This window comes from Bacillus sp. FSL R10-2201 (assembly GCF_038008665.1).
Lineage (GTDB): Bacteria > Bacillota > Bacilli > Bacillales > Bacillaceae_G > Bacillus_A > Bacillus_A mycoides.
In genome coordinates, this window is sequence record NZ_JBBOZP010000001.1 from 1432561 (window position 1) to 1490231 (window position 57671).

65 protein-coding genes, 1 riboswitch and 1 other annotated feature (2 of these 67 only partly in view) are annotated in these 57671 nt (G+C 34.7%); of the genes, 47 read left to right on the top strand and 18 right to left on the bottom strand.

Features of this window, described 5'->3' with window-relative positions; all coding sequences use genetic code 11:
• The 6 genes from NSQ69_RS07450 to NSQ69_RS07475 form a co-directional block, all read left to right on the top strand.
• Positions 1-16 carry the 3' end of a lmo0954 family membrane protein gene (locus NSQ69_RS07450; RefSeq protein WP_002011676.1) on the top strand. 341 nt of this gene lie to the left of the window's left edge, so 16 of the gene's 357 nt are visible here — the last part of the coding sequence; the start codon falls outside the window, past its left edge; it ends in the stop codon at positions 14-16.
• Positions 17-60: 44 nt separating this feature from the next.
• Positions 61-723, top strand: a complete 663-nt coding sequence (locus NSQ69_RS07455) for a PspA/IM30 family protein (protein WP_002011675.1) — start codon at positions 61-63, stop codon at positions 721-723.
• Positions 724-829: 106 nt separating this feature from the next.
• Positions 830-1570, top strand: a complete 741-nt coding sequence (liaF, locus tag NSQ69_RS07460) for a cell wall-active antibiotics response protein LiaF (protein ID WP_002126337.1) — start codon at positions 830-832, stop codon at positions 1568-1570.
• Positions 1570-2625, top strand: a complete 1056-nt coding sequence (locus tag NSQ69_RS07465) for a sensor histidine kinase (RefSeq protein ID WP_002011673.1) — start codon at positions 1570-1572, stop codon at positions 2623-2625. The genes liaF and NSQ69_RS07465 overlap by 1 nt, the downstream gene beginning before the upstream one ends.
• Positions 2622-3254: a response regulator gene (locus tag NSQ69_RS07470; protein WP_000598709.1), complete on the top strand. Its 633-nt coding sequence runs from the start codon at positions 2622-2624 to the stop codon at positions 3252-3254. The genes NSQ69_RS07465 and NSQ69_RS07470 overlap by 4 nt, the downstream gene beginning before the upstream one ends.
• 10 nt (positions 3255-3264) lie before the next feature.
• Complete coding sequence (locus NSQ69_RS07475; RefSeq protein ID WP_341099116.1) at positions 3265-3621, top strand: DUF3992 domain-containing protein; 357 nt, start codon at positions 3265-3267, stop codon at positions 3619-3621.
• A 24-nt stretch (positions 3622-3645) separates the two neighbouring features.
• On the opposite strand, the gene brnQ3 is transcribed toward NSQ69_RS07475, so the two are convergent.
• Positions 3646-5001: a branched-chain amino acid transport system II carrier protein BrnQ3 gene (gene brnQ3, locus NSQ69_RS07480; protein ID WP_341099117.1), complete on the bottom strand. Its 1356-nt coding sequence runs from the start codon at positions 4999-5001 to the stop codon at positions 3646-3648.
• Positions 5002-5060: 59 nt separating this feature from the next.
• Positions 5061-5319: a binding site (T-box leader), on the bottom strand.
• A gap of 262 nt (positions 5320-5581) precedes the next feature.
• On the opposite strand from brnQ3, the gene NSQ69_RS07485 reads away from it, so the two are divergent.
• Positions 5582-5791: a hypothetical protein gene (locus NSQ69_RS07485; RefSeq protein ID WP_000880630.1), complete on the top strand. Its 210-nt coding sequence runs from the start codon at positions 5582-5584 to the stop codon at positions 5789-5791.
• 39 nt (positions 5792-5830) lie between these two features.
• Here the strand turns inward: NSQ69_RS07485 and NSQ69_RS07490 are convergent, their stop codons facing one another.
• Positions 5831-6607, bottom strand: a complete 777-nt coding sequence (locus NSQ69_RS07490; protein WP_002126342.1) for a class I SAM-dependent methyltransferase — start codon at positions 6605-6607, stop codon at positions 5831-5833.
• 108 nt (positions 6608-6715) lie between these two features.
• Here NSQ69_RS07490 and NSQ69_RS07495 point away from each other — a divergent pair, with 108 nt between their 5' ends.
• A complete protein-coding gene (locus NSQ69_RS07495) occupies positions 6716-7567 on the top strand; it encodes a hypothetical protein (protein ID WP_002126344.1) in 852 nt (283 codons plus the stop codon).
• A 183-nt stretch (positions 7568-7750) separates the two neighbouring features.
• Here NSQ69_RS07495 and NSQ69_RS07500 read toward each other — a convergent pair whose 3' ends face one another.
• Complete coding sequence (locus NSQ69_RS07500) at positions 7751-7948, bottom strand: hypothetical protein (protein WP_000776287.1); 198 nt, start codon at positions 7946-7948, stop codon at positions 7751-7753.
• A gap of 152 nt (positions 7949-8100) precedes the next feature.
• On the opposite strand from NSQ69_RS07500, the gene NSQ69_RS07505 reads away from it, so the two are divergent.
• The 3 genes from NSQ69_RS07505 (at position 8101) to hmpA (ending at position 11232) form a co-directional block, all read left to right on the top strand.
• A complete protein-coding gene (locus NSQ69_RS07505) occupies positions 8101-9198 on the top strand; it encodes a site-2 protease family protein (protein WP_002126346.1) in 1098 nt (365 codons plus the stop codon).
• A 114-nt stretch (positions 9199-9312) separates the two neighbouring features.
• On the top strand, positions 9313-9831 hold the full coding sequence (locus NSQ69_RS07510) for a hypothetical protein (RefSeq protein ID WP_002186313.1): 519 nt from the start codon (positions 9313-9315) through the stop codon (positions 9829-9831).
• A 192-nt stretch (positions 9832-10023) separates the two neighbouring features.
• The gene (gene hmpA / locus NSQ69_RS07515; protein WP_060750567.1) at positions 10024-11232 is read left to right on the top strand and encodes an NO-inducible flavohemoprotein; all 1209 of its coding nucleotides are present in this window, start codon (positions 10024-10026) and stop codon (positions 11230-11232) included.
• Positions 11233-11261: 29 nt separating this feature from the next.
• Here hmpA and NSQ69_RS07520 read toward each other — a convergent pair whose 3' ends face one another.
• The gene (locus tag NSQ69_RS07520; RefSeq protein ID WP_002086692.1) at positions 11262-11774 is read right to left on the bottom strand and encodes a Crp/Fnr family transcriptional regulator; all 513 of its coding nucleotides are present in this window, start codon (positions 11772-11774) and stop codon (positions 11262-11264) included.
• A 170-nt stretch (positions 11775-11944) separates the two neighbouring features.
• Here NSQ69_RS07520 and NSQ69_RS07525 point away from each other — a divergent pair, with 170 nt between their 5' ends.
• Positions 11945-12172, top strand: coding sequence for a hypothetical protein (locus NSQ69_RS07525; RefSeq protein WP_000883004.1), 228 nt, complete (start codon positions 11945-11947; stop codon positions 12170-12172).
• 293 nt (positions 12173-12465) lie between these two features.
• On the opposite strand, the gene NSQ69_RS07530 is transcribed toward NSQ69_RS07525, so the two are convergent.
• The 3 genes from NSQ69_RS07530 to NSQ69_RS07540 form a co-directional block, all read right to left on the bottom strand.
• Positions 12466-13266: a sulfite exporter TauE/SafE family protein gene (locus tag NSQ69_RS07530; RefSeq protein ID WP_002126353.1), complete on the bottom strand. Its 801-nt coding sequence runs from the start codon at positions 13264-13266 to the stop codon at positions 12466-12468.
• 117 nt (positions 13267-13383) lie between these two features.
• Positions 13384-14382 carry an inorganic phosphate transporter gene (locus NSQ69_RS07535; protein ID WP_002030715.1) on the bottom strand — a complete coding sequence of 333 codons (999 nt, stop codon included), beginning with the start codon at positions 14380-14382 and terminating at the stop codon, positions 13384-13386.
• Between the two features lie 11 nt (positions 14383-14393).
• Positions 14394-15014: a DUF47 domain-containing protein gene (locus NSQ69_RS07540; protein WP_000231445.1), complete on the bottom strand. Its 621-nt coding sequence runs from the start codon at positions 15012-15014 to the stop codon at positions 14394-14396.
• 308 nt (positions 15015-15322) lie between these two features.
• Here NSQ69_RS07540 and NSQ69_RS07545 point away from each other — a divergent pair, with 308 nt between their 5' ends.
• Entirely contained in the window at positions 15323-17362 is a 2040-nt protein-coding gene (locus tag NSQ69_RS07545) for a transglycosylase domain-containing protein (protein WP_002126359.1), read from the top strand.
• Between the two features lie 178 nt (positions 17363-17540).
• Here the strand turns inward: NSQ69_RS07545 and NSQ69_RS07550 are convergent, their stop codons facing one another.
• Positions 17541-17969 carry a hypothetical protein gene (locus NSQ69_RS07550; protein WP_002168802.1) on the bottom strand — a complete coding sequence of 143 codons (429 nt, stop codon included), beginning with the start codon at positions 17967-17969 and terminating at the stop codon, positions 17541-17543.
• 219 nt (positions 17970-18188) lie between these two features.
• On the bottom strand, positions 18189-18563 hold the full coding sequence (locus tag NSQ69_RS07555; RefSeq protein WP_321145787.1) for a Gly-Xaa-Xaa repeat protein: 375 nt from the start codon (positions 18561-18563) through the stop codon (positions 18189-18191).
• Here NSQ69_RS07555 and NSQ69_RS07560 point away from each other — a divergent pair.
• On the top strand, positions 18511-18633 hold the full coding sequence (locus tag NSQ69_RS07560; RefSeq protein WP_265323968.1) for a hypothetical protein: 123 nt from the start codon (positions 18511-18513) through the stop codon (positions 18631-18633). The two genes, NSQ69_RS07555 and NSQ69_RS07560, sit on opposite strands and share 53 nt — an antisense overlap.
• Before the next feature lie 40 nt (positions 18634-18673).
• Here the strand turns inward: NSQ69_RS07560 and NSQ69_RS07565 are convergent, their stop codons facing one another.
• The gene (locus tag NSQ69_RS07565; RefSeq protein ID WP_002126365.1) at positions 18674-19939 is read right to left on the bottom strand and encodes an ATP-binding protein; all 1266 of its coding nucleotides are present in this window, start codon (positions 19937-19939) and stop codon (positions 18674-18676) included.
• Between the two features lie 160 nt (positions 19940-20099).
• On the opposite strand from NSQ69_RS07565, the gene NSQ69_RS07570 reads away from it, so the two are divergent.
• On the top strand, positions 20100-20945 hold the full coding sequence (locus NSQ69_RS07570; protein WP_002086674.1) for a DUF72 domain-containing protein: 846 nt from the start codon (positions 20100-20102) through the stop codon (positions 20943-20945).
• A 149-nt stretch (positions 20946-21094) separates the two neighbouring features.
• On the top strand, positions 21095-21232 hold the full coding sequence (locus NSQ69_RS07575) for a hypothetical protein (protein ID WP_003188136.1): 138 nt from the start codon (positions 21095-21097) through the stop codon (positions 21230-21232).
• 81 nt (positions 21233-21313) lie between these two features.
• Here NSQ69_RS07575 and NSQ69_RS07580 read toward each other — a convergent pair whose 3' ends face one another.
• The 4 genes from NSQ69_RS07580 to deoD all read right to left on the bottom strand — a co-directional run bounded on the left by NSQ69_RS07580 (position 21314) and on the right by deoD (position 24993).
• Positions 21314-21508, bottom strand: coding sequence for a DUF3924 family protein (locus NSQ69_RS07580; protein WP_002011737.1), 195 nt, complete (start codon positions 21506-21508; stop codon positions 21314-21316).
• A gap of 120 nt (positions 21509-21628) precedes the next feature.
• Positions 21629-22159 carry a tyrosine-type recombinase/integrase gene (locus tag NSQ69_RS07585; RefSeq protein ID WP_000806230.1) on the bottom strand — a complete coding sequence of 177 codons (531 nt, stop codon included), beginning with the start codon at positions 22157-22159 and terminating at the stop codon, positions 21629-21631.
• A gap of 107 nt (positions 22160-22266) precedes the next feature.
• Positions 22267-24084, bottom strand: coding sequence for a sensor histidine kinase (locus NSQ69_RS07590; RefSeq protein WP_085310064.1), 1818 nt, complete (start codon positions 24082-24084; stop codon positions 22267-22269).
• Between the two features lie 201 nt (positions 24085-24285).
• A complete protein-coding gene (gene deoD, locus NSQ69_RS07595) occupies positions 24286-24993 on the bottom strand; it encodes a purine-nucleoside phosphorylase (RefSeq protein ID WP_000110707.1) in 708 nt (235 codons plus the stop codon).
• Positions 24994-25167: 174 nt separating this feature from the next.
• Here deoD and NSQ69_RS07600 point away from each other — a divergent pair, with 174 nt between their 5' ends.
• Positions 25168-25962, top strand: coding sequence for a hypothetical protein (locus NSQ69_RS07600; RefSeq protein WP_078206318.1), 795 nt, complete (start codon positions 25168-25170; stop codon positions 25960-25962).
• A 4-nt stretch (positions 25963-25966) separates the two neighbouring features.
• On the opposite strand, the gene mprF is transcribed toward NSQ69_RS07600, so the two are convergent.
• On the bottom strand, positions 25967-28549 hold the full coding sequence (gene mprF, locus NSQ69_RS07605) for a bifunctional lysylphosphatidylglycerol flippase/synthetase MprF (RefSeq protein ID WP_002168797.1): 2583 nt from the start codon (positions 28547-28549) through the stop codon (positions 25967-25969).
• A 186-nt stretch (positions 28550-28735) separates the two neighbouring features.
• Between mprF and NSQ69_RS07610 the strand changes: the two genes are divergently transcribed.
• The 14 genes from NSQ69_RS07610 to NSQ69_RS07675 all read left to right on the top strand — a co-directional run bounded on the left by NSQ69_RS07610 (position 28736) and on the right by NSQ69_RS07675 (position 41779).
• Positions 28736-29125, top strand: coding sequence for a hypothetical protein (locus NSQ69_RS07610; RefSeq protein ID WP_002086670.1), 390 nt, complete (start codon positions 28736-28738; stop codon positions 29123-29125).
• Positions 29126-29147: 22 nt separating this feature from the next.
• Positions 29148-29639, top strand: a complete 492-nt coding sequence (locus NSQ69_RS07615) for a YpuI family protein (protein ID WP_002126375.1) — start codon at positions 29148-29150, stop codon at positions 29637-29639.
• Positions 29640-29744: 105 nt separating this feature from the next.
• Entirely contained in the window at positions 29745-30659 is a 915-nt protein-coding gene (locus tag NSQ69_RS07620; RefSeq protein ID WP_201055909.1) for a superoxide dismutase, read from the top strand.
• Positions 30660-30771: 112 nt separating this feature from the next.
• Entirely contained in the window at positions 30772-31896 is a 1125-nt protein-coding gene (locus NSQ69_RS07625; protein WP_002086664.1) for a D-alanyl-D-alanine carboxypeptidase family protein, read from the top strand.
• Positions 31889-32485 carry a spore maturation protein SpmA gene (spmA, locus tag NSQ69_RS07630; protein ID WP_002086662.1) on the top strand — a complete coding sequence of 199 codons (597 nt, stop codon included), beginning with the start codon at positions 31889-31891 and terminating at the stop codon, positions 32483-32485. Before NSQ69_RS07625 ends, spmA begins: the two co-directional genes overlap by 8 nt.
• A complete protein-coding gene (gene spmB, locus NSQ69_RS07635) occupies positions 32482-33012 on the top strand; it encodes a spore maturation protein SpmB (protein ID WP_002086660.1) in 531 nt (176 codons plus the stop codon). Before spmA ends, spmB begins: the two co-directional genes overlap by 4 nt.
• Positions 33013-33300: 288 nt before the next feature.
• The gene (gene rluB, locus NSQ69_RS07640) at positions 33301-34029 is read left to right on the top strand and encodes a 23S rRNA pseudouridine(2605) synthase RluB (protein WP_002030733.1); all 729 of its coding nucleotides are present in this window, start codon (positions 33301-33303) and stop codon (positions 34027-34029) included.
• Between the two features lie 94 nt (positions 34030-34123).
• Positions 34124-34645, top strand: coding sequence for a thiol-disulfide oxidoreductase ResA (gene resA, locus NSQ69_RS07645; RefSeq protein WP_002064495.1), 522 nt, complete (start codon positions 34124-34126; stop codon positions 34643-34645).
• Positions 34646-34769: 124 nt separating this feature from the next.
• Positions 34770-36386: a cytochrome c biogenesis protein ResB gene (gene resB / locus NSQ69_RS07650; protein ID WP_002086654.1), complete on the top strand. Its 1617-nt coding sequence runs from the start codon at positions 34770-34772 to the stop codon at positions 36384-36386.
• Between the two features lie 18 nt (positions 36387-36404).
• Complete coding sequence (gene resC, locus NSQ69_RS07655) at positions 36405-37562, top strand: cytochrome c biogenesis protein ResC (RefSeq protein WP_002030737.1); 1158 nt, start codon at positions 36405-36407, stop codon at positions 37560-37562.
• A 301-nt stretch (positions 37563-37863) separates the two neighbouring features.
• Positions 37864-38580 carry a DNA-binding response regulator ResD gene (resD, locus tag NSQ69_RS07660; RefSeq protein WP_002011758.1) on the top strand — a complete coding sequence of 239 codons (717 nt, stop codon included), beginning with the start codon at positions 37864-37866 and terminating at the stop codon, positions 38578-38580.
• Positions 38580-40355 (top strand): sensor histidine kinase ResE, encoded by a 1776-nt coding sequence (resE, locus tag NSQ69_RS07665; RefSeq protein ID WP_088291306.1) that lies wholly within the window; start codon positions 38580-38582, stop codon positions 40353-40355. Before resD ends, resE begins: the two co-directional genes overlap by 1 nt.
• A gap of 142 nt (positions 40356-40497) precedes the next feature.
• Positions 40498-41079, top strand: a complete 582-nt coding sequence (locus NSQ69_RS07670; RefSeq protein ID WP_002086651.1) for a cob(I)yrinic acid a,c-diamide adenosyltransferase — start codon at positions 40498-40500, stop codon at positions 41077-41079.
• Positions 41080-41164: 85 nt separating this feature from the next.
• On the top strand, positions 41165-41779 hold the full coding sequence (locus NSQ69_RS07675) for a peptidoglycan DD-metalloendopeptidase family protein (RefSeq protein ID WP_002141020.1): 615 nt from the start codon (positions 41165-41167) through the stop codon (positions 41777-41779).
• A 220-nt stretch (positions 41780-41999) separates the two neighbouring features.
• On the opposite strand, the gene NSQ69_RS07680 is transcribed toward NSQ69_RS07675, so the two are convergent.
• Positions 42000-42686 (bottom strand): hypothetical protein, encoded by a 687-nt coding sequence (locus NSQ69_RS07680; RefSeq protein ID WP_002011767.1) that lies wholly within the window; start codon positions 42684-42686, stop codon positions 42000-42002.
• A gap of 248 nt (positions 42687-42934) precedes the next feature.
• Positions 42935-43074: riboswitch (FMN riboswitch) on the top strand.
• A 163-nt stretch (positions 43075-43237) separates the two neighbouring features.
• Between NSQ69_RS07680 and NSQ69_RS07685 the strand changes: the two genes are divergently transcribed.
• Positions 43238-43816 carry an ECF transporter S component gene (locus NSQ69_RS07685; RefSeq protein ID WP_002011769.1) on the top strand — a complete coding sequence of 193 codons (579 nt, stop codon included), beginning with the start codon at positions 43238-43240 and terminating at the stop codon, positions 43814-43816.
• A 117-nt stretch (positions 43817-43933) separates the two neighbouring features.
• Here the strand turns inward: NSQ69_RS07685 and NSQ69_RS07690 are convergent, their stop codons facing one another.
• A complete protein-coding gene (locus NSQ69_RS07690) occupies positions 43934-44182 on the bottom strand; it encodes a ferredoxin (RefSeq protein ID WP_001151994.1) in 249 nt (82 codons plus the stop codon).
• Positions 44183-44479: 297 nt separating this feature from the next.
• On the opposite strand from NSQ69_RS07690, the gene NSQ69_RS07695 reads away from it, so the two are divergent.
• The 12 genes from NSQ69_RS07695 to NSQ69_RS07750 all read left to right on the top strand — a co-directional run bounded on the left by NSQ69_RS07695 (position 44480) and on the right by NSQ69_RS07750 (position 54490).
• On the top strand, positions 44480-45541 hold the full coding sequence (locus NSQ69_RS07695) for a helix-turn-helix domain-containing protein (RefSeq protein WP_002086645.1): 1062 nt from the start codon (positions 44480-44482) through the stop codon (positions 45539-45541).
• On the top strand, positions 45531-47060 hold the full coding sequence (locus NSQ69_RS07700; protein ID WP_002086642.1) for a RecQ family ATP-dependent DNA helicase: 1530 nt from the start codon (positions 45531-45533) through the stop codon (positions 47058-47060). The genes NSQ69_RS07695 and NSQ69_RS07700 overlap by 11 nt, the downstream gene beginning before the upstream one ends.
• Positions 47060-47623: a CPBP family intramembrane glutamic endopeptidase gene (locus tag NSQ69_RS07705; protein WP_002064506.1), complete on the top strand. Its 564-nt coding sequence runs from the start codon at positions 47060-47062 to the stop codon at positions 47621-47623. Before NSQ69_RS07700 ends, NSQ69_RS07705 begins: the two co-directional genes overlap by 1 nt.
• A 22-nt stretch (positions 47624-47645) precedes the next feature.
• Positions 47646-48125, top strand: a complete 480-nt coding sequence (locus tag NSQ69_RS07710; protein WP_002126396.1) for a LysM peptidoglycan-binding domain-containing protein — start codon at positions 47646-47648, stop codon at positions 48123-48125.
• Between the two features lie 71 nt (positions 48126-48196).
• Positions 48197-48973, top strand: coding sequence for a metallophosphoesterase (locus NSQ69_RS07715; RefSeq protein ID WP_002126398.1), 777 nt, complete (start codon positions 48197-48199; stop codon positions 48971-48973).
• Positions 48973-49848 (top strand): MerR family transcriptional regulator, encoded by an 876-nt coding sequence (locus NSQ69_RS07720; protein WP_002126400.1) that lies wholly within the window; start codon positions 48973-48975, stop codon positions 49846-49848. The genes NSQ69_RS07715 and NSQ69_RS07720 overlap by 1 nt, the downstream gene beginning before the upstream one ends.
• A 77-nt stretch (positions 49849-49925) precedes the next feature.
• Positions 49926-50534 (top strand): genetic competence negative regulator, encoded by a 609-nt coding sequence (locus NSQ69_RS07725; RefSeq protein ID WP_002126401.1) that lies wholly within the window; start codon positions 49926-49928, stop codon positions 50532-50534.
• 348 nt (positions 50535-50882) lie between these two features.
• Positions 50883-52169 (top strand): NAD-specific glutamate dehydrogenase, encoded by a 1287-nt coding sequence (gene gudB, locus NSQ69_RS07730; RefSeq protein ID WP_000225168.1) that lies wholly within the window; start codon positions 50883-50885, stop codon positions 52167-52169.
• An 80-nt stretch (positions 52170-52249) separates the two neighbouring features.
• On the top strand, positions 52250-52459 hold the full coding sequence (locus NSQ69_RS07735; protein ID WP_002126403.1) for a hypothetical protein: 210 nt from the start codon (positions 52250-52252) through the stop codon (positions 52457-52459).
• A gap of 94 nt (positions 52460-52553) precedes the next feature.
• Positions 52554-52790, top strand: coding sequence for a DUF3961 domain-containing protein (locus NSQ69_RS07740; protein ID WP_002011789.1), 237 nt, complete (start codon positions 52554-52556; stop codon positions 52788-52790).
• Between the two features lie 79 nt (positions 52791-52869).
• A complete protein-coding gene (locus NSQ69_RS07745) occupies positions 52870-53400 on the top strand; it encodes a peptidoglycan recognition protein family protein (protein ID WP_002011791.1) in 531 nt (176 codons plus the stop codon).
• A 109-nt stretch (positions 53401-53509) separates the two neighbouring features.
• Positions 53510-54490 carry a YpdA family putative bacillithiol disulfide reductase gene (locus NSQ69_RS07750; protein ID WP_341099118.1) on the top strand — a complete coding sequence of 327 codons (981 nt, stop codon included), beginning with the start codon at positions 53510-53512 and terminating at the stop codon, positions 54488-54490.
• A gap of 33 nt (positions 54491-54523) precedes the next feature.
• Here the strand turns inward: NSQ69_RS07750 and ansA are convergent, their stop codons facing one another.
• Entirely contained in the window at positions 54524-55498 is a 975-nt protein-coding gene (gene ansA, locus NSQ69_RS07755) for an asparaginase (protein WP_002030754.1), read from the bottom strand.
• A 213-nt stretch (positions 55499-55711) separates the two neighbouring features.
• Between ansA and NSQ69_RS07760 the strand changes: the two genes are divergently transcribed.
• The 3 genes from NSQ69_RS07760 to rpsA all read left to right on the top strand — a co-directional run.
• Positions 55712-55885, top strand: a complete 174-nt coding sequence (locus NSQ69_RS07760; protein ID WP_002135263.1) for a DUF5359 family protein — start codon at positions 55712-55714, stop codon at positions 55883-55885.
• Positions 55886-56015: 130 nt separating this feature from the next.
• Positions 56016-56693 carry a (d)CMP kinase gene (gene cmk / locus NSQ69_RS07765; protein ID WP_002011798.1) on the top strand — a complete coding sequence of 226 codons (678 nt, stop codon included), beginning with the start codon at positions 56016-56018 and terminating at the stop codon, positions 56691-56693.
• 331 nt (positions 56694-57024) lie between these two features.
• Positions 57025-57671, top strand: the 5' portion of a protein-coding gene (gene rpsA, locus NSQ69_RS07770; RefSeq protein ID WP_002126412.1) for a 30S ribosomal protein S1. 502 nt of this gene lie beyond the right edge of the window; 647 of the gene's 1149 nt are visible here — the first part of the coding sequence; it begins with the start codon at positions 57025-57027; its stop codon lies off the right edge, out of view.

Consider the following 57671-nt stretch of genomic DNA (forward strand, 5'->3'; position numbering starts at 1 on the left):
GTTAATGAAAAACTAATATAAAATAAATCAAATTATAAAGTAGAAGAGAGGAAGATTATAATGAAACAATCTTTATTCGGACGTGTACGCGATGCAATTTTAGCTGATTTTCATAATGTGTTAGATGAGAAAGAAAGAAAAAATCCAATTGCTATGTTAAACCAATATTTACGAGATAGTGAGCGTGAAATAACAAAAATTGAGAAGTTAATTCAGCGTCATAAAACATTAAAATCTAACTTCGCTCGTGAGCTTGAGCAAGCACGTTATTTCGTTAATAAAAGATCAAAGCAAGCTATCATCGCACAAGAAGCAGGCGAATTGCAATTGCATGAACGTGCATTAGAAGAAGTAGCGTATTATGAAGGGCAAGTAACTCGCTTAGAAGAAATGTATGCTGGTGTTGTAGAGCAAATTGATGAGTTAGAGCGTCGTCTTTCAGAAATGAAAAATAAATTAAAAGAAATGAACGCAAAGCGTATGGAATTAATGGCCCGTGAAAATATGGCGCATGCAAACCGCCGTATGAATACTGCCATGCATAAAATGGATGAAAATAATCCGTTCTTACGATTCGAAGAAATTGAAGATCACATTCGTGACATAGAGCTTCGTATAAATGAAGAGCATGAGCGTGATACATTTGATATGAAAATTGCAAAACTAGAGAGTGAAATGAAAGAGAAAAATGAAGTATCGTTAACGAAAGAAGTAACAAAATAATTGTAGTATATAATAAAACAGGCTTATGATATAGTGATAGGAGAAAAGGTGTTGGAAAGCAATGCCTTTTCTTCTATGTATATGTGACAAGGAGGGGGGAGCTGAAATGAAGAAGCAATTTTCAAAAACACAATTTATGGGGATGCTCCTCATCATATTTGGATTCGGTCTTTTTCTTGATATGATACTTGGACATTTTGAACCAGGTGGTCTAATATTTGCATTTATTATGATTATGTTTGGAAGACATTATCGAAAGAAGAACCGTTATGTAAGAGGGAATGTATTTTTATTTGTCGGTGGTATTGTCTTCTTATTCTTCTTATTTTCATCAGCGGCATTCGTACTTGTTGTGTTTGCTTGTTTAGCTTTAATTGGTTATCAACTTATTCAACAAGGACATCGGCAAAAAGCAATGAAAGTTGAAATTAAAGAAAAAGGATATATAAATGAAGAAAAACAAATATATCGTACAGAACCGTATATAAAAAATATGTTTGTAGGTAATGTACGAATGATGGATCATATTTATGAAATAGAGGATATTAACGTCCAATATGGTGCTTGTGACGTCGAGATTGATTTAACAACTGCTATGATTCCAGAGGGAGAAACGGTTATTGTGATTCGGGGCGTCATTGGTAATATTCGCTTATATGTACCATATGATATTGAATTGTCTTTAAATCATTCTGTTATTGTTGGGCGAGTGCTCCTGCCAGGACACGAAGAAACTGGATTTAACCGTAATGTTACGTTTAGAACAGAACAGTATAAAGAAGCCCCTCGTCGTATTAAAATTATTTCTTCGCTTGTCGTAGGCGATACGGAAGTGAGGAAAGTATAATGAAAAAACAAAGGAATATTTCGTGGATGTATATTCGTTATTCTATGTTGTCCTCTGTGAGTATCGCACTTATTTGTACAATTGTATATGTATGGAAAAGCGAGCAACAAGTTTATGATTTACTCTGGAAAGAATCCATTGCTTCTGTTCCAATTGGCTTGTTTATTATGAGTACGAGTCTTCTTATCGGAGGAATTGTAGGATATGCAATCGGTTATTATATAGAACAGCGTATACAAGGATTAAATACTTTTCTATTTGAAGTAGAGCGAGGGAATTTTCCGAGTGATGTTTCATTTACTGCGGACGATGAATTTCATGAAGTGGAACGAAAAGTAATTGGTCTTGCTCGTCGCTTAGAGGAGCAAGCTGGGCTATTTCAAAAAGTAACGAATGAACGAGCCCATTGGAATGAAGAGATGAGACAAGAAGCGATTTCTCAAGAAAGGCATCGATTAGCGAGAGAGCTGCACGATTCTGTAAGTCAGCAGCTTTTTGCAATGTCGATGATGATGTCAGCCATTAATGAGCAAGCAGCTGAAATTCCAGACACGACGAAAAAACAGTTGCAGCTTGTTGAGAATATGGTTGTAAATGCACAATCAGAAATGAGAGCATTGCTCCTTCATTTACGCCCAGTGCAGTTAGAAGGTAAGAAACTAACAGAGGGTATAGAAGAATTATTAACAGAACTGTCTAGAAAGCAACATATGAAAATTGAATGGTTAATTGAACCGATTCAATTAAAAAAAGGTGTAGAGGATCATTTATTCCGTATTGTACAAGAGGCGCTGTCTAATACTTTACGGCATGCGAAGGCAAAGAAAACCGAAGTACGCCTTCGGAAAATTGATCAATATGCGATTTTGAAAATTATTGATGACGGTGTTGGGTTTAAAGTTGGTGTTAATAAGGCTGGTTCATACGGTTTAAGGTCAATGCAAGAGCGAGTTCATGAAATTGGTGGTACATTAAAAGTTCTTAGTTTTCCGAATAAAGGTACGCAAATAGAAGTGAAAGTACCTATTATGATTGAGAGAGGGGGAGAATCATGATAAAAGTATTACTAGTTGATGATCATGAAATGGTTCGAATGGGTGTATCAGCATATTTATCAACGCAGCCAGATATTGAAGTAGTTGGAGAAGCTGAAAATGGAAGAAAAGGTTCAGAGTTAGCTTTGCAATTAAGACCGGATATTATTTTAATGGACCTTGTTATGGATGAGATGGATGGGGTTGAAGCGACACGTGCTATTATTCAAGAATGGCCAGAAGCGAAAATTGTAGTTGTCACGAGCTTTTTAGATGATGAAAAGTTATATCCTGTTATTGAGGCGGGGGCGACAAGTTATTTATTAAAAACATCAAGAGCGAGTGATATTGCAGATGCTGTAAGAGCTACTTATGATGGGGAAACGGTATTAGAGCCGAAAGTTACTGGCAAAATGATGTCTCGTATGCGTCAGAAGAAAGAACAACCTTTGCATGAGGAGTTAACAGAAAGAGAGTCTGAAATTTTGTTATTAATTGCAGAGGGGAAAAGTAATCAAGAGATTGCAGATGAGTTGTTTATTGCCCTTAAAACAGTAAAGACACATGTGAGTAATATATTAAATAAGCTAAATGTAAGTGACCGGACACAGGCGGTTATTTATGCGTTTAGACACCAATTGACGAAATAAGAAGGAAGCTTTGACTATATATGGTCAAAGCTTTTTATTGACGGATATTTATGTAAGCGTTATCATTAAGGTGTTAACAGTACATACAAAGGGGAGAGAGTGTATGTTAGTTCAAACGATATTTGGAATGGATGAAACGAAAAAATTAGGTAACTATGTGAATGCGTTGCAAGCACTTTGTGAACAATATGATATTGAAACAGATCGTATTGCAATTATTGAGGCGACAGAAGAATATTATTTATTTCTAGTGAAGCAAGAAGATTGCTATGATGTTGTAAAAGTAGAAACAGTGGATACGAATATTGATTACTATACGAAGGCTTATAAAGTAATTAGCTTTAATCATACTTCTTATCAAATGTAAAAAACTCCCGAAATGGGAGTTTTTTTATGATACTTTCGATTCAGGTGAATGATCCGTTAATGGTACTGCTTTGGCGCCACTTAATTTTGCGATAGCAAAACCGATAATAGCCCCAACTAATGTTGGTACTAACCAGCCAATTCCTTCATTATATAATGGAATAAATTCGAAATAAGATGTGATAGATGAAACAGGAATATTCCCTTGTTTTAATCCATCAAATACGCTCACAATTGCAGATCCAATTAACGCACCTACATAAACAGAACGATATCCACCGAAATATTTATGAAGTAATGATAGTAATACGAGTACAATCGCAATTGGATATACAACAAGTAAAATAGGAACAGAGATTGCGATAATTTTTGTTAAACCTAAGTTGGCAACTAATAATCCTAATGTGCAAATGACACTTGCTAACGTTGTGTATGAAAATTTCGTTAATAATGTTGAGAAGTATTGACTGCATGCAGATACAAGTCCAATACATGTTGTTAAGCAAGCGAGTGTAACGATAAGAGATAATAGAATTAGACCATATGGACCGAGTAATTGTTGTACGATAACGGTAAGTAGCTGTCCGCCGTTTGTTGCGTATCCGAGAGAGACACTAGTTGTACCGAGCCAGCCAAGTGCACCATATACAAGTACGAGACCAGTAGCGGCAATAAGTCCTGCTTTTGCTGTTGCGATGGCAATTGATTTGCGGTCATTCACACCTTTTGAGCGAATTGCATTTACAACGATAATTCCAAATGCAAGCGCTGAAATGGTATCCATCGTTAAGTATCCTTCCATAAAACCTTTGAAAACTGGAGAAGTTTGATACTCTTGCATTGCTGGTCCTGATTGCCCAAGTGGTGAAAATACACTCTTAAAGAATAATAAGAAAATAGAGAGTAATAAAATAGGTGTTAATACGCTTCCGATACGATCGACGAGTTTAGAAGGATTTAAACTAAGCCAAAATACGATAGCAAAGAAGATGACTGTGTATAAAAATAGCGTTAGGCTGCTAGAGCGAATAGTTTCTGGTAAGAAAGAACTAATTCCCATTTCATAAGCCACATTAGCAACACGTGGGATGCCCATAGATGGACCGATTGCAATGTATACAACTACCGTAAAGAATATTCCGAATAATGGGTGAACATGACTTGCAAGTTGTTGCATTCCATTTCCTGATAGAGAAATAGCGATAACAGTAAGTAGTGGTAAGCCGACTCCTGTTAGTAAAAAACCAATCATTGCTGGCCAAAAGTTTTCACCAGCATTTTGTCCAAGCATTGGAGGGAAAATTAAATTTCCTGCTCCAAAAAATAAAGAAAACAGCATAAGACCTGTGAAAAAAACATGTTTTTTTGATACAGTGTTCATTGTTTTTTTTCTCCTTTTTTGTAAATTCATTGTAAGAACACAAAAAACTCGTCCCTTAAGAAAGGGACGAGTTATATTTACCCGCGATACCACCCTAATTTATACATGTAGAAATATATCTATATGTATACGGCTTTACAACGTACAACATGATACGTGTTCCTTGTAACGGGGGACGACCGGTAAGAACTTACTTTAGCATTCGGTTCTACTTCTCGGAGATGATTTTCGGTTACGAACTGAGCGTTGGCTTTCAGCAAAATACCAACTCTCTGGGGAACAGCTCTATAACATACTCGTTCTCGTCAATGAATTTTTATTCAAGTATTCTGACAACATTTTTACATGTTTTTTTTAGAAAGTCAACATATTTTTTGGGAAATACACTTTCCTGTAGAAATATAGCTGAGAATATAAGGGTTAATACTATTTGTAAAAATGCTGTAAAACATTATAGAGAATTGTAAAGTTTATGGAGAAAATCGATATTTATAGGAGTAAGGAAGGAATTGTTTGAATTTGCAGAGAATAATACAACAATCCACTTGCTGGAAAGAACAAACCAAAAGAGGTGACTGAAATGCTTGCGATGGGAGTATTATTTGGCATTATTGCTATAATTGGTTTTATGTGGTTATATTATTCGCGTTCGTTTAAACAAGCAGAAGTTTTACTCTTTCAAAAAGGTAGTTTGTTGACAAATCAGTCTAGATATTTAGTATGTCCGAAGTGTGGAAGTGCACAGGCCAGGAGTGGAGGATATCAAGAGTGTTGCAAAATTAGATTATGAAAGAAGGAAGCCTCACATTATTTTGTGAGGCTTCCTTCCTTACAATTTTTTCGCGCTCCAAATTGTCCAACGATCTCTTTCGATGATAGGAGAGACGTTTTGTAATGCCGTTTGGATATGATGTAGAAGTTGAGAAAGTTCATTATCTGTTAGTTCATATAGAATGGATCGGCCTGTTCGAGGAGATAAATCTTGTAGCAAAGCCTCTACAGAATCATGTACTTTTCGTACTTCCCATTGTGTTTGAATGGGGAGCGCTTGAAGAGGATATGTTTGTAATAATTGCTGTATAGTAGTGGTTTTTGGTCTTCTTTGCGCTTCTGTTTCAATGAGTTTTGGAAAGACCGAGAAAAAATATCCACGAAGGTGTTCAGGACTTCCTGGGATTATACAATCTTCAATGGTCCTGTCTTGTAAAATAAGTAGACCGTCTTTTTTTAATATACGAGAAGCCTCTCGTATAAATGTGGGAATATCATGCAAATGATGAATGACTGCACGAGAAATGACAAGGTCGAATGTTTCATTAGGGAATGAGATATTATGTGCATCACCGTGAATGAATGAAATGTTTGGGAAGGCATTACAATTTTCTTTTGCAGCTTGTAATATTTCTTTTGAAAAATCAAGCCCAACAACACTTTTGGCTCCCATAAGAGCAAGTTCTTTCGTGTAAATGCCGCCACCACAACCTATATCAATTACTTGTTTATTTTGCACATCTACAATATTGTTTATTGTTTCCTGCCATGAAATATGTGCGTTACGATTTGCATACGTATACTTATTATTTGCATCATGAAAATTAATGGACATTGTAAAATCCTCCCTTCAGTTTATAGTATAGCTCATTCTATATAATGTAACGTTTTTGTTTTATGCATGAGGATTATAAGAATTTCTTATTGGAAAAGGAGAATCGATTTGAAAGGGAAATATTTAATGTTTTTATGTGTTATTTTACTCGCGTCGTGTGGTCAATCCGAGCAAAAGAAAGAACCGGAACAAGTAGAGGAGACAGTGAATGAAATGAGAGAACCATTACAAGTAACTGTTATGCAAAAAGGTAAAGAAGAAAAAAATTTAAAGAAAATGGATGCGGAGTTGGTGGTGGATATTATAAACAAAGCGGAAAAACAAGAAGTAACGGGTAGTTTTGGTGAACCGGAATATGAAATACAAATTAGTAGTGATGGAAAAAAAGAAACATATTATGCATGGTTAAGAGGAGAAGATCGCCGAGGATGGATTCAATATAAGAAAGATATGTATATGCTTAACGAAAAAGATACGGAAAAGCTTTTGGCTATCTTTCCAAAGATTCCAGAACAAAAAGAAGATGAGATGCAGGTAGGTACTTTAACGGAAGTAACAAAAAAAGACATGCAGATTACTGCGTTTCATATTAAAGCTGGTGATCAAAAAATGAATTATACAGTACGTTATACGATTTCACAATCACTATATAATAAGTTAGCAAAGGAACAAGAATATTATTTGCAATTAATTTTCCCGGAAAAGGTCCAAAAATTAATTGGCGCAAAAGAGAGTGAAATAATTTCAGCTGAAAAAGTAAAGGAAGGGTATAAACAGTATGAGTTGAATGTTACTGTTCCGATAAAAGATGCTTCAGAATCACAATTAAAATCACTAGAAACCTATTATGATAATCACGATTTACAAATATTAAATAGTAAGAAAGAAAAAGTAGGAGCATTTCAAAACATTATTCAAATTGTTAAAGAGTATGGTGAAAAAATGAATTTACAAAGATAAAGTGAAATTTTAATCAGTGGGGGCATCCCCCGCTGATTATTAGCACGAATCCTACCTAAATTCTTTGCTCCAGCCGAATTTTGAGGTGGGATTCTTACTGCCCGTAAATAGCGGGCAGTAAGAATCATAAAGTCTATATGGCCTTTCCTAGGAAATGATAATAGAGGGGAAAGATCCCCTCTATTATTTTGCTTTTGCAGATGGCTCATTCATTGATTTTCGTGTAATTAGAAAGGAAATCATAAGAGCAGAAAGAATAATAAGGGCTATAAATAAGTGATTTGGCAACCAATCTAATAATAATACGTAGCTGACGGTATAAAAAATAAGAGTTGAAGCTAAAAACGATAGAGCGCCTATCATAAGAGATTGTAATTTCATTTGTATTTACCTCCTTTTATTTTTATTTTTGGCTAAAAATGGATGGAATAAACATTATTTCTAACAATAGAAAAAAATATGTCATAATAGAGAAAAAGAATAAGTTTTGATGAGTGTATATGGCTCAATAAAGCGAGATAAAGGAGAGGAATATGAAAAATAATAAAAAAGGATTATGGGGAGTTATCGTTGCAATAGGGTTATTTTTACTATCTAAGTTAAAATGGGTATTTGCAATTTTTAAGTTAGCAAAATTTTCAACAGTATTTAGTATGTTTTTATCGCTTGGTGCATACGCAGTCATATATGGTTGGAAGTTTGGGGTAGCACTCGTATATTTATTGTTTGTACATGAGATGGGGCATTTATGGGCAGCGAGAAAGAAAGGGATACCAACATCGCCAGCAATCTTCATACCATTTATGGGAGCTCTTATTGGGATGAAAGAGATGCCGAAAAATGCAAAAGATGAAGCTTACATTGCATATATGGGACCTCTTTTCGGGTTGCTTTCATTTTTACCCGCGATCCCACTGTATATAATCACGAAAGAGCCGTTTTGGGCGCTTATTATTTTACTTGGAAGTATGATTAATTTCTTTAACTTAATTCCAGTTTCTCCATTAGATGGTGGACGAATAATTTCAGTTGTAAGCACGAAAATTTGGGGAGCAGGGCTAGTTTTACTACTCGGCTATTCTATTTACTTCAAAAGTATTTTAGGAGGATTTATTTTTATTATCGGCTGTATGGAACTATATAGAGTAATAAAGAGAGATGAGCCGATTAAGGAATTAGGATATAAAATCGATGGAATGAAAGAATATGCTGCTAGGCTTGAAGAGGAATTAAAAGAAACTGGTGCGGTGCATCGAACGATTTATATGATTCACCATGAAATGAACGTATTAAGACAAAGAGAACGTGAAAAAGAATTAAAAACAGGAGAACTTCAAAAGATTGAAGTGCTAGAGTACCTTTTACCAAAATTTGAGCCACTTGATTATGTCCCATATGAAGATGAAAAAGAAATGCATACAATTCATATAAGAGAAGCATTTGAAATGTCAGAAAGAAAATTAAATGAATGGGAAACAGAAAAGGAACAACAAGAAAATTATTATAAAGTCGATACGAAAACGAAATGGACAGTATTTGCTTGTTATATCGGATTAATGGCTATACTCGGTTATACAGCTTATGAAGGTTATGTTGTTTTACAAGAGCATTTACCAAGGAGAAGTTTGTAGAAAAATAGTGTCGAAATGAAAAGGAGGATTTAAACAGGAATTACATTTCTACGAGAGAATGTTACAAGTGTAACAGTACATTGTAATATTCATAGTAGAAAAGGGGTTCTGTATATGAAGAAATTGTTAAGTGTATTGGTAACTATTACTGTGATGGCAATAGCGAGCTATAGTCTTATGAAAGTACTATTATATTATGCGAATAAGTCTGCTGGAGTAAATACAGTAGCACAAATAGAAGAGGTGCAAGAGAAGAAGAAGACACTCGATTTTGTTCGTACGACACATGAAAGTTATAATAATTTCTTGAATTATGGCAAGGCAGAGAAATATACAGATGGGGATTGGAAACATTTTAAACGATGGTTTCAAGAGCAAGAAGCCTCTTTAAAAAATATACATAAAGAAATAAAAAATGAAAAAATAAAACGCGATGTGAATAGAAGTTATGAAATTGTAAAAAAAGGTGTGGAGCTTCAGAATATTGAGTATGTAATCTATGCTCATCGCGTATATCATGACTTGGATATACTTGTGAATAAACATAAAGGTGAAACGAATATATGGGGGTATACAGAGTTTGGAGATGGGCAGAATATAAGAGTAATTGAACAAGCAATACAAACAAAGTAGTAGGCTAGCTAGAATTCTAGTTAGCTTTTTTTTTGAGCACAATTAATGGGGGCTAATTAAAATTTACTTAATATGTGCATTGTTCATATATTTTTCACAAAAACACCATGTTAATAGTGATTAAAATCACAATATGAATTATACAATTCAGTTAAACTAAAAACAGTTAAGGAAATAGAGGAGTGGGATACAATGTTAAGTGCAAAAACAATTGAAATCGTAAAGTCAACAGTACCGTTATTACAAGAAAAAGGCGTTGAGATTACAACGAGATTTTATCAAATTTTATTTTCGGAACATCCGGAGTTATTGAATATTTTCAACCATACGAACCAGAAAAAAGGAAGACAACAACAAGCATTAGCAAATGCTGTTTATGCAGCTGCAATGTACATTGATAATTTAGAAGCTATTATTCCAGTTGTAAAACAAATCGGTCATAAGCATAGAAGTTTAGGTATTAAGGCAGAGCATTATCCAATAGTAGGTACATGCTTACTACGAGCGATTAAAGAGGTCGCAGGCGCACCTGATGAAGTTTTAAATGCATGGGGAGAAGCGTATGGCGTCATTGCTGATGCATTCATTAGCATTGAAGCGGGTATGTATGAAGAAGCTGCACATAAAGAAGGTGGATGGAAAGATTTCCGCAACTTTGTGATTGTTAAAAAAGTGAAGGAAAGCGACGTTATTACATCATTTTATTTAAAACCTGAAGATGGCGGGAAAGTTTCTTCATTCATCCCAGGACAATATGTAACGATTCAAATAAATATTAAAGGTGAGACATATACACATAATCGTCAATATAGCTTGTCTGATGCTCCAGGAAAAGAATATTATCGTATTAGTGTAAAGAAAGAAAAAGGTGTAGATACACCAGATGGTAAAGTATCTAATTACTTACATGATCATGTAGGGGAAGGGGATGTCTTACCAGTAAGTGCACCAGCGGGAGATTTCGTATTAAATATGGAGTCAACATTACCTGTTGTACTAATTAGCGGTGGAGTAGGTATTACACCGATGATGAGTATGTTAAATACGTTAATTGAACAAGAATCAAAGCGTAATGTATGCTTTGTTCATGCGGCGATAAATAGTAATACACATGCGATGAAAGAGCATGTTGAGACAGTAGAAAAAGAGTATGAACAAGTTAAAGCATATACTTGCTATTCTTCACCGACAGAGCAAGATGTGGAAATGAAGAATTTTGATCAAGAAGGATTCATTGAACGTGAATGGTTACAAACTATTATTCCAACGACTGATGCAGAATTTTATTTCTGCGGTCCAGTACCATTTATGAAACATATAAATGCTGCATTAATTGATTTGGGTGTTAAACAAGAGAACATTCATTATGAATTTTTCGGTCCCGCAGCAAGCTTACAATAGGTTAACGTTGCCAAGCGAAAAACGAGGTATTATTTTACCTCGTTTTTTGCTTGTTCTCTAAGTAAGCGATTTACTGTTTCGCGGCGTACACCTATGAGCTGACCAATTTCAGTTTGTGTTAATATTTCATAAATAGGGATGTCACCTAAATAAAAGGTGAACCACTCTTGTAAACGATGAAGGCGCTCTTTAGGAGAGACAGTTGTCAATTGATCGATACGCTGTTGCATCATTCTTAACTTCGATTGTAATTGTATAGCGATATTTTCATATGATGCAGGATTTGCCTGAAGTTTGTCGTACCATTCATTGCTAATTATAGGCTCGACTTCTGTTTTCATTAAAGCGATAGCTGTACCGTGATATTCCTTCGGTGAAATTAAAGAATGGTGAGGTATCGTTTCACCAGGAACGATAATATTAAATAAAAATGGTGTTCCGTCTTCTTCTAACCGAATCACTTTTAATAAACCTGTTTTTATAAAATATAATGGACCGTCCTCACCTTGACGGAATAATACATCTCCCTTATGTAGAATCAATGTTAGCCCCCCATTAAAACATTTCTATTTCTTATATTTTAGCGTATATGTATAAAGACAATATGCTTTTTAAACAGCAATTTCATTGACGAAATGTATGCTATTACAGTAGTATACTATTTAGTGTGTAATAGTACTAGCAATGAATACGCTGTAGGGGGTTTAGTATATTGTTAGATGCGATGAAGATGACGGATATGAGAATTCCGGCGAATGCTATCATTCATGTAGAAGAGATGAAAGGTGGAGTCGTTTTATCCGTTGAAATAGACGGCCAAATTATTTATACGATGGCTTATGATGAAGAAACAGATAGTTATGCTGAATTATATGATCGAAACGATAAGAGGGCGTGCCAAGTACATGAAGACTTTATGGGATGGTCACTTCTTCACTAAAAAGATGTCAATATGACATCTTTTTTTATTGAATCGATAGATTATACAAAGAAATGAAATATAAGGATAAAATTTGTAATAAATGATTTTGCATTGTTAGCGCTTTGTAACTGTAAGATAACTGTTTTTTCGCTATCATAAAGATAACAGTCATAGCTATAGGAGTGGTCAACTTGAAGAAATTACATATTTCAAATTTTATGCTATTAAGTGTTTGTTTAGTTTTATTTGTTCTCCTAGGAGCCTTTTTATATTCATGTGTATAAGAAAAAACGCATTCTAGAAAGAACGCGTTATAAAAATGAAGTAATGATTAATCTAGTTCCAAGAATAATTAATGTGATACGTAATAAATTAATTATTGCATTACCGCTTAATTTTGTGTTAATATAAGCCCCGATTTTTCCGCCAATCCATGCACCAGGAATAAGAATTAATGCATAAGCCCAGCTGACATTTCCTAGAGAGATGTGAGTTAAAGAACTTACAATTGCTGAGAGAAATACGATAAACATTGAAGTTGCTACAGCAATGTGTGCTGGGAACGCAAAAAGGAGCATCATCGCTGGCACAAGTAAGGCACCACCACCGATTCCAAATAATCCGGATATAAATCCAACTATAAAGGCAATAAAGATAGCGAGAAATGGTGGGAATTGATAGTCTACAGTATTTCCTTCGTTATCTGTAAAAGATCGCTTAATTACAGTCATATTTGATAGGGAAAGAGGTTTCAATTTGTCTCGTAGTATAAGAAGAATGGAGACGAATATAAGAAAAATCCCAAAGTATAAAGAAAATGTATCTTGGTTTAAAAATTTGTTTGCCCATGATCCGATAATACCACCAGGGCCACTCCCGATAAATAAAATAAGTCCACTTTTATAATCTACCCGTTTATGTTTCATATAAGTAAGGGTAGAAGCCAGCCCTGTAAAAACGACTGTTACCATAGAAGTTCCTACTGCGAGTTGTGGTGATAAACTGTGTAATCCAATTAATAACGGAACGATAATAATTCCGCCTCCAAGTCCGACTAGGCTCCCGACTGTCCCGGCGATTAATCCGATGAAAAGTAACATGATGTATTCCAAAATTGCCAACTCCTCTATATAACTTATCCATCAATCATTATACACGCTTTTTAATAAGAAATAGGCTTGTTCACAAAAAAGTCGTCTTCCTAGAAAAATAAGGAAGACGACTTTTGATTAAAAGATTAAGTGTAATAAGTAGTAAAATAATGCAGCTAAAGAAGCTGAAATAGGAAGTGTAATAACCCATGTAATTAACATGCGTTTTGCAGTTCCCCATTTTACACCTTTCACGCGATGTGAAGCACCAACTCCTAAAATAGAAGAAGAGATAACGTGCGTCGTACTAACCGGTAAGTGAATAAATGTTGCGCCGAAAATAACAAGTGATGATGATAAATCGGCAGCTACACCATTTACAGGACGAATTTTCATAATTTGTCCACCGACAGTTTTAATAATTTTCCAACCACCGACAGAAGTACCAAGACCCATTGCGATTGCACAAGATAATTGTACCCAGAAAGGGATATCGCCAGAAGTATGATAGTTATTGGCCATAAGAGCCATCGTAATGATTCCCATTGCTTTTTGTGCATCATTCGTACCGTGCGTATAAGCTTGCAATGCAGCGGTGAAAATCTGGAATATACGGAAGTTCTTGTTCGTTTTCGTTAAGTTAAAGTTTTTAAATACCACTTTAAAAATACTATATACGATATAACCAATAACAAAAGCGATGATCGGTGAAATGATTAAAGCTTCAAGAATTTTTATAAACCCTTTATAGTTTAATGCGCTAATACCAGCAGCAGCAATTGCTGCACCAGCGATTGCGCCAATGATTGCATGCGAAGAACTACTTGGAATGCCATAGTACCAAGTGATCAAATTCCAGACTATTGCCGCAAGCAAAGCAGCTAAAATTACAAGAGAACCATTTTGCAAAGCAAACGGGTCAACAATATCTTTTGTAATCGTTTTTGCTACACCTGTAAATGTCATCGCACCTAAAAAGTTCATAATAGCTGCCATAACAATTGCATGTCTAGGCTTTAGAGCTTTCGTTGAAACAGCCGTTGCAATAGCGTTTGCTGTATCGTGAAATCCATTGATAAAGTCAAAAGCTAAAGCGCAAATGACTACTAAAACGGTCAGTATCAAGAGTGTATCCATGATCAAACTCCTTACGCGTTCTTCATAATGATTGTTTCTAATACGTTTGCAACGCTTTGACAGCTATCAGCTACTTCTTCAAGCTCTTCGTAAATCTCTTTAAATTGAATAATCTTAATCGGATCTTTCTCACGAGAGAATAAGTGCTTAATCGCATGACGGCGAATATCATCACATTGTGACTCGTAATCCTTAATCTTGATCGCATTTGTACGAATATCGACTAATTTCTTTTTAGAAAGTAGTTCAACAGAATTTGCAATCTCAATCGCACATTGATTAATTGCTTCAACGAATTTAATCATGTATTCATCAGCTTCTGTAATAGAATACATTTCGAATAGACCAGCACTGTGATCTAATCCGTCTAATACATCATCCATACTCATTGCAAGTTGTAGGATGTCTTCACGTTCAATAGGAGTAATAAACGCTTTGTTTAGCTCCATAATGATTTCGTGAATGAATGAGTCACCTTTTGACTCATACTCTTTCATGCGCATAGAAAACTCTTTTAAATCGCTAGCATTTTTAATTTTATACTCCACGAAAAACTGCGCGCCTTCTTTTAAATTTTCGGAAACGTTCATAAGCATTTCAGAAAATTTATCTTTTTTTGATTTAAAGACCATTATTGTTACCCCCACAAAAGTAATATATGTAAAATATATTGGCTAATCAATTCTAACAAAAAACTGTCGTTTTTTAAAACATTTTATCGAAAAGTTTACAAAAACTTAACAAAACTCTCATTGTTGTATTAATAATATTAATACAACAATGAATATCTTACTTGTAGAATGTCCTTTTCTTGCAAAAAGTATGAATGTGAAAGAAAAGCTTTACACTATAGGAATGACTACGTTATTATAATAAATTTAAAAGGAGGTATATTCTTCCTTTTAAAAAAAGAGTGTAAACAAATGAAGGAAGTGAACCAATGAAATTGAAGAACACTCACTTTAAAAAAACGCTTGAGTGGTTCAATAAGAGGAAGAAACTACGCAATTCATTAATTGTATTGGGAAGTTTACTTGCTACTCTATTTATTGTTGTAAATATAATAATTTCCATTCAAGATATATCTGAATTAAAACAAGCTGTTCCACAACCGACTTTAATTTATGATGCAAATAATGAAGTTGCGACTAAATTAGCTTCTTCTAAAACAGAAGGGGTCAAAAGGAAAGATATTCCTGATATTATGGTTCAAGCAATTGTTGCAGTAGAAGATAAGGAATTTTTTAGTCATCATGGTATTTACTATAGTGGAATTATAAGTGCTGTATTTAAGAACATTACAGCCGGTGAAGTTGTGGCAGGTGGTAGTACAATTACACAACAACTTGCGAAAAATGTATTTTTAACGCAAGACCGTACATTCTCGCGTAAAATAAAGGAATACTTTCTAACGAAAAAAATAGAACGTACTTATACGAAAGATGAAATTGTTGAAATGTATATGAATCAAATTTATTTTGGTGAAGGTGCTTGGGGGATAAAAAGAGCAGCTAAATCTTATTTTGATAAAGAAGTAAAAGACTTAACGATTTCAGAAGCTGCAACGATTGCAGGATTAATTAAAGCGCCATCTGCGTATTCGCCGTATAAAAACTTTAATAAATCAATTGAAAGACGTAATGTCGTATTAGGTTTAATGAAGGAGCAAGGATATATTTCTGAAGAACAATATAATCAGGAGAAAGAATCAGGTCTTGTATTACGACGTGGTGTTGACGATAAATATAAGGGAAAATATTCTCAATACGTAGATTATATTGTTAGAGAAGCGATGGACAAGTATGAATTAACACAAAATGAAATTTTAGCAGGTGGCTATCGTATTTATACGGAACTTGACTCGAAAAAACAACAAGCGGTTGAAGATGTTGTGAATAATGATAGTTATTTTAAAGATAGTGGCTCAGATCAGCTTATGCAAACGGGAGTGGTCCTTATGAATCCAAAAACTGGCGGTGTTCCGGCTTTAGTTGGAGGCAGAGGTCCTTATCAATTTTTACAGTTTAATCATGCAACACAATTAAAAAGACAGCCAGGTTCAACGTTAAAGCCTCTTGCAGTGTATGTACCAGCGTTAGAACAAGGATATGAAGTATACGATGTCTTAAAAGATGAACCGTTTAATATTAAAGAATATGCACCACAAAATAGTGATCATACGTTCCATGGTAATGTGACGATGTATGAAGCGGTGGCAAAGTCATATAATGTTTCAGCAGTTTGGCTATTAGAGAAAATTGGATTAGATAAAGGATTGAAATCTTTAGAGCGGTTTGGTATTCCATTAGAGCCTGAAGACCATACGTATCCGATTGCTTTAGGAGGTATGCATGTAGGGACTTCACCATTTGTAATGGCTCAAGCGTATAGCGCACTTGCAAATGATGGTGTCCAAGTAGAAGCTCATGCCATTAGAGAAATCCAAAATGCTGAAGGGAAAACAATTGGAAAATGGTATAAGAAAGAAACTCGTGTGACGAACGAGAAAGTTGCCCAAAAGATGACATACTTATTAAAAGGTGTTATTGAAAGGGGAACAGGTGAAAAAGCGAAAGTTAATAATATCGATACCGCAGGCAAGACAGGGACTACCCAGCTTGTAAATGGACCAAGCACTGGTGCGAAGGATTCGTGGTTTGTTGGATACACACCGGATTTAGTAGGTGCGATTTGGGTAGGGTATGATAAAACGGATAGTGAGCATTATGTGCCAGGAGGCAGCCAAATTACAACGACAATGTTCCGGGATATTATGAAGAAAGCGAATGGAAATCCAACTCAAAAGGCATTTCAGTTATCGCTAATACCTGAGGCGGATTATACAAAACAATTAAAAACGATTGAGGAAGAAAAACGAAGGAAAGAAGAAGAGAAAAAACGAAAAGAAGAGGAACAACAAAGAAAAGAACAGCAAAATGAATGGATAGATAAAGTGAAAGAGTGGATTCCATTTTGGTAAAAAAAGAGGCGAATAACGAGTTCGCCTCTTTTTTATGAGAAATGAGCGGTTTTATCTCGGTTCAAAATGTGGCAACAGAAAAGAAGTTAGGTGAGAATCGAGCTGCCTATAAAAATTTGATGGGTTTAACTTAATAATCCGTGGGGATGGGAAAAGCGCCACGGATTAAAGCTTCAGTTTATTTATTTAGCGTAACATTGGTCCTACCGAAGGATTGAGAATCATACGTGACGGTTATTATTCCTTTACTAATAGGTTCATATGGCAATTCCTCTTCGAAATTTCCAGTATTTTCATTATGGATAGAGAGTGTTATTTCATCAACGTCTTTATTTTTATATTGATCTTTAATCGTTTCAGCGATTTGAAGTAGGTTTTCATAACTAGAAGCTTCTGTAATAAGCATTCCTTTTATAACTTTTTTTTCATTTTGTGTGGAAGAGGAATACGGGATGTTGTTTTGTTTTGTATACAGAAGTTCGTATGGAATTGTTTTTCTTTCTGCTTTTGAAACATTTGAATAGTTTAGAGTTAAAAGAAACCCTATACATAAAATTATGCATACCATAAGAACAAACCAAAAACGTGTCAGTGATATAATTCGCATTGTCATCCCTCTTTCATGTCTTTGTCTTCACTATTCATCATACAAAAAGAGGATTAAGCTAGAGTAAATTTGAAGTAAAGAAACGTAAAGAAGGAGCACTTATCCTCCAAAATAAGTGCTCCTTTTTATTAAAAGAAAGTTTTAACATACAATCAAAATAATACAAATTACTATAAATCAAACATTCTTGGTCGTTCAAAAATAAAATGAAAACTAAAATTAGTAAATTCGGAAGACTGATAGTGTAGCTGTTGTGTCACCAGTGTTAGGGATGGAAATAGTATTTACTGTAGGTTGTACAGAGATTGTTGTACCAGCTGTTAAAGTAACAATTGTGGAGAAAGAAACCGCACTACCGATAACGTTAGTTGAAAAATTACGAGTAGGTGGTTGACCGTTGAATGAAATACCGAATCCAAATGGTGAAGAACCCGGGAAGGTTGTAGATGCTGAGAAACTAATATCGTATACTCCTGTTTCTAAAATAGTTAAAGTATCTGAAGTGTCATTAAAAATGAGATTATTTAGTTCGAAAACTTGATTGAATTGGATATTCGTTCCAGGTGATATAGTTTGTGGATTAGAATTTCCTATTGCTGCTATAGTTACAGGGAGTGGTGTGCCCGACGGTCCAGTAGCGCCAGTAGCACCAGCCGGACCTTGAGCGCCTTGAGCACCTTGGGCACCAGCAGCACCAGCCGGACCTAATGATTAATTCGTTCATAGTTCGCTTTAGGTAAAATTGGAATAGAAATAGTGAAAGTTGTACCGTTTTGATTACTAGACATTTTTAATGTACCGTTATGATTTTGAATAATTTTCTTCGTTACTGACAAGCCCAGTCCTGTTCCTGAATCTTTTGTTGAGAAGAATGGATCAAAGATATATTCTTGAATAGCTGGAGGAACCCCAGTTCCGTTATCTGTGAAAGTAATCCGAACAAAGTTATCTAGGCGATAACTAGAGATTTGAATGGAAAGAGGTCTTTCGCCTCGAGCATCGATAGCATTTTGAAATAAATTTAAAAAAACTTGCACAAGTTCATGACGATCGATATTGACAAGTACACCATCTAATTCCGTAGAAAATTCATAGTCAATAGAAATGTTGTGTAAAAAAACTTCACTAGCAAGTAGTTGTTGAATATATTCGCGTAAAAACGTATTGATGGGAAAAGGTTCTCTAGTAAATTCACGCGTTTTTGAAATGGCTAAAAATTTTGTGATAATACTATTTGCACGATCTAGTTCAGGAATGAGTAGACTTTTAAACAATTCTTTATTGGATGGAGAAACGTTATCTTGTAGAAATTGCAAGTATCCACGTACCGTTGTAAGGGGATTTCGTACTTCATGAGCAATCCCAGCTGCGATTCGTCCTGCTAATGAAAATTTTTCTGCATCACGTTCTGTGTTTAAATAATGGAAGACACTAATAACTCTAAAAATCTCTCCGTTATAATCCCGAATAATTCGATTGTTTAAAATACCATAGTTTTTGTCTAACACTTCTTCATTATATATTTCTGTTCCTGTTCTTAATGTTTCAATCGCTTTAATTTGTTCTTCTGGCAAGTTTAGTAATTGTTGAATTGGCTTTCCAATTATATCATTTCGTACTACACCAAAATCATCTGCTGCAGCTTGATTACATAAAGTTATATTTCCTTTACTATCAACAAAGGTGACATGATGTGAAAAAGCATCAAAAATATGAACAAAGTATGTTTCAAGTTGTTCAAATAAAAATAATGAATCGCAAGTAAGTTGAAAATCAGCCTTTTTATTCTCTTTTTGTATGTTTTGAATGGAATGAGTCGTTCTCGTTTTCTTTATTTGTAAACCAATATGTGGATTCTTGTATGTGAAATGATGTGGTAATTGATTCACAAGCTCTTCATATAACCGCACTTTATTTTCTAGTTCTTCTATTCGTTTTTCATGAGATACAATATCATCGTTTGGAAGCATAAATAAATAACCCCTCAATTTAAAAATTCTTCCATTTAGTATATCATATTTTTATACGGATACTCTTAAAGAAGGGGCTACTTAATGAAATTGATTAGCTGAAATGTCTGGGAAGTGAGTAGAATGGATAGAAGGTGAAGTTAAAAAGGGAGGGATATATTTGCTTTTCATTGGAGTGACAGGGTGGGGAGATCATGATTCTTTATATATAAATCCCTATGAAAATAGAAATAAATTGCGAACTTATAGTGAACATTTTCCCATTGTGGAAGTAGATAGTTCATTTTATGCGATACAACCTGCGCGGAATTATACAAAATGGGCGATGGAAACGCCGAAAGATTTTTCTTTTATAGTAAAAGCCTATCAAGGAATGACAGGACATATGAAAGGGGAAATCCCTTTTTCTACGTTCGATGAGATGTTTGATGTGTATAAACAATCCATTCTTCCTTTAATAGAAGCAAATAAATTAAAAATGATTTTATTTCAATATCCACCATGGTTTGATTGTAAAGTGAAAAATGTAGATTTACTTCGATACACGAAAGAAAAAATGGAAGATTTACCATGTGCAATAGAATTTCGAAATCAAACATGGTTTTATCCAGAAATGAGAGATAAGACGTTACAGTTTTTAGAAAAAGAAAACTGGATTCATACAATTTGCGATGAGCCTCAGGCTGGAATAGGATCAGTACCGCTTATATTAGAGGCAACAAACTCGGACATGGCGTTAATACGTTTTCATGGCCGAAATGTTCATGGTTGGCTGGATAAAGGAGAAAATTGGAGAGCGGTTCGCTGTTTGTATCGTTATAATAGTAAAGAATTGGCGGAATGGGTAGAACGATTAGAGCGATTGAAAAAGAAGACGAAGGATATATTTGTATTGTTTAATAATAATTCGGGCGGAGATGCAGCGGATAATGCGAAACAGCTTATGAAAATGATGAACATTACATATGGTGAGCCGAAGCCTGAGCAATTAAATTTGTTTGAATGATGATAAACAAGAAAGGCACTGTACAAACAGGGGGAATGTACAGTGCCTTTCTATATGAAAAAGAGGGGTAACAATGTTACTGAGCGTTTGGTTGATTCATCAATTGTTGGCTTCATAATAAATGATAATGGTTATCATTATCATTGTCAATGGTTTTTCGGAAAATAAGTAAAAAACTTTTTATCCCGCTATTTGCGGCAGTAAAACTCCTACCTCAAAATTCGGCTGGAGCAAAGAAGTTAGGTGGGAGCCCTGCTGCCCGTAAACGCCCGATTGGTGAAGGCTAATAATCAGTGGGGGATGAACAAAACCCCCACTGATTAAAGTTTCACTTTATATTTTAAATAGTAATAAAAAAAGAACAGCAATTACTGCTGTTCTTTTCCATTGATGATTTGTTGTAAATCAAAAGGAGTTATCGCTTGGATAAATTCCTTTGAGATAAGTGTTTGAACGAGAGTGCTTTCAGAAATTGTAGCACCTGTTTTCTTTTCATAAGATTTCTTTAATAAATCAAGTTTTTCAGCCGTTTCTTTCGGTAATTCAATTGTTAATGTGTTCATAATTTCTCCCCCTTACTATTAGAGTACCACTACAGTATAGGAGAGACAAGAAAAGAGAATATGAAACATAAAAAAGGTTACCAAATTTACAAATGGTAACCTTTTTATGTATAAGAGTTATTAAGCAATACCGATATACTTTAAAGTTTTGGATGGAGTACTGTGATCAAAGAAGTGTTGTAAAAATGCAATATCAACACCTGATTTGTATGCACAATAGCCCCAAGTTTTTCGAAGTGTATGTGAGCTAATCCCTTCTAATCCAACTTCTTTTGCAGCTTTGTTTAAAATGTACCATGCATGTTGTCTCGTAATAGACTTTGTTCCTTTTTGAGACTTTAATAATGGTTCATTACGTTTCCAAGTTTTACGTTCTTTCATGTAGTCTTCGATTGCGTGCTGTAAGTCTTCATTTACAGCAAACCATTTATGTTTCTTTACTTTCTCATTGTAAAATAAAATGGAATGGCGAACATTTTCGTCTTCATCGATTACATCACTAACTTTTAATTGTAAGATTTCACTTACTTTTAAGCCAGAATTTACAGCTAATACGAATAATAAGCCATCACGTTTCGAAGATTGTAAAAGTATATTTTTGATAGTTTCTAATTGTTTTTCATTTTGAATAGGTTGTCCTGCTTGTTTCATTTCACGCACTCTCCTCTTTTATATGTGTAAAGGAAAGGATTAACTTGTTTCTTACTATAAAGGGAGAGTGTGAATTTCATGTGAACTCCTAGTGAAATTAAGACAAATTATTTGACTTCTTTTACTTTTTGTAAATTAAAATAAAATACAACGCTATTAGTGGTATTATACACGCCGTATTCAGCGTGATGGAGATCTAAAATGTTTTTCACAATGGATAACCCAAGGCCAGTACCTCCAGTATGACGGCTACGAGAAGCGTCTAAACGGTAGAAGCGATCCCAAATTTTTTCAAGGCTTTCTTCTGGAATAGGATTACCTGTGTTTTCAATTTTGATTTTCACTGTATCTTCCGTTTCTATAACAGAGACGTGTATTTTTTCACCATCTGGAGTATATCGAATTGCATTGCTAAGTAAGTTTACAACGACTTGCTCAATACGGCTACGATTTGCTTTAACAAATAGAGAAGAGTCAGCATGGATGTCCACTTGTAAATGTTTTTCCTCCATGCTAAATAATAATTTTGTATAGACTTGTTGAATTAATTCACCGATTGAGAATGTCGACATTTCTAGTTTGTACGTACCTGATTCTAGTTTTGCTAATTCTAACATTTCAACAATGAGCCTGTTCATATTATCTGTCTCTTCCAAAATAACATTTGTATAATATGTCGTATCTTTACTTACGCCATCTTGAATACCTTCAGCGAAGCTACGAATAACACTAAGTGGTGTTTTTAATTCATGAGATACACCAGAAATGAATTCTTTTCTCGTTTTTTCCAATTGACGTTCGCGTTCAATATCTTGTTGTAATTTTGTATTGGCAACATTTAATCGGTCGATTCGATCTTTTAAATTTACAGAGAGTGTATTAATACCACTTGATAACCCGCCAATTTCATCGTCTGCTGTAACAGGTAACTTCTCGCTAAAATCAAAGTTGGCCATTTTTTTTGTAACACGATTTATCTTAATTAATGGTTTAACAATGATTTTTGAGTAGTAGAAGGATAACAAAATAATAACGAGAAACACGATAATTAAGGCATAGACATAATAATCTTTTAAAACGAGCATCGCTTCATTAACAGGTTGTAAAGATGCTATCGCAAAAGCGTACTCCTTAATTTCTCCGTTTTCCATAATAGGCTTTACAAAGACACTGTTTTTTATATTTTCCCCACTATCTAAAATATACGTGTTTAATTGATTTGAATTAGAAGTACCTTGTCTAATAGTTCTTGCAAAATATTGAACAGCTTGTAATGTTTCAAAATCCTTTGCAAGACGAACCTCAGTTTTGGAAGGAAGCTGTAATTTAGATATTACCCCAGTAAAATAGATTGGAGAACCAGTATTATTATATCGATTTTTAAGTTTATTTTTAGATGGATTACCACTAATGGATTGAAAATCTGAATTGAATTGTTCATTTTCCCATCTAGTATTATTAGTTATTAATTCTTGAGGTGTTATTATATTATTCGGTTGGAGTAGTCCGTCTACATAAATTATTCCATCTTTTTTTAATCCTAATTTTGCGAATTTATTATATTCTTCTGGTGTTAAAAGATTGTTAAGGGGGATGGAATAGGTTTTATTATTGTTAGGGTTAATCACATCAATGGAAAAACTGTTTTCACTTTTAATAATGCCGTTAGAATCTAAAAATTGCATTTCAGCATTCGTTTTATCGTGAAATTCTTGTTTTAGCTTTCTGATTTCCTCAAAACTTTTGTCGCTTTTTTCATAATTATCTACGAATTTTTCAAAAGCCGTTTGAACGGTTTTTATTTTTTTATTAATATAAAACTTCTCTAAAAATAGAGATTGTCCAAGGAAAAAAAGGAGAAATATGATTGTAAATAAAGTTGATGTTAATAAAAATAGTTTAAAGACGATGCTTCTGTTCTTCACTGTTTCACCTCGTATGAAAAATACTGTAATATAAATGATTTCTTAATTATAACAAAGGTTACAAAAAAGTAGAGGGGATAAATCTGCCTCTCTCTAAAGTAGTTTTTTATAGAATGTCACATAAAGAGACGGTACAGTGACTATAGAAGTATTTTAGCATAAAAAAGAACTCGCCAGACGTATGACGAGTTCTTTAGTGTACTATTGCTGAATTGCTGCATCTAAAGCGATTTCAATCATTTCGTTAAATGTAGTTTGGCGCTCTTCAGATGTTGTTTCTTCACCAGTGAAGATATGGTCGCTTACTGTTAATACAGATAATGCATTTACACCATATTTAGCTGCTAATGTGTAAAGAGCAGTCGTCTCCATCTCTACTGCTAATACACCGTAATCTCCAAGTTTTTTAACCATGTCCATGCTCTCACGATAAAATACATCTGCTGTTAATACGTTACCAACACGAACGTGTAATCCTTTTTCTGTTCCAGCATCGTAGGCTTTCTTTAAAAGATCAAAGTTTGCAGCAGGAGCAAAATCAAAACCCGGGAATGTTAAGCGATTCATATTAGAATCTGTACAAGCCGTCATCGCAATAATAACGTCACGTACCTTAACATCTTTTTGAATTGCACCACATGTCCCAACACGAATTAAATTTTTCACTCCGTAGCTTTGAATTAATTCGTTTACATAAATAGAAATAGAAGGAACACCCATGCCTGTACCTTGAACAGATACACGCTTTCCTTTGTAAGTTCCAGTGAAACCTAACATGCCACGCACGTTATTATAACAAGTAACATCCTCTAAAAATGTTTCAGCAATATATTTTGCACGTAATGGATCACCAGGTAATAGAATAGATTCAGCAATTTCGCCTTGTTTTGCTTCAATATGTACACTCATGAAAAATCCTCCTTATTAATGTATTGATAGAAATCAATATCATTTGCATTATACACTACGACTCCTTTCAATTAAAATCTTTTTTATTTGTAATATGTGCAAAAGAGGAGGATTTCATAAATCATAATCTAGAATATATATTTAAGAGGTTTTGCATGGATAAAGAAAATAAAAATGGTAGGTGATATTTTGAAAAATCTTGTCATTGGGCTTATTGCACTAATACTTATTGTGGCAGGAGGATTTTACATAAAAAAATATCAAGAAACTGTAGAAACGACCGGAGATGTTCAAGAAGTGAAATGGGATGTGAAAAATAAAAAGGAAAATGAAAAAGCCGATATTTCGTTTCAATTGCTAAATAAAATGAATAATGAAGTTCGTGGTGTGAACGATCAAATTCGAGCAGTGATAGTGGATGGGAATTTGAAAAACATACAACAAACGAAGCCTATATTTGCTGGAAATGGATCGTATAAGCTATCTTCAGATGTAGCAAAAGGTGAAGGGTACACGATATTTTTGTATGAAAATGAAAACAAGTCCGTGGAATCATTTGCTAAGAAAGATTTTGGTGAAGAAAAAAAGGAGACAAACAAGGACAAGAATAAAAAGAAACTACCTGTCGATACTGTACTTACAAAAAATATAGGAGAGCATCAAGTGTCTCTTTTATTTGGGGCATTACATCCGAATGAGGCAACGACATTAACATTTCAGTTTCAAGCGAAAAAGGGAGAAAAGCTGAAATTAAATTCAGGGAGAGGCGAAGTCAACGCGCTATATATCGTTGATGAAACGAGGGGACATTTTTTATATGCCATTCCTGTTGATACGGATGAGCAATTACAATATCGTATTACATTTCCAGAAGAAGGAACATATAAAATATGGGGGGATTTCTATATAAATGGTAAGAAGTATGAAAAGGAGTTTAGTATACAAGTGCAAAAACGAAAAAACAGCTAAGTACTTAGCTGTTTTTTCGTTTTCCTATTAATTTTGTTACAGAGAGCATTGTAATTGGTAAAGAATGATTCTTTCGAAATGCTAAATATTTTCCACTCCATGCAGGTTTATATTTTTCTTTGAAATGTCGTAAACCGCTGAAGCTATATGTGTAACGAACGTTATTAAATATTGCAGCAGCAACTCGTTCAGACCAAAACGATTGCGTTGATAAACCGACATTTGAGAGTGGTGCCATACCAATATTAAAGGAATGGTATTCATTTTCTTTTGCCCAGTGGAATAAGTGGATAAAAATTGCATCCATAATTCCGCTAGGGGCATCTGGATAATAACGCATTAAATCAACAGATAATATGCCACTTTGATATACTGGCATAAAGGTTGTGAATGCAATGATTTTTCCTTCTGCATCAGATAATGTAGCGATAGGGGCACGACTAATATACTCACGATCGAAGTACCCAAGTGAAAATCCTTTCTCTTTTTTTCCGCCGAGCCAAGCATCAGACACTTTCTTTAATTCCTCGTATAATTCGTCTGAGAATGGTGGCTCATGAATAGAGAATGTATAACCTTCTCGTTCAAAACGGTTGAAAGTGGCTCGCATACCAGCACGTTTCTTTCCTGTTATTGTAAACGTATTTAAATCAACGACAGCCTCTTCACCAAGTTTAAAGAAGTTGTAGCCAAAATCGTGGTATAAGCTCATCCATTTGCTTTCAATTTGATAGAATACGCAAATATAGCCAAATCGATCAGCTTCAGTCAAAAATTCTTGCAATACAGTGCGGTAGGAGGATGGATCACCAATTGGATCACCTAGTACAACAAGACGTTTTCCAGTAATTGAAAAGAGAAGAAGTGCTTTTCCGTCACTACTGAAGAAGAACTGTTTATCTCCTAAAAAACCTAAATGACTAAGTACATTCCCGCCATGTTCATCTAAGAAGTTTTCTAACCTTTTATCATTAGCTGGTTGCCCGGGAAATTGACTACGGTAACGATTGGCAATTAGTGAGCCGATAAGTAAAAAAGTAGGAACGAAAAAGGCTGCTGCTAATGCACTTCGTTTAACTTGTGTAATATTTCGAACGACAAAATCAGGTTGGAACGCTTCTTTTGCACCCGCAAATAAAATACCTAAGTTTTTATATAAATATAACGTAAGTAATAAGAAGATAAATACTTTTACGATATCAGAAAGAGAGACTTCCATTTTTTCGCGTGCAAATCTTTTACGAAGCATATACAGCACAGCAAGTACGATTAATAAAATAAAGGTTTCTTCAATATCAATTCCTTTTAGGGTATTAAAGATTGCTGCTCCAATTAAAGAAACAATCGTCATATAGTAAGAACGCTTTGTTCCATAATATATGCCTCGCGAAAGAATCAGGAGGAGAATACCGAATGTTAATGATAAGCTAAAAGAAAATTGAATAAGGTGCTTTGGAGCTAAAATATGTAAGGCGTGAGCTCGATTTATACTAGTCGGTAAAATTGTTGATAGAATAACCATTAAGCCAGCGAATACTGTTAAAGCGGCGGATGCCCATGAACCTAATTTCCCTAAAAAATCACGTTGTAAAGTCCAAATTACACCAGTTGTTTCTAACGCAGGTGCAATAAATGGTTTATCTTCAATTTTTTTTATGGCAGCTCCTGTCATTTCAAAGGCTGCAAAAATGAGACCTAGGCAGAATGGTAAGATGTAATAGACAAGTCGGTATAATAACATAGCAGGTAGTAATACGCCTGTATCAACGCCGTATTGTCCTAGTCCAGTTAAGAAAACAAGGTCAAATGAACCAAGGCCACCAGGAACAAGACTTACGACACCAGCTAAAGCAGCAATTACGTAAACACCTAAAAACTTTTGAAATTCGATATCAATTCCAAACAATATTAAAATGACGTACATAACGATACCGGCAGATACCCACTCGACTAATGAAACTAATGAATATAAAACAGTTGGATTTTTCTCTTCTTCTTCCTCTTGTCCGTCTAGCTGTTTTGTTTTTCTATTTTTAATTTTAGAAAACCCAATATATATAGGAACGAAAAGAGCAAAGAAGATAAGAACAGGCCATAACCACGGTTTTTCGTGCAGAATAAAACTAGTGTCTAATATTCCAATAAGGCCGAGGAATGACAGAATGGCTAATCCGTTAATAAAAGCGGTTGTCATCCAAGCAATACTTTTAATAAGTTTTCCATTATCTTTTATATGCGGACGATATAGCATTGTACGTACACCGGCACCAACAAGACCACCAAAACCGATAAATCCATTTAAAGTGTTGGCAATCCATGAGATGCGGAAGATCTTTTGTACAGGTATATCTGCTTTTAAGTAACGAAGCATAACAAAGTCATAAAAGAACATTGTTGAAACGGCAAATGCACCGAGTGTAATCGCTAAAAATACCCCACCAGTTGGAATGTTTTTAATTGTTTCAATTGCTTCTAAAAAAGAAATGCCTGCTAATTCTTTTTTAGCTTGAAAGAAAACAATTGTTAAGACAACAAATGGGAAGATTATTTTCCCGATTTGTAAGAAACGTTTCCATGAAAACGACATAAATACAACTCTCCTTGTGTAAGAAAACTGAGACAATAATATTATTATGACAAACTTCAAGAAAAATAAAAAGTTAAATTCCTGTATAGGGAAGCTATTTTTTATATAGGTTATATTTAAAAGAATATTTCGTTTATTAGAAAATTGAGTTAAGATAAGGTGAAAGAAGGAAGAGAGGGGAAGTAGATGATTATAATAGGTTATGCAGGATATGAGTTAGAAAAAGCAAAACCGAATACATCAGAAGATTTTTTTAATAGATCTGAAGTGACATATATATTAAATAATCAAGAAAAAACCTTTTCTGTCTTATATGTTAGATATTTTGAAGAAATTTTACAAGAAATTACCCCTTTTGAAGGAAATCCAGTTTATAAAGTAGAAGAACAAGACGTATATTTACGAGATATTGTAGCGATCGCTTGTTTAGTGAAAGATAAAGAGCTACGCGCGCAGAAGCGCTTGTATCTCAATGAAGTAACAGACTTTCAACGATACTTTGATGAGGGAACAGTGGTGAAAGTACAAGAAATATTAGCTGAATTACATAAAAATAAAAGAGTAGAAATAGCGTAAAACGGCAAAGGAGAGAGAAGCCATGTCTAATTTGATGGTTGAAAATCAAACAGAACAAGTTTCTATATTTTTAGAAGATGTAATTTCCTTGATAACTAATTATGTAAATTATCATACGTTACCTTCTTTATTGGAGGAGACACCAACAGGAAACGAGCAATATTATAAAGGTATATTAGCATCAATAAGAAGACTTCTTGTTTTTTGTGAAGAAGGACTTGATGCATGTTTTGTTTTGTTGAATAGCCAACCATTTCGAAAGACCGCAGCTGAAACAGTTTTATATAAGATTTACCATCAAGTAATTGCAGAGTTTTTTTCGCCAAAGAATGATCATTGGTATGAAAATAGTCGTTCTGCTTATACAGGGAAAAATTCTATTGTTTTTCAGCAAACCCCCCCTGGGTCTATAGAACGAATGATGAAGGATTTAGAAGGGAAATTTCAATTGATGCGTGAAGAACTAGAATATTATGAGACAGATTACCAAACAAAAATGTTGCACAAATATTAATTAAGGAAAAGAAGCTAAGGATACTTAGCTTCTTTTCCTTTTGTACAGTTATATAAGGGATTTTCATTGAATATATTTAAGTGGATAGCAATAAGGAGGTGTGACATGAGTCAGCAAGGTGTATTTACAGATTACTTTCATGAAGTAGAAAGCTGGTGTGAAAGTGTTCTTCAAGTATTAGATAGCCGTGCAATGGAAGTGTATGATGTCCATATGCTTGCTTATAAAATTCAAACGTTATTAGAGCGTATGAAAGAGCATGAATACGACACAGATGCCGAGTTTATGTATGAAATAAGTGAGGATGTAGAACATATTCAACACCATTTACAGGAAGTATTTATGCAAGAAGGAGAGGAATATGAACTATGTGAAAGAGGGGATAGCGAACGAGCTGTTCCGATTGGGGGGCATACCCTTCCGCCATTACCTTATCCATATAATGCGCTAGAACCGTACATTTCACGAGAAATTATGATGTTACACCATGATAAACACCATCGTAGTTACGTGGAAGGATTAAATAAAGCAGAGAAGATGATGGAAGAAGCGAGAAAAACAAATCAATTTGATTTAATTAAGCATTGGGAAAGAGAAGCGGCTTTTCATGGATCAGGTCATTACTTACACACGATATTTTGGAATAATATGAAAAAAGATGGGGGCGGGGGTCCACGAGGGGCATTATCACAAGAAATTGAGAAGGATTTTGGGAGTTACTTACGTTTCCAAAAACATTTTACAGAGGCGGCCTCGAAAGTTGAGGGGTCTGGATGGGCAATCCTTGTATGGGTGCCTCGGTCCGGAAGGTTAGAAATTTTGCAGAGTACACTTCATCAATTGTTTACACAATGGGATACGATACCGCTCCTTGTACTAGATGTATGGGAACATGCGTATTATTTACAATACCAAAATCGAAAAGATGAATATATTAAAAACTGGTGGAATGTTGTAAATTGGCCTGATGTAGAAAAAAGATTTGAAAGTGCGAAACAAATTGAATGGACACCGTATTAGACGCATATCTCATGCGTCTTTTTTAGTGGAGGTGGAAGGAAGATTTCGTTCATATTTTAAAAGGCCAAGCATACACTTGTACAAAAAGTGCCAAAAGGACGTGGGGGGAAATATGAGACGAATTTGTATAATAATTACGCTAATTATAATGTACGCAAGCGTTATGCCAATTCCTGCATATGCAAAAATGAACGGTGGTGTCAGTGCTCGTAACGCAGTCTTAATGGAACAACAATCCGGTCGTGTGCTATATGGGAAATTAGAACATGAGCCACAAAAAATTGCTAGTATAACAAAAATTATGACAGCATTGTTAGCTGCTGAATCAGGAAAAATGAAAGAATTAGTATCGGTTAGTAATGAAGCGGTACGAGTAGAAGGATCGGCAATTTATTTAAAACCTGGACAAAAAGTTAAGTTAGAAGATTTAGTTTACGGATTAATGCTTAGATCTGGTAATGATGCAGCACAAGTAATTGCTGAAAATGTGGGAGGGAGTATAGAAGGATTTGTATATTTAATGAATGAAAAGGCGAAAGAAATCGGAATGAAAGATACGCATTTCTCAAACCCGCATGGCTTGGATGGGGATGGATCGCATTATTCGTCGGCTTATGACATGGCATTATTAACGAAATATGCAATGGGGAACGAGACCTTTAAGAAAATTTTTGGAACAAAAACGTATAAATCAGATTCTTGGGATTATCCGTGGAAAAATAAACATAAGCTTGTGACATCTTATTATGAATTTGCAACAGGGGGAAAGACAGGTTTTACGAAGAAAGCAGGACGGACGCTTGTCACAACAGCTTCAAAAGATGGACTAGATTTAATTGTCGTAACTTTGAGTGCTTCTAGTGACTGGGATGATCATATGAATTTGTTTGATAAAGGCTTTGAACGCTATAAGCAAGCGAAAGTTTTAGGACAAGGCGCACTCGCTGAAATAAATGAAAAGAAATATGCCAATCATGTTTATACGAAAAATAGTTTTTCTGTACCTTTAACTGAAGAGGAAAGAAAGAGCGTGTTATTGAAAGTTGAGCTCGATAAAAGTGCAAAACTTACGGATGGAGTAAAGATTGGGAAGACAGAAATTTATGTAGGGAACGAGAAAGTTGGAGAACGAAATTTGTTTTACAGTAAACGAAAGTTAGTAGCTACAACGGGAATGTATTGGAATAACGTAAAAGAAATATTCTCTTACATGATAGGTGTTGGGATAGATGGTTAATCTCGTATGGGCAGCGATGGCAGTTATAGGGATTGTGTATGCCATGATAAATGGAACGATGGAAGAAGTGACCAAAGCAGTGTTTGAAGGGTCAAAAGATGCTGTAACGATTTGTATTGGACTTATTAGTGTTTTAGTATTTTGGCTCGGTTTAATGAAAATTGCTGAGGAAGCTGGATTGTTAAAGAAGTTAGTATCACTTTTTATGCCGATAGTAAAAAGATTATTTCCAGAAATACCGAAGGATCACCCGTCAATGGGATTCATTTTATCAAATATGATGGCGAACTTTTTTGGGTTAGGTAATGCAGCAACACCTTTAGGTATTAAAGCAATGGAACAATTGAAAGAGTTAAATGGTGGAAAGGATTCAGCAAGTCGTTCTATGGTGACGTTTCTAGCATTAAATACTTCAGCGATTACATTAATTCCGACTACTGTCATTTCGATTCGAATGACTTATGAATCAGCAAACCCTACTGAAATCGTTGGCGTAACATTTATAGCACAAGTGTTATCGATGATTGGAGCGATTTGGATTGACCGCTATTTTTACCGGAGAAGGAGTAGAAAGGGGCGGAAAAAATGAGTATTGTAAATACAATTTCATTATGGGTAATTCCTTGTGTAATTGGTTTTATCCTTTTGTATGGCACGATAAAGAAAGTTCCAACGTACGAATCGTTCGTTGAGGGCGGAAAAGAAGGGATTCAAATTGCGGTTTCCATTTTGCCGTTTATGGTTGGAATGCTTGTATCTATTTCTATTTTCCGGGCATCAGGTGCTTTAGATGCGATGATATCGGTAATGAAGCCGATGTTAGACTTTATTCATGTACCAGCCGAAATCGTTCCACTTGCACTTATACGTCCGATTTCGGGATCTGCTGGTTTAAGTATTACGACCGACTTAATCGCTACATATGGGCCAGACTCGTTTATTGGTAGGTTAGCTTCAACGATGCAAGGTAGCACAGATACGACTTTTTATATATTAACAGTATACTTTGGAGCTGTCGGTATTAGAAAAATGGGAGATGCATTAAAGGTAGGACTTTTTGCAGATTTAATCGGAATTATTTGTTCAATTGTGTTTGTTTCCCTATTGTTTCGGTAATGCTATTCATTTTTTGCGCTATTTAGCTTATAATACGTATACGACCACTATTAACGTGTAGTTTAATAGTGGTTTTTTTATGCGGTGTTTTTGACAAAATGATGAACTTTTATCGTGGACAACATGAAAAAGTGTAAACAATAATAAAGGGTGAAAACGTGATATGCCTTTAGACGTTTATCATCATTGCTATGTTGTTAAAGATAGGCGAAGTAAATGGCATAAAGCTTAGGCGGTTGCCAAGTCTTTCTAATGTAAGGTAAGATAAATTTGAGGTGAAAAAAAGAAATGGAACGATTACAAAAAGTGATTGCGCAAGCAGGTATTGCATCGAGAAGAAAGGCTGAGGAATTAATTCAGCAAGGGAAAGTGAAAGTTAATGGGAAAATAGTGAAGGAGTTAGGAACAAAAGTAACTCCTCAAGATAAAGTGGAAGTAAATAACATCCCTCTTGAAAAAGAAGAACCTGTTTATTTTTTACTATATAAACCAACTGGTGTAATTTCAAGTGTATCAGATGATAAAGGAAGAAATGTTGTAACAGACTTTTTCCCTGAAATTAGACAACGTTTATTCCCAATCGGACGCTTAGATTATGATACGTCTGGCGTATTATTGATGACAAATGATGGTGAATTTGCAAATGTATTAATGCATCCGAGATATAAAGTTGAAAAAACGTATGTTGCGAAAATTAAAGGGCCATTAACAGGTGAGAAAATTCGCATGTTAGAACGAGGTGTTGCATTAGAAGATGGGAAAACAGCACCAGCACAAGCGAAAATTATTTCTTGGGACAAGCGTAAAGAGATGGCAATTGTACAATTAACGATTCATGAAGGACGTAACCGTCAAGTACGCCGCATGTTTGAAGCGTTAGATTGTAAAGTAATGAAATTAAAACGTGAACGGTATGCCTTTTTAGAAGTGGGTAGCTTGCGTCCTGGCGATGCAAGAGAATTGACACCACATGAGGTGAAACAATTACGTGCATTGGCTTCTACAAAGCCTCGCTAATCTATATTGTGAAACTTTCACCAGTGGAATGCTCCGCTGGTGATTTATTAAAAAATACATATATTTATCACTCGTCGAAGAGAGGGGAGACAACATGAAAAAAAATCGCTTATTATTTCGTGTTATCATTTTGCTCATTTTAAGCGGTGCGGTAGGGTTTACGCTATATCAAGGATTTTTTACTGATAAAGAGAAAATGCAAATTGGAAAAGAAGCACCTAACTTTGTTGTAACTGATTTAGAAGGAAAGAATATTGAATTAAAAGATTTAAAGGGAAAAGGTGTATTTTTAAATTTTTGGGGAACTTGGTGTAAACCTTGTGAAAAAGAAATGCCTTATATGAATGAGTTATATCCGAAATATAAAGAAAAAGGCGTTGAAATTATTGCCTTAGATGCAGATGAAACGGATATCGCAGTGAAGAACTTTGTGAAACAATATGATTTGAAATTCCCAGTTGCAATTGATAAAGGGCAAAAGATCATAGGTACATATGGAGTGGGACCATTACCAACAACCTTTTTAATTGATAAAGAAGGCAAAGTAGTAGAGCAAATTATAGGTGAGCAAACGAAGGAACAATTGGAAGAGTACTTAAAGAAAATCACTCCATAATTAATAAAGCCTTTACATAAGAGGTGCTTACGTATAGCGCCTTCGCTTTAAAAATTCTGAGTATTGCGGTAACTCTAAGCTGGAATATACAATAGTACATATAGATAAAAGGGCGGTGAGAGCTTTGAAAGAAATTAAGTGTGAATGTGGACATGTTAATCCGATAGGAACCATTTTTTGTGAAGCATGTGGGAAACCATTTGAAAGTAATGAAAATATAAAATTATTGGATATGAGATATGAGGGGAGTGCCCGGAGATCTCTCACACATACAAAAACGATAGTCGATAAAATTTGGAGTTTTTTCTCTTCTGTAAAAGTAGGTGTATGGTTAATCGTAATAACTTTAGCTGCATCGGCAATAGGAACTATCTTTCCCCAAGAAATGTACATAACTCCAGGAATCGAACCAGCTGAATATTATAAGACCGAGTATGGATTTTTAGGACAATTATACTATCAATTAGGATTTAATAATTTATATGGATCATGGTGGTACATGATTTTAATTGCTTCCATTGGTATTTCACTTGTTATATGTAGTTTAGACCGTGTCATTCCTCTTTATAAAGCTTTAAAAAAACAAGGAGTGAAAAGACACCCAAGTTTTTTGAAAAGACAGAGAGTGCACGGGACTGGTACGCCGCATGAAGGTGACTTAGAACGAGTTCAAATTAATTTAAAGAAACGTAATTATAATGTGAAAGTGGAAGATGGGAACGTTTTAGCGGAAAAGGGACGTTTTTCACGTTGGGGTCCATATGTAAACCATATTGGTCTTATTATCTTTCTATTCGGTGCAATGCTACGTTTTTTACCGAGTATGTATGTAGATGAAGCACTTTGGTTACGTGACGGTGAAACGAAAGAAATACCAGGAACAGATGGTCAATACTATTTGAAAAACGAAAAGTTTATCAAGGAAGTTTATGATAAGAGTAAGGATAAAGAAGTTTTTGATGAAGCAATTGATCGTGTTGGTGATAAAATGATTGCGAAAAACTTCCAAACAAATGCTGTATTATATAAAGCGGTAGGAGAAAATATAGCGGGTCAAAAACCAAAATTAGAAAAGGTAAAAGAAGCTGAAATTCGAGTGAATGAGCCACTGAAATTTGATCAATTTGCTGTTTATCAAGTGGATTACAAAGAAAGTGAATTTAAAAGCATGTCTTTCCATTTGCAAAACAAAGAAAATAATCAAAAGTTGGGACCGATTAAAGTAGATTTAGCGAATCCTACAGAAAAATATGATTTAGGAAATGGGTATTCTCTAGAACTATTAAGCTATTTTCCAGATTTTTATTTTGATGAGAATGGAAGGCCGAATACGAAAACAAAATTACCAAATAATCCTGCATTCGTCTTTAAAATGTTTACCCCGGAAACACCAGATGGTGAAGTTAGTTTCGTCGGTATTCAGCAAAACATAGAGCCTGACGGGAATAATAAATATAAAATGTCATTTGCAGGTGTGGAAATGCAAAATGCAACAGCTCTTACGGTAAGAAAAGATTTGACGCTTTGGATTCTCGGTATTGGAGGATTTATATTTATGGTTGGTGTGATTCAAGGTATGTATTGGAACCATCGCCGTATTTGGATACAACGTGTTAATGATGAATGGTGGGTTGCAGGCCATACGAATAAAAATTGGTTCGGCTTAAAGAAAGATATTGAAAGAGTACTAGAAGGAACAGCGATTCCACAACCACACGATAAAATGAATGAAAAAAATTAGTTAAGGTGGGGAAACGATATGGTACAAATAAGTAGTAATTTTCTGTTCGCGGCGTTTATCTTATATTTAATTGCAACTTTATTTTTTGGAGGAGCAATTAAAGAAAAAGGTAACAAGTGGGCAAATATAGGTATAACTATAACAATTTTAGGATTTATTGCACAAATAGTATATTTTGTTACAAGATGGATCGCATCAGGACATGCACCGGTTAGTAACTTTTTTGAATTTGGTACATTTTTTGGCATGATGCTTGTGGGAGCTTTTATCATTATGTACTTTGTATATCGTGTAAGTATTATTGGTTTATTTGCTTTACCGGTAGCTCTTTTATTAATCGCTTATGCAAGTATGTTCCCGAGAGAAATTTCGCCGCTTATCCCATCTTTAAAGAGTAATTGGCTACATATTCATGTAACAACAGCGGCAGCGGGACAAGCAATATTAGCAATTAGTTTTATTACAGGCGTAATGTATTTACTGAAAAATGTAGATCAATCAACAAGAAGTAAGCGTACATTTTGGTTAGAGACAGTAGTTTTCACACTTGTTTGTACAGTTGGGTTTATTGGAATAACAACGGTATTTTCTAGTATGAAATACGAAGCGAAGTTTCAATGGATTGATAAAAATGAGCAACAAGTTGAAATGAAGTATAATCTCCCTGCTTTAGTTGGACCGCATGAAGGGAAGTTAATGACAGAAAATAAATTAGAGCCAACAGTTGAAGTTCCAGCGATTGTAAATGCGAAAAAATTAAATACTGTTATTTGGTCAGTGTTAGTCGGAACGCTACTTTATATTGTATTAAGACTTGTTTTACGTAAGCGAGTGTCAGCGGCACTTCAGCCGTTAGTAAAGAATACGAATAGTGATTTATTAGATGAAATCGGATATCGTTCTATTGCGATAGGATTCCCGGTGTTTACATTAGGAGCATTAATCTTTGCAATGATCTGGGCTCAAATCGCTTGGACGCGCTTTTGGGGTTGGGATCCAAAAGAAGTTTGGGCGCTTATTACTTGGCTCTTTTATGCTGCGGTATTACATTTACGTTTATCTAAAGGATGGCATGGAGAAAAATCCGCCTGGCTTGCAGTGATTGGTTTTGCAATCATTATGTTTAACTTTATTGTAGTAAACTTAATTATCGCGGGTTTACATTCATATGCATAGAGAAATAAAATAGGAGAGTGTATGTCACTTTCCTATTTTATTTTTGTCAAATTTTCTTCTTTTTTGAGAAAAACATGACAAAGTAGCGGTTGATTCTGTAAAATGATGTCGAGGACCAAATATACTGTTCAAAAAAAATACATAGTTTTGGAAAAAAAATGAACAAACTTTATTATTCTTGTGAAGCATAATATGGGAAGTGGAACGTTAAAAAATGCTTAATTAAACGAGGATAGGTGCAACATTATATTGTAGAAGGGTAGGTGTAAACCGTTGTGGTAAAAGTACGCAGCGGGTAGAAATGGAAAATGAATCAAGAATTTTAATTGTAGACGATGAGGATCGTATTCGTCGTTTATTAAAGATGTATTTAGAAAGAGAGCAATACACAATTGAAGAAGCGGATAATGGTGATACAGCTTTAGAAATGGCGTTACAAAATGATTATGATTTAATCCTACTGGATATTATGATGCCTGGTAAAGATGGTATCGAAGTGTGTAAAGGGATTCGTGAGAAGAAAGCGACGCCAATTATTATGCTGACAGCAAAAGGTGAAGAAGTAAATAGGGTACAAGGGTTTGAAGTTGGAACTGATGATTATATTGTAAAGCCGTTTAGCCCGCGTGAAGTAGTACTTCGTGTGAAAGCAGTATTACGCCGCGCTGTACCAACGACATTCTTTACACAAGATACAACGACGAAAGATGTTACTGTTTTCCCTCATTTAACAATTGATAATGATGCGCACCGCGTTACAGCGGATGGTAATGAAGTAAACTTAACACCGAAAGAATATGAATTACTATTATTCTTAGCGAAATCCCCGGATAAAGTTTTTGACCGTGAGCAATTGTTAAAAGAAGTATGGCAATATGAGTTCTTCGGAGATTTACGTACAGTTGATACGCATGTAAAGCGTTTACGTGAAAAGTTAAGTAAACAATCACCAGATGCAGCGAAAATGATTGTTACCGTTTGGGGCGTAGGTTACAAGTTTGAGGTTGTGAACGACTGATGCTTTGGAGAAGTGTAGTAGGGAAGTTATGGATGACCATATTACTTCTCGTTTCGTTTGTTCTTGGATTTGTTGCTATTTTACTTTCACAGTTTTTTAGAACGTATTATGTTGATATGAGTGAAGCTAGGCTTCAGAAAGTTGCAACAAGTGTCACGGAATTAATTGAAGAAGGTGCCGATGTAAAAACGATTGAGAATATTGCTTACAAATTTTCTGATCCACTTTCAAGGATTATCATTGTAGAAGACGGTAAGGAAATTTCTTCTTCGCCGAAACAAGAAGGATTAGTTACTCTTACAATAGATGATTTGAAAAATGATAAAGAATTAGCAGCTGTTTTTACAGATAAAAAGGATATTAAGAATAATATTAGAAAAGCTTCTAATAGTAGGAAGAATAAAAATACTGAAAATGATATTATGATCGTCGGGAAACCAGTACAGTCAAAAAATCAAAGTGCAGTGTTTGTATATGAATCATTGCAAGTTCCAATACAAGGTATGGAGAGAACGACTGATTTTATTTTCTTATCAGCCGGGATTGCGATTATTTTAACAACTTTCTTTGCATTTTTCTTATCTACTCGAATTACGGCACCGCTTCGTAAAATGCGTGAGGTTGCATTTGAGGTAGCGCGCGGGAAATTTGATACGAAAGCCCCTATGGTATCTCAGGACGAAATTGGTGAGCTTGCAACTGCTTTAAATCAAATGGGGAAACAGTTGAAGTTTAATATGAATGCCCTGCAGCAAGAAAAAGAGCAGTTAGCTAGCATTTTGAGTAGTATGGCAGATGGTGTTGTTACGTTAAATCAAGAAGGTGAAGTCGTTGTTATCAACCCACCGGCAGAACACTTCTTACAAGTTTGGCAAGAAGAAAAAGAAGTAGAGTTAATTAAAAAACTGCCTTCTGAACTTGTTGAACTATTCCATCTCGTTGTAGAAAGTGAGCAACAACAAGTTGTTGAAATTAATTTGCAAAAAGGTAACTACGTAGTTCTTATGACACCGCTTTACAATCAAACAAAAATTCGTGGAGCTGTAGCAGTATTGCGAGATATGACGGAGGAGCGTCGTCTTGAGAAAATGCGTCAAGACTTTATTGCGAATGTATCACATGAACTTCGTACACCGATGGTAATGCTTCAAGGATATAGTGAAGCAATTTTAGATGATATTGTGCAAACGAAAGAAGAAATTAATGAGTTTGTTCAAATTATTTATGATGAATCTGTTCGTTTAGGTAAACTTGTAAATGAGTTATTAGATTTAGCCCGTATGGAAAGTGGACATGTAGAGTTACATATAGGTGAAGTAGATATTCATCCATTTGTCGAAAAAATTGGCCGTAAATTCCAGGGGATTGCAAAGGATAAAGAAGTCCAATTAACAGTGGATTTCCAAAGTCCAATTGAACAATATCCGTTTGATGCAGACCGTATGGAACAGGTACTGACGAATTTAATTGATAATGCAATCCGTCATACAAATGCAGGTGGACATGTTACACTTGTAATTAATACGAAAAATAGTGGCCTTACTTTCGAAGTGCAAGATTCAGGTGCTGGTATTCCAGAAGAAGATATTCCGTTCTTGTTCGATCGATTCTATAAAGCTGATAAAGCAAGAACGCGAGGGAAAAAAGTTGGAACAGGACTCGGGCTTGCGATTGCTAAAAATATTGTTCAAGGTCATGACGGGAAAATTTCTGTATCAAGTGTCGTTGGAGAAGGAACTACATTCTCTGTATATTTACCAAATCGTATAATTTAGATATATATGTTTTTTAAAAGTTGATCATGAATAAAAGCTTTACTGTTTTTTTATTTTTTTGTAAGTGCAATTAAATAAAGAATGGTAGAGTTTTTTTCTTTAATAATCAGAATGAAAATAAAAAGAGAGGTGTCATAATGAAATGAAACTTTATACAAAAACAGGTGATAAAGGGGAAACGAGTGTCATAGGTGGCCGAGTGGATAAAGATCATATACGTGTAGAAGCTTATGGAACAATTGATGAGGCGAATTCTCATATCGGATATGCCATGTCTAAATTACAAGAGGAATGTTTTCGTAACATTTATAACGAACTTGAAAATATTCAACATGAACTATTTGATTGTGGAGGGGATTTAGCAATAGTAGAGAAGAAAATCCCTTATAAAGTAACGATAGAGATGGTCGAGTATTTAGAGAGACGAATTGATTCGTATACAGAAGAAGCGCCGCCTTTAGAGCGTTTTATTTTACCAGGCGGTAGCGAGATATCGGCTGCACTACACATTGCACGTACAGTTATAAGAAGAGCAGAACGTTGTATAGTGTCATTGCAAAAAGAAGGAGAAACCAATGAAATTGTTCTAAAGTATATAAATAGGTTATCTGATTATTTATTTGCGCTTGCTAGAGTAATAAATGCGCGTTTACAAGTGAAAGATGTGGAGTATAACCGCAGTGCACTTGTTTTTCGTAATAAAGAAGAGAAGGAAGTGGAGTAATCCACTTTCTTTTTTTTGTATACTTTTTTCTGTAATATCCCACAATAGAGAAGGTATGACGGTTATTAGAAAACGGAGGATGTATATGAAAGCGTTAAAATGTGGCGTGGTGATATTGAGTGTATTATTTTTATCTCAATTACATGTTTACGCTGAAGGGAATCAGTGGATATGGCCTGTTGATGGGCAGATAAGTGATTATTTTGGGACAAGACATGGGAAACACTATGGTATTGATATAGCTGCGCCTATTGGAACGCCTGTTGCAGCTATTCAAAATGGTAAGGTGACAAAGTCTTATTTTTCAAGTAGTTATGGAAATGTTGTGTTTATTAAACATGGAGAATATGAGGCTGTTTATGCGCATTTAAATAAGAGATATGTAGTTCAAGGTGATAACATTTCAAAAGGAGAGCTAATTGGAGAGGTAGGGAATACAGGAGAATCGCGAGGAGCGCATTTACATTTAGAAGTGCATCAAGGGAGATGGACGATGGAGAAAAGGAATGCGATGAATCCGTTGCTTGTTTTAAATGAACAAAAAAATCAAGTTGTGTCGTCATCACTATATATTGTACAAAAAGGTGATACTTTAGTTGGTATTGCCCGGAAATTTAGTATGACAGTTGAGGAAATTAAAGTGAGGAATGGATTGCGACAAGAGCAAATCTATCCGAACCAACAACTATACGTCAAGTAAAGGCAACGTCTCAAAAGCATAACTTTTGAATAAATTTATTTTTTTCTTATTTAAGATTGCGATAGTAAATGAAATTATATCGACGCAAATTTATATCGAACATAGCTATTATTATATCGACATTTCGACAAGAAATGTCGACTAACAATAAAATGCGACAGTAAGAGCAACCTATTCCTAACGAAAAACCGTCCCAAAAGATCTTTTGGGACGGCTTCTTTTACCAAAAAATAAAGACACATATAAATCCAGTAATAGCTAAGTAGCTATATAAGTAAAAGACTTTTGTTCTTGTTTTTTCTTTTGTCCGAAATAGTACGATAGTTGGTTCGATTAGACCAATTGTAAGACAAAGTAAACCAAGAAGCATAAAGCCAATTGAAAGAGAATACAGGGCGATTTGTGGTGCTTGAAATGGAATCATCCATTTTAATAAAAATGCAATAAGTGCAGTGTAACAAATGCTACCGATGTATTTATTCAATGGAGTATCAGAACGGAAACCAGGAAGTTTCTTGGAAAACGGACGGGAAACAACTTCCGTTTGTAAAGATGTATGTTCTTCAATTATTTTTTGAGCTTCTTTTCCTTTTTGGAAAAGGGATAAAATCCAGTTTCGCTCACCTTGGAAAATAAATTGAGAAGTTGTTAAATAGTGATCAACTTTTACCTTATTCCAACTCTTCCATGGATGACGCTCACACAATTTTAATTTACTTTCTGTTTTTTTATCATACTGATAAATACTTATGCCATCTTGGTCAAAAGTAGCGTAGTATGTCTCTCTTGAGAATGTGCCTAGATCAATTGGACAGTAGAAAAGTAATTCTTTTTTCAAATAAAAGTATTCTTTTCTTAAGTTCTTTTTCATTGCTTCTCGAATAGAGTGTCTTTTATCTTTCTTCATGACATTTCCTCCATAACTCAGAAAATGTTCTTATCTTAACAATTCAACATCTTATCACTTTTGACGACATATGACTAGGGGGATTCATAAGAGAAATACCGAATTATAAAAAATATGGGTTGTATTGTAAAATATAGTGATTGTTTCTTTAATTATATAAAATCAATAACTTATTTTTAGTAAGTTACACTTTTTTTGTTCACAATACGATCATGTTGTTGTATAATGAAGTGGAAAATAGAATATCGGTCTATCTTCGGGGCAGGGTGAAAATCCCGACCGGCGGTGATGAACATTTAATAATTTCGTTCTAAGCCCGCGAGCCGTTAAGGCAGGATTTGGTGTGATTCCAAAGCCGACAGTACAGTCTGGATGGGAGAAGATGGAGGTTCAAGCGTTCAAAAAAGATAAGTATTTGAACGTCTGTTTGATGTGCCTTAAAATTCTCCCTTTGTGTAAATCACAAAGGGTTTTTTCGTTCTATGAAAAAATAGGCATAGCAGAACCTTTCCACTTTCCATGAGAAGATCGATGGAAAAGGAGAGAGAAAGATGAAACAAAAAAACAGTGTAGTGCAGATGGTGAGTGTAGCGATGCTAAGTAGTATTGCGTATTTACTAATGATGTTGGATTTTCCATTCCCAGGGCTTCCGCCATTTTTAAAAATTGATTTTAGTGATGTGCCAGCTTTAATTGCGGCGATAATTTTTAGTCCAATTGCAGGTGTAATTGTAGAAGCGATAAAAAATATTTTGCATTACGGAATTCAAGGAAGTTTAACGGGAGTACCAGTAGGAGAAGTAGCAAACTTTATAGCGGGATGTTTATTTATTGGTCCAGCAGCATTCTTATTCCGAAAGTATCGCACAGTAAAAAGTTTAACGACAGGATTAATGCTAGGTACAATTACTATGACAGTTATTATGAGTGTGTTAAACTACTTTATTATTTTACCAGCGTACACTTGGTTTTTAAATTCACCAGCTATGTCTAGTGATATTATGCGACAAACTATTGTAACGGCGATATTACCGTTTAATGTAATTAAAGGAATTGTTGTAACAATTGTATTTGTAGCACTATTTTCACGCTTGAAAGTATGGGTATTTGCAAAAATGAAAAATGCTTAAAAATATTAAACCATTGGCAGCGTAACTGCTAATGGTTTTTTTGTTAGTGAGAATGAAAAAGAGTGCAAAAAATCCCCCTCATAAGTATGAGGGGGATTTTTTGAAGTTAATAAAAGACTATTCGAATTTTAAAGAGTCGCCATCAAATGATTCGTCAGCAACTTTAATTGAGTCAGTTGGACAACCTTCGAATGCATCCATCATATCTTCAATTAATACATCTGGAATTTCAACGATACCTTGGTTATCGTCTAATGTTACAAATGCAATGCCTTCATCATCATAGTCATAAATGTCTGGTGCAGCAGCACCACAAGCACCGCATGCAATACAAGTATCTTTGTCAACGATTGTATATTTTGCCATATTTTTTCCCTCCTGATAATATGTATGTGAAAAGTTCGCCAAAAAATTATAATCTTATTGTAAAACGGTTTTAAAAACTTTTCAACATAAAATTATAATGATAATGCTTATCAATTAGAGTGTCAACTTATTTTTGAATTATTTCATAAGATTTTCAAAATACTTAAATGTTATTTCGTTTGATACAATAGAATATATACAAGCATGTAGTGTGAATATGATAAGTTAAATGAATAGCAGTTAATGTGCAATCGTATTGAAAAAGGAATGAAGTTAGACTGAGAGGTGGAAGCGGTAATGCAGCTACAATATACTTTATTATATTGTTTAAAACAATTGAATGGTGAAAGAACCGTTTCTTCGATTTATTATTTATTAAAAGGAAAGAGATCGTCGCAAACATTACAAGATGGGAATATGTTTCAAATTTCTTTTTTGTTTGGGATTTATAAGTCATTAAATAGAGCTGATTATGATCAAGAAGTTGCAAAGTTGTTACAAACGGATTTAGTTCAAGGTATACATGATAATACATATGTGTTAACGACTGCTGGTAACGTGCAATTAAACAAATGGGAAGGTGACTTTGCCTTTCCGACATATTTAAATGGTTTACACTATGGTGAAATAGGTGAAACATTTTGGAAGAGATTATCATTGATCGTTCAAACCATTTCGAATTTACAACAGGCGAATACGAAATTTATTCCAATTCAACAGGATACAGAAATAATGATGTGGGTGAAACGTTTTCTCACTGGAATACCGTATATGAGAAGTGAATTGGCTAAAAGATTATGGAAGGAAATGCATACTCTTTTACAAAAAAATAATCCAGTAGAGGCGACAATCGTAATATATCGGTTAACTGGGTATAAACGTATTGGGTGTACTTTACAACAATTAGCGGAAATTACGAAACAAGATATATTTCGAGTGTATTTTTTATTTTGGGGTACAATTCATTTCCTTATTCAAGAAGTTCGCAATAAAGAAAATGAGTTTCCATTATTAGCTGAAATTATATCTTATCCAAATGAGAAAGCTGATTTATTTAGTTTATCAACAAAAAAAACATATAATCTTTGGAGACAAGGACGCTCTTTAGAAGAAATAGCAACAATTCGGAATTTGAAGGTTGCCACGATAGAAGACCATTTTGTAGAAATTGCTTTACGAGAAAAAGAATTTTCTATTGAAATGTTTATGGAAAAAGAAAAAATGGAAAAAGTAACAAAAGTAATTGAAGCATTACAAACACGTAAATTGCGTGTGTTGAAGCAAGCGGTTGGAGAGGAAATCTCTTATTTTGAAGTACGTCTTGTATTGGCACGGATGGAGGGTATAAATGAAGCTTGAGGAATATTTATATAAGTGGTTTGGATATTCTGAATTTCGTCCGGGGCAAAAAGGAGTTATTACGGACTTATTGGAAGGAAAAGATGTTGTAGCAATGCTTCCGACTGGAAGGGGAAAGTCAATGTGTTATCAACTTCCGGGGCTTCTGCAAGAGGGTACGGTGCTTGTTGTATCACCATTATTATCTTTAATGGAAGACCAAGTTACGCAATTAAAGTATGTCGTGAAAAATCGAGTTATTGCATTGAATAGTTTTCGGACGTTAATTGAAAAAAGAGAAGCAATGAAAAAGCTATCTTTTTATAAATTTGTTTTCGTATCACCAGAGATGTTGCAGTCGGAACTTCTAATAAGAGAATTGAAAAAAATTCATATTTCATTATTTGTCGTAGATGAAGCGCATTGTATTTCACAATGGGGCTATGATTTTCGGCCAGATTATAAAAAATTAGATAAAGTAATTGAGAGTATCGGATCTCCGACAGTACTAGCATTAACAGCAACTGCGACAAAGGATGTACTGCGAGATATAGCGGAAAGTTTAAATCTAAAAAATATTGCTGAGCATGTGTACTCAATTGATCGTCCAAATATTGCGATGGAAGTGCAATTTGTGGAAACAATAGAAGAAAAAAAAGAGGCGCTTTTTGAGCATGTAATGTATTTGCAAGGCCCTGGTATTGTTTATTGTTCAAGTAGGGCCTGGACAGAGCGTTTAACCGAGTATTTAAGAGGAAAAGGAATTACAGGTGTAGCTTTTTATCATGGTGGTATGGAACATGAAGAGCGTATGTTAATTCAACAACAGTTTATGAATGACCAGTTGCAAATTGTAATATGTACAAGTGCTTTTGGGATGGGGGTAAATAAGGCGAATACAAGATATATTATTCATTTTCAATATCCGACAAATGTAGCTTCCTATTTACAAGAAATTGGAAGAGCCGGAAGAGATGGAGAATTGAGTATAGCCATTTTATTATGTAGTCCATTGGATCACGATTTGCCAATTTCAATCATTGAAGATGAATTACCAAGTAAATCGCAAATACAATTTTTATTTTCGTTACTACAAGAAAGAATGTTTCAAACGAAAGTATTACCATTAGAAGATGTAGAAGAAATTTGTTATAATGCAGCAAGATTTAATGAACAGTATTGGCGCTTTACACGTTATCATCTCGAACATCTTGGAATCATACAACAGCGAAATCTCATGCTAGAGAGCTTGTCAGATGAAATAATGCACAGATTAATAGCGGAAGTGGAAGTGAGAATGCGTAATAAATATAGTGAGTTAGAAAATATGAAGTCATGGATACAAGTTCAAGGATGTAGACGTGAATATTTATTACAACAATTCGGTTATAGAAAAGAAAAAGAGATAGAAAACTGTTGTGATTACTGTGGTATTACAAAAACGGATTATAAAAAAAGACGAGCGCAACAGTTAGTTTTCGACTATAATTGGGAAACAGAGTTACAAAAGCTTTTCGGCCTAGGAAAGATGGAGGAATGATGAACATTCAAAGGCATAATGTTGAAGATATGAGTCCGAGAGAAATAAGACTGAATCTCTACATAACACAACTAATCATTATTGGTATCGGTTGTTTACTAGCATATATATTATTTCAAGATAAAAGAGAAGTTTATAGTTTATGGAAATGGGAACCGGTTTCTATACTTTTAATAGGTAGCTTGTTAGCGATTTGTATTGTGTTATTAGATTATGTTGCAATGCGAGTGTTTCCAGAATCTTGGTTTGATGATGGTGGCATTAACGATAGAATGTTTCAAGGGATTTCTGTCATGCATTTACTCGTTATCACGTTTATTATTGGCTTTGCGGAAGAGTTTTTATTTAGAGGTGTAGTGCAGACTCATTTCGGAATTGTAATAGCGAGTTTAATTTTTGCTGTGTTACATATTCGGTATATAACGAAGCCTTTTTTGTTTTGTTTCGTCTGCTTTATTAGTTTTGTTTTTGGTTATGTATTCGAGTGGACAGGAAATTTGTTTATAACAATCTTTGCACACTTTCTTGTTGATTTTATAATGGGGCTCCAATTAAGAAAATAAATGGAAGGTGGTGGTGAACAACATGAGAAAACGAATTCCTGATTTTGAAGAGGAGTTAGAAGTTGAGCAAGTGGAAGAAGATGAAAGTTTACCGCCGCGTAGTGAAATTCATAGAAATAAAGAGAACAAACCAAAGTTTAAAATGAATCACATTTTCGTCCGAGTGTTAACATTTTTGTTCATATTGTTACCTATTAGTATCCTATGGTATACGGATAAGTATATACAGGTAAAAAGTGATAGTAATAATGCTGAGAAAAGTGCGTTTGAAGTAATTTTCTTTGATTCCGCTAAGACTGAATCAAAGAAGCAGCCTGAGAAAGTAGCAACTCATGTTGTGAAAGATGGAGAAACTTTAGAAAGTATAGCGAAGCAATATTTCTCAGATGAAGATGGGATAGAAATAATAAAAAAGTATAATGATTTACAAGAAGACGAAGTGAAGGTAGGACAAGAATTGAAAATTCCTATAAAAGATAAGTCCACGAAGTATGAGAGCTAGCTAAATGAGTGATATATAGCTCCACATAAAATTAAGGACTATACTTTACGAGGAGGGAGAGTAAAAAATATATGTCATGGATTATATTATTATGTACTCTCATATGCATTGGTTTTGTATGTCTTCTTGGAATGTATAAAGAAGCGATGCGTAATACAGTGTTGGAACATACTTTAGTATTCGAAGAATTTCCGGAAAGTTTTCAAAAAGTTAAAGTTTTTTTTATTTCGGATATTCATAGAAGGATCATTTCTAGCTCGCTAATTGAACGAGTGAAAGGAAAAGCAGATATCGTAATTATTGGCGGTGATTTAGCTGAAAAAGGAGTACCTTTATCGCAAATCTCTTTAAATATTCAAAAGTTAAGAGAAATAGCCCCTGTATATTTTGTATGGGGAAATAATGACTATGAAATTGAATATCACGAATTAGATGCTTTATTAATAGAAAATAATGTGAAGGTATTAGATAATACAAGAGTTGTATTTGAATCTGAATTAGGAGAGAAAATTTGCTTACTCGGTATCGATGATGTTGGATTAGAACGAGATCGTTTAGATTTAGCGTTGTCTGATTGTAAAGAAGAAGGTTTTCGCATTTTAATTAGTCACAACCCAGATATAATAAAGAAAATGTCTGGTAATGAACAAATTTCGCTCGTATTAAGTGGACATACACATGGAGGCCAGATTCGGTTGTTTCCATCTGAAAAGTATTTAAAGGGTGGCGTATATAAGCATTCTAATACGACTCTCTTTGTTAGTAATGGGTATGGAACAACATTGTTCCCTCTTCGTTTTCGGGCACCTTCCCAAACACATATCATTACGTTATGTGGAGGGAAATAATGCCGAATTCAAATGGAAAATATAATATAAAAGCTGTCTCAAATATACTCGGAATTCAACCGAGTACACTTCGCGCATGGGAAAGACGCTATCATATTATTGCCCCAAAGAGAAATCGTGCGGGGCATCGTTTATATACAGAAGAGCATATTCATATTTTGAAATGGTTAATGAACAAAGTTTCTGAGGGGATGATGATTGGACAAGCAGTTCAGTTATTAGAAGGGAATCGGTTGCAGAACAACGTTCAAAAAGAAAAAATTACTGATACAGAAGTTGTTTTAGTGGACGATATACTACAAGCTTTGTTAGAATTTGATGAAATTACAATTTCTGCATTATTAAACGAGGTTTTTAGTATATATTCAACGGAAAAGGTTGTTGCAAGCATCATTCTTCAAGTGGCAAACAAGTTGTTAACTTTAAAAAGTAATAATGAGATTACAATGTCGCAATTCAAATATGTTGTATCATTCTTACAAACACGTTTAGGAATGATCTATCATAATGCGTCGGTGTATTCTTCCGTTAACAAAGTTTTCGTTTTAGAAAATAATATATTAAAAGGATTTATTTTCGCGACGTATTTACGACTAAAAGGATATCAAACAATGTATATGGGGACAGGTTTAGATGAAGAAGGTATTTTACTAGCTATTGAACAATTACAACCTAAATATTTGTTTATATCTTTTGATGATGAACGAGAACTTGAAGAGGCAGTAGAATTTATTGACTTGTTGCAAGAAAAAAATGAAAACATCTCTGGTGGTTTTATAGGAAGAAAAGGCATTGGAGATCAATTAAATCTTCAAAATATCCTAATTGGTAACACGAAAGAAGAATGGGATGGATGGTTAAAGATGCCGGAATAGTCGTTCGAAAAGAACCATCTATTTTCTATTTCATATAATAAAAATTAGATGCAATGGTTACGTAGGGAGGGTATGAGATGAGACTGGAACGTTTAAATTATAATAAGATTAAAATTTTCCTAACATTTGATGATTTATCTGAACGAGGATTAACGAAAGAAGATTTGTGGAGAAATGCACCGAAAGTACAGCAACTATTCCGTGATATGATGCAAGAAGCAAATACAGAATTAGGGTTTGAAGCGGATGGACCGATTGCTGTTGAAGTATTTTCTCTACAAGCTCAAGGTATGGTTGTAATTGTAACAAAAGAAAATTACGAAGTGGACACAGAAGATGAGTTCCGTGACGAGTTTATTGAAATGCAAGTGACTCTTGATGAAAGTGAACATATACTTTACGAGTTTGCTACATTAGATGATGTAATCAATTTGTCAAATCGCTTATATAACCTTGGTGTAACTGATGGGAAGTTGTATACGTGGGATGATCGTTTTTATCTTTGGATAGAAGAAGAAGAGCAATTTCAATTATTGAAGGCGGATTTTATAGCTATTTTAGCGGAGTACGGTAATCCGTCAACAGCAACAATTTACCGCGTAATGGAATATGGTAAAGAATTAATGGATTCTCAAGCGATTGAACAAATATACAATTACTTTGTGAAAAAACAAAACCTCAGCTAATGTAACGTAGCTTGAGGTTTTATTTTTATTCAGCTGAAAATCTAAAATCTATAAAACGAAGTGTAGGTAACAAGACTAGCCGATCTGTATGTTAAAATGTAATCAGTATTTCTTGATGAAATAATGGTTTTATCGAATGTATTTTGATGAAAATAAAAAATATTTAAATATTTAAGTATTTTACTTTTCTAAAAGCAATAAAAGGACTATAATAATAGTGAAAACGCTTGCAATACAAAATAGTTTGTATATATTTGTTAGCGTTTTCTATTGCATTCCAAATTTAACGGTGTATACTAGGCAATGAAGGTTTACTAAACAAGTGAAATTACAGGGGGTTTACTTACTATGGTAGCCGAAAAGGGAACTCAAACGAAAACACAACAACAAGGGGAACAACATTTTGAATTGTTAAATTCAACACAAATTGTAATTAATGAAGCATTAGAAAAATTGGGTTATCCAAACGAAGTATATGAATTATTGAAAGAACCAATTCGTATGATGACAGTGAAAATTCCAGTTCGTATGGATGACGGGACTGTTAAAATATTTACAGGATATCGTGCACAACATAATGATGCTGTTGGTCCAACGAAAGGTGGAATTCGCTTCCATCCAAACGTAACAGAAAATGAAGTGAAAGCACTTTCTATTTGGATGAGTTTAAAATGTGGTATTGTTGATTTACCATATGGTGGAGGTAAAGGTGGAATCATTTGTGACCCACGTGAGATGTCTTTCCGTGAATTAGAAAGATTAAGCCGCGGTTATGTACGAGCAATTAGCCAAATTGTTGGTCCGACAAAAGATATTCCGGCTCCAGATGTATTTACAAACTCACAAATTATGGCATGGATGATGGATGAGTATAGCCGTATCGATGAATTTAATTCACCAGGATTTATTACAGGTAAACCACTTGTATTAGGTGGATCACACGGACGTGAAACAGCGACTGCAAAAGGTGTAACAATTTGTATTCGTGAAGCTGCGAAAAAACGTGACATTGATATTAAAGGTGCACGCGTTGTTGTTCAAGGATTTGGTAATGCGGGTAGCTTCTTAGCTAAATTTATGCATGATGCAGGCGCGAAAGTAATTGCAATTTCAGATGCTTACGGTGCATTACATGATCCGAATGGATTAGATATTGACTACTTACTAGATCGTCGCGATAGCTTTGGTACTGTAACAAAACTATTTAATAATACAATTTCAAATACAGAACTGTTAGAACTTGATTGCGACATTTTAGTTCCTGCTGCAATTGAGAACCAAATTACAGAAGAAAATGCTGATAAGATTAAAGCGAAAATTGTGGTTGAAGCTGCAAATGGTCCAACTACATTAGAAGCAACAAAAATCTTAACAGATCGTGGTATCTTACTTGTTCCAGACGTATTAGCAAGTGCTGGTGGCGTTACGGTATCTTACTTTGAGTGGGTACAAAATAACCAAGGTTACTACTGGACTGAAGAAGAAGTAGAACAACGTTTAGAAAAAGTAATGGTAAAATCATTCGATTCAATTTATGAAACATCACAAGTTCGTAAAGTGAACATGCGCTTAGCTGCATACATGATTGGTGTTCGTAAAATGGCTGAGGCTAGTCGCTTCAGAGGTTGGGTATAATATATAATGTTTTGAGAAAACGTGATTTCCTTTCGAGGGAATCGCGTTTTTTTGTTGAAGTATTAAATGAGGTGTTGTATATGGGGAATGAAATAATGGAACGAGTAGACCAATTAGAAGAAAAGGTTAAGGTGTTAGAGGGTGAACTTGCAAGAGCTAAGAGAGCCCGAAAAACAAGTGTCGTTCGGGTGTTCGGCGAAGGATTATTATTTTTAATATTTGGTGCAGTTGTAGTTGGACCAATTATCGCGTTTATATTCACAATTATTACTTGGTTTGGTGAAAAATAGAATAAAAAATAAAAAAGAACGCTTGTTCTATACGAACAAACGTGCTATACTTTCCTTAGATAAGCAAAACGGAAATGATTTTAAGGAGAGATAAATGATGAAAATGACAGTAGACCAAAGATTTATGATGCCAGCAGATGTTGTAGAACGAGTGGAAGTATTACGAAACAAACAAAGCAAGCGTGGCACATTATTACAATCGGTAAATAAATTTTTCGGTTTAGATACGAAAGAAGATTGTATTTGGTTTTACGGTTTTTACGGAGTGGCTGTAAGTATTGTATTATTTATGGTATTCACATCAAATATTTTCGATGTTCTCTTCGCATAAGAAATATGCCATAAGGACATTGCCACCGAATACATATATAAGGAAGTAAGGTAATTTTTTAGAGCGGGAGTTGGTAGTAATGGCGATGTTCCCTATAGAGCGTAACTATATTGGGTATGGAAATTCACGACCAGGAATTCCTCTTTCAAAAGTAAGATTTATTGTAAGTCATGACACGGGGAACCCTGGTAGCAATGCGATAGGAAATCGGGATTACTTTAATGAAATACAACCGAAAGCTTCAGCGCATACATTTATTGATGATAAAACAATATTAGAAATTGTCCCTATAAATGAAGTTGCGTACCATGTTCGATACAATGTGCCAACGGATAATGAGTTATTCGGTTATGATGCGAATAAGGCTGCAATTGGGGTTGAACTTTGCTATGGTGGCGACGTAAACTTTTGGGAGGCGTATACTCGTTTTACGTGGTATCACGCTTATTTATGTCAAAATTTCGGTTTAAATCCTAAAAAGGCTATTGTGTCACACAAAACGTTGGATCCTACTCGGAAAATCGATCCTGAGAATGTATTAGGGCAACAAGGAATTAAATTTCAGCAGTTTTTAGCAGATGTCTATCGGATGTATGTTTCGTTTAGATGACAAATATATGAAAAATGAATACAATAAAGATAGATGCCTACTGCTGTAAGTAGGTTTTTTCTTGTTTATATAAATAGAGCAGAGGTAGAAGACTAGGAGTGAACTAAGTATGCAAAAAGAAACAGTTATTATTATCGGAGGCGGTCCATGCGGATTAGCAGCGGCGATTTCGTTGCAAAAAGTGGGGTTAAATCCGTTAGTAATCGAAAAAGGAAACATTGTAAATGCAATTTATAATTATCCAACTCATCAAACATTTTTCTCCTCTAGTGAAAAATTAGAAATTGGTGAAGTTGCTTTTATTACAGAAAATCGTAAGCCATTTCGTAATCAGGCGCTTGCGTATTATCGTGAAGTAGTAAAGCGTAAATCTATACGTGTAAATGCATTTGAACGAGTGGAACAAGTTCAAAAAGATGGTGATGTTTTTAAAGTTGAAACGACGAAGCGTGACGGAAACAAAGAAATATATGTTGCGAAATATATTGTTGTCGCAACTGGATATTATGATAATCCGAATTATATGAATGTACCTGGTGAGAAACTTGAGAAAGTAGCTCATTATTTCAAAGAAGGACACCCTTATTTTGATCGAGATGTCGTTGTCATAGGTGGTAAAAATTCAAGTATAGATGCAGCGTTAGAGCTTGTTAAATCGGGTGCACGTGTAACAGTTCTATACCGTGGTGGGGAATACTCGCCAAGTATTAAGCCGTGGATTTTGCCGGAATTTGAGGCGTTAGTACGAAATGGGATAATTCAAATGCATTTCCATGCGCATGTAAAAGAAATTACTGAGCATACGTTGACGTATACAGTAGATGGTGAGGCAAATACAATTCAAAACGATTTTGTATTTGCTATGACGGGTTACCATCCAGACCACAGCTTCTTAACAAAAATGGGAGTTCGGATTGATGAAGAAACAGGGCGCCCGATTTATATAGAGGGTAGTATGGAAACAAACGCTGAAAATATTTTTATTGCAGGTGTAATTGCTGCGGGGAATAACGCAAATGAAATATTTATCGAGAACGGTAGATTCCATGGAGATGCGATTGCGCAAACCATTGCATCAAGAGAAGATTAAAAAGAAGCTGTCGAAATCTTCGACAGCTTCTTTTTAATCGTGCATAAACATATGTTGGATTGTTTCGTGAGAGTTTGTGTTTTCTAGTGCGACTAGTAATTTAATTCGCGCCTTTTGAGCGTTTAAACCGTAGGTGAAAACAATGCCCATATCTTTTAATTGTTTTCCGCCACCTTCATAAGAGTATACGTCTTGAACGATACCGTTAAAGCAGCGTGAAACTAATACAATTGGAATGCCTTTTTCTATTAATCGCCCTAGACTAGGAAGTGTTCTTGGAGGTAAATTACCTTGTCCAAGTGCTTCAATAACAATTCCGTCTACTGGTAGTGTTTCGATTGCTGATAATAATGTATCATCCATACCTGCGTATGCTTTTAGAACGACAACGTTTTTAGAAATCTGTCGTACTGTGCATGTTTCGTGATGCACTAAAGCATGATGGAAAACAACACCACGTTTTGTTACCATGCCAATTGGTCCGTACTGTGGACTTTGGAATGTCGCGACATTACTTGTGTGCGTTTTTGTTACATTTGTAGCACAATGTATTTCGTCATTTAATACGACTAGAACGCCTTTTTCAGCAGCTTCATTACTACTAGCAACTTTTACAGCTGATAAGAAATTATATAGACCATCGGCACCTAATTCATTACTAGAACGCATTGCCCCTGTCACAACGATTGGGATAGTTGCTTGAACTGTTAAATCAAGAAAATAAGCTGTCTCTTCTAATGTATCGGTACCATGCGTGATGACTACGCCGTGAATATCGTCTTGTTTTACTCTTTCGTCAATGATGACTTGCAATTGTAGCATTTCGCTAGGAGTCATGTGAGGAGATGGAAGATGGAACACATCTTCGACAATTAAATCAACATCGCCTTCTAAATCAGGAATGAATTTTAAAAGAGGATTCTTTTTACCTGGTTGTACGACCCCAGTTTCTTTATCTTCCTCCATTGCAATTGTTCCACCTGTGTGTAAAACTAGGATTCTTTTCAATGCTTATACCCCTTTCAAGTTGAAAAATACATTTAGAACATAACATGTTTTGAGTAAATTCGACAATGAAAATGTATAAAAGTATGCTTAGAAAATGACAATAAAATAAATTACCTTAAGTGTGCTCCGGTAAGTGGTTATTAGGTTAGGTTTTGTTTATGGAAATTTATGAGAGTGGATGTGTAAGTGTAGAGAGGGAAGGAGTGAGTTTTTTTGAAAAAAGTGGAGAAAATTATAATTCGTATATTACTGATTCAATTTATTTTTCTTTCTGTCGTCCAACTGCTTTTTATACATAAATCTTCAGTGAAATATTTATCGAAAATTGTTTATTACGAAGGTGTCGTCACGAAAAATAAGGCGGAAATCTTACAGGTGAATAAGTAGTTTTCATTTTCTTCTATGATGGATTATGCTACAATTATTGAGGATTTAATGACGTGAGGCAAATGAGAAGAAGCAGGGGGAAAATACCTGCTTTTCGTTTTGTTTTATAAGTGAAAAATGAGGTGTTACAATGGATAAACGAATTTCGATTGCTATAGATGGTCCAGCGGCTGCTGGGAAAAGTACAGTGGCAAAAGTTGTTGCAAAAAAACTTTCATATGTTTACATTGATACAGGCGCAATGTACCGTACTATTACATATGCAGCCCTTGAACAAAAAGTGGATATTGAAAATGAAGAAAAGTTAATGGAAGTTGTAAAAAATGTAAATATTGAATTTCAGCAAGGGGAAAATACACAACTTGTATTTTTAAATGGACAAGATGTTTCTGAAGTGATTCGTACGCCAGATGTGACGAATCGTGTATCTATTGTAGCAAAGCATCGTCTTGTTCGTGAAGAAATGGTACGTCGTCAACAAGGATTAGCTAAAAAAGGCGGCGTAGTAATGGATGGCCGTGATATTGGTACACATGTACTACCGGATGCTGAAGTGAAAATCTTTATGCTTGCTTCTGTAGAAGAAAGAGCGGAAAGAAGACATTTAGAAAATATGAATAAAGGTTTCGATTCTAATTTAGAGCAGTTAAGAGAAGAAATTGCTAGGCGTGATAAATTAGATTCAGAACGCGAAGTTTCTCCTTTGAAAAAAGCTGATGATGCATTGGAATTAGATACAACTTCTTTATCAATTGAAGAAGTTGTCCAAAAAATTATGGGTATTGTTTCAGGAGTATTTGCGAAATAAAGAAAGAGGACTATCCTCTTTCTTTTTTTTTTTTTGAAATGTAAAGGATAAGTGAATTATAAGTCTCTTTTCTTGACAAATGGGCTAATTTGTAAGAAGTTAGTTACAGAGGGGAAAAAATGTCAGAATATATTCGCTATTATATTTCAAATCATACTTTCTTCAAGATGATTTTGCTGTATACTATTTATATAGATTTAATATAGTTTCTTGTGAACTGTATTGAAACAGAATATGTGATGATAAATTCTTAAACATGCAAATGAAAACATTTGTTTTCATTTCGTATATACATAAAAATGCTTTGTCAATTCTGTAGGGAGGTATTTCCATGGTAGAGAAAATGAATGAAGAAGTTATGAATTCAAAAGAATTACAAGTTGGTGACGTTGTTACAGGTTCTGTAACGAAAGTTGAAGAGAAACAAGTTCTTGTAAATGTTGGATACAAAACAGATGGCGTAATTCCGATTAGTGAATTAGCTAACGTTCATATTGAAAAAGCAAGCGATGTTGTAGAATTAGATCAAACACTTGAATTGAAAATTATTAAATTAGAAGATGATGATCTTGTTTTATCTAAGAGAGCTGTTGACGCAGAAAAAGCGTGGGTAGAATTACAAGAAAAATTTAATTCTGGTCATGTATTTGATGTTATTGTAAAAGATATCGTGAATGGTGGGTTAGTTGTGGACCTTGGTGTTCGTGGTTTTATCCCAGCTTCACTTGTAGAAGTACATTATGTAGAAGACTTTGCTGACTATAAAGGAAAAACATTAGCGGTGAAAATTGTTGAATTAGACCGTGAAAAAAATCGTGTTATTCTTTCACATAAAGCGGTAGTAGAACTAGAACTAGATTCTAAGAAAAAAGAAGCAATCTCTTCGTTAAAAGAAGGGGACATTGTTGAAGGAACAGTACAACGATTAACGGATTTTGGTGCTTTCGTTAACGTTGGTGGTGTGGACGGTTTAGTTCA

Excerpts from the sequence above, each read along its gene's own strand:
- liaF (WP_002126337.1), top strand. The coding sequence starts at position 830 with ATGAAGAAGCAATTTTCAAAAACACAATTTATGGGGATGCTCCTCATC.
- NSQ69_RS07620 (WP_201055909.1), top strand. The coding sequence starts at position 29,745 with ATGAGTCAGCAAGGTGTATTTACAGATTACTTTCATGAAGTAGAAAGC.
- NSQ69_RS07700 (WP_002086642.1), top strand. The coding sequence starts at position 45,531 with ATGAAGCTTGAGGAATATTTATATAAGTGGTTTGGATATTCTGAATTT.
- NSQ69_RS07715 (WP_002126398.1), top strand. The coding sequence starts at position 48,197 with ATGTCATGGATTATATTATTATGTACTCTCATATGCATTGGTTTTGTA.
- NSQ69_RS07615 (WP_002126375.1), top strand. The coding sequence starts at position 29,148 with ATGTCTAATTTGATGGTTGAAAATCAAACAGAACAAGTTTCTATATTT.
- NSQ69_RS07600 (WP_078206318.1), top strand. The coding sequence starts at position 25,168 with ATGGTAGGTGATATTTTGAAAAATCTTGTCATTGGGCTTATTGCACTA.
- NSQ69_RS07535 (WP_002030715.1), bottom strand. The coding sequence starts at position 14,382 with ATGGATACACTCTTGATACTGACCGTTTTAGTAGTCATTTGCGCTTTA.
- NSQ69_RS07550 (WP_002168802.1), bottom strand. The coding sequence starts at position 17,969 with ATGCGAATTATATCACTGACACGTTTTTGGTTTGTTCTTATGGTATGC.
- NSQ69_RS07745 (WP_002011791.1), top strand. The coding sequence starts at position 52,870 with ATGGCGATGTTCCCTATAGAGCGTAACTATATTGGGTATGGAAATTCA.
- resA (WP_002064495.1), top strand. The coding sequence starts at position 34,124 with ATGAAAAAAAATCGCTTATTATTTCGTGTTATCATTTTGCTCATTTTA.
- NSQ69_RS07455 (WP_002011675.1), top strand. The coding sequence starts at position 61 with ATGAAACAATCTTTATTCGGACGTGTACGCGATGCAATTTTAGCTGAT.
- gudB (WP_000225168.1), top strand. The coding sequence starts at position 50,883 with ATGGTAGCCGAAAAGGGAACTCAAACGAAAACACAACAACAAGGGGAA.
- NSQ69_RS07505 (WP_002126346.1), top strand. The coding sequence starts at position 8,101 with ATGAAAAATAATAAAAAAGGATTATGGGGAGTTATCGTTGCAATAGGG.
- NSQ69_RS07500 (WP_000776287.1), bottom strand. The coding sequence starts at position 7,948 with ATGAAATTACAATCTCTTATGATAGGCGCTCTATCGTTTTTAGCTTCA.
- NSQ69_RS07750 (WP_341099118.1), top strand. The coding sequence starts at position 53,510 with ATGCAAAAAGAAACAGTTATTATTATCGGAGGCGGTCCATGCGGATTA.
- NSQ69_RS07470 (WP_000598709.1), top strand. The coding sequence starts at position 2,622 with ATGATAAAAGTATTACTAGTTGATGATCATGAAATGGTTCGAATGGGT.
- spmB (WP_002086660.1), top strand. The coding sequence starts at position 32,482 with ATGAGTATTGTAAATACAATTTCATTATGGGTAATTCCTTGTGTAATT.
- NSQ69_RS07485 (WP_000880630.1), top strand. The coding sequence starts at position 5,582 with ATGCTTGCGATGGGAGTATTATTTGGCATTATTGCTATAATTGGTTTT.
- NSQ69_RS07705 (WP_002064506.1), top strand. The coding sequence starts at position 47,060 with ATGAACATTCAAAGGCATAATGTTGAAGATATGAGTCCGAGAGAAATA.
- NSQ69_RS07720 (WP_002126400.1), top strand. The coding sequence starts at position 48,973 with ATGCCGAATTCAAATGGAAAATATAATATAAAAGCTGTCTCAAATATA.
- NSQ69_RS07585 (WP_000806230.1), bottom strand. The coding sequence starts at position 22,159 with ATGAAACAAGCAGGACAACCTATTCAAAATGAAAAACAATTAGAAACT.
- NSQ69_RS07545 (WP_002126359.1), top strand. The coding sequence starts at position 15,323 with ATGAAATTGAAGAACACTCACTTTAAAAAAACGCTTGAGTGGTTCAAT.
- deoD (WP_000110707.1), bottom strand. The coding sequence starts at position 24,993 with ATGAGTGTACATATTGAAGCAAAACAAGGCGAAATTGCTGAATCTATT.
- NSQ69_RS07690 (WP_001151994.1), bottom strand. The coding sequence starts at position 44,182 with ATGGCAAAATATACAATCGTTGACAAAGATACTTGTATTGCATGCGGT.
- NSQ69_RS07490 (WP_002126342.1), bottom strand. The coding sequence starts at position 6,607 with ATGTCCATTAATTTTCATGATGCAAATAATAAGTATACGTATGCAAAT.
- resE (WP_088291306.1), top strand. The coding sequence starts at position 38,580 with ATGCTTTGGAGAAGTGTAGTAGGGAAGTTATGGATGACCATATTACTT.
- NSQ69_RS07710 (WP_002126396.1), top strand. The coding sequence starts at position 47,646 with ATGAGAAAACGAATTCCTGATTTTGAAGAGGAGTTAGAAGTTGAGCAA.
- NSQ69_RS07540 (WP_000231445.1), bottom strand. The coding sequence starts at position 15,014 with ATGGTCTTTAAATCAAAAAAAGATAAATTTTCTGAAATGCTTATGAAC.
- NSQ69_RS07675 (WP_002141020.1), top strand. The coding sequence starts at position 41,165 with ATGAAAGCGTTAAAATGTGGCGTGGTGATATTGAGTGTATTATTTTTA.
- resD (WP_002011758.1), top strand. The coding sequence starts at position 37,864 with ATGGAAAATGAATCAAGAATTTTAATTGTAGACGATGAGGATCGTATT.
- NSQ69_RS07575 (WP_003188136.1), top strand. The coding sequence starts at position 21,095 with ATGGTTTTTCGGAAAATAAGTAAAAAACTTTTTATCCCGCTATTTGCG.
- NSQ69_RS07680 (WP_002011767.1), bottom strand. The coding sequence starts at position 42,686 with ATGAAGAAAGATAAAAGACACTCTATTCGAGAAGCAATGAAAAAGAAC.
- rluB (WP_002030733.1), top strand. The coding sequence starts at position 33,301 with ATGGAACGATTACAAAAAGTGATTGCGCAAGCAGGTATTGCATCGAGA.
- NSQ69_RS07685 (WP_002011769.1), top strand. The coding sequence starts at position 43,238 with ATGAAACAAAAAAACAGTGTAGTGCAGATGGTGAGTGTAGCGATGCTA.
- NSQ69_RS07670 (WP_002086651.1), top strand. The coding sequence starts at position 40,498 with ATGAAACTTTATACAAAAACAGGTGATAAAGGGGAAACGAGTGTCATA.
- NSQ69_RS07610 (WP_002086670.1), top strand. The coding sequence starts at position 28,736 with ATGATTATAATAGGTTATGCAGGATATGAGTTAGAAAAAGCAAAACCG.
- NSQ69_RS07565 (WP_002126365.1), bottom strand. The coding sequence starts at position 19,939 with ATGCTTCCAAACGATGATATTGTATCTCATGAAAAACGAATAGAAGAA.
- NSQ69_RS07510 (WP_002186313.1), top strand. The coding sequence starts at position 9,313 with ATGAAGAAATTGTTAAGTGTATTGGTAACTATTACTGTGATGGCAATA.
- cmk (WP_002011798.1), top strand. The coding sequence starts at position 56,016 with ATGGATAAACGAATTTCGATTGCTATAGATGGTCCAGCGGCTGCTGGG.
- NSQ69_RS07695 (WP_002086645.1), top strand. The coding sequence starts at position 44,480 with ATGCAGCTACAATATACTTTATTATATTGTTTAAAACAATTGAATGGT.
- hmpA (WP_060750567.1), top strand. The coding sequence starts at position 10,024 with ATGTTAAGTGCAAAAACAATTGAAATCGTAAAGTCAACAGTACCGTTA.
- NSQ69_RS07725 (WP_002126401.1), top strand. The coding sequence starts at position 49,926 with ATGAGACTGGAACGTTTAAATTATAATAAGATTAAAATTTTCCTAACA.
- resC (WP_002030737.1), top strand. The coding sequence starts at position 36,405 with ATGGTACAAATAAGTAGTAATTTTCTGTTCGCGGCGTTTATCTTATAT.
- NSQ69_RS07580 (WP_002011737.1), bottom strand. The coding sequence starts at position 21,508 with ATGAACACATTAACAATTGAATTACCGAAAGAAACGGCTGAAAAACTT.
- spmA (WP_002086662.1), top strand. The coding sequence starts at position 31,889 with ATGGTTAATCTCGTATGGGCAGCGATGGCAGTTATAGGGATTGTGTAT.
- brnQ3 (WP_341099117.1), bottom strand. The coding sequence starts at position 5,001 with ATGAACACTGTATCAAAAAAACATGTTTTTTTCACAGGTCTTATGCTG.
- NSQ69_RS07465 (WP_002011673.1), top strand. The coding sequence starts at position 1,570 with ATGAAAAAACAAAGGAATATTTCGTGGATGTATATTCGTTATTCTATG.
- NSQ69_RS07735 (WP_002126403.1), top strand. The coding sequence starts at position 52,250 with ATGGGGAATGAAATAATGGAACGAGTAGACCAATTAGAAGAAAAGGTT.
- mprF (WP_002168797.1), bottom strand. The coding sequence starts at position 28,549 with ATGTCGTTTTCATGGAAACGTTTCTTACAAATCGGGAAAATAATCTTC.
- NSQ69_RS07740 (WP_002011789.1), top strand. The coding sequence starts at position 52,554 with ATGATGAAAATGACAGTAGACCAAAGATTTATGATGCCAGCAGATGTT.
- NSQ69_RS07625 (WP_002086664.1), top strand. The coding sequence starts at position 30,772 with ATGAGACGAATTTGTATAATAATTACGCTAATTATAATGTACGCAAGC.